This is a genomic window from [Flexibacter] sp. ATCC 35208 (genome assembly GCF_001975825.1).
Classification (GTDB): domain Bacteria; phylum Bacteroidota; class Bacteroidia; order Chitinophagales; family Chitinophagaceae; genus Chitinophaga.
In genome coordinates, this window is the sequence record NZ_MTKN01000053.1 from 1 (window position 1) to 56,291 (window position 56,291).

The window sequence follows — 56,291 nt, forward strand, 5'->3', positions numbered from 1 at the left end:
GTGGTCGGACTATTGACACTCGCAATGGTTGCGGTAGATCCGGCTGGTTTAGACCATGTACCGGAAGCTGTAGATACAGATGGTGCATTGGCCGTCATGGTGAAGGTCGCTGTGTTACACTGGTGCTGGTCAGGACCGGCATCAGCATCAGCTGGTTTCACATAGTTGACCAGTTTCACGCTATCTATAGTAGAACATGTACCATTTACAACTGTCCAGTAAGCCATTACACTATCTCCCACAGGAACTGTGATCGTAGTGGTCGGGCTGTTTGGACTGGTAATCGTAGCTGTCGCTTTGGATACTGTCCACGTGCCAACACCTACGCTGGCCGCAGTGGCTGACATGGTGAAGGTATCGTTCGCACACTGCCTGATGGAATCAGGGCCTGCCTGCGCTGTAGCAGGCGCCTGGTAGTTCTTCAGGAAAACATAATCGGTGCTGGCACATACGCCATTGGTGACTGTCCATATCAAGGTAGCTGTATCGCCTGCGGCTAAGGTCACCGTAGCTGCAGGATTGTTGAACATACCTGTAGTGATAGTGGCCGTGCTGCCTGTAAATGTTGACCATGTGCCTACTGCTGTAGCCGGAGCTACGGCTGTAGCCTGCATGGTGAAGGAAGCATTATTACACTGTACGATGGAATCCGGACCCGCATCGGCAGTAGTGGGCATAGCGTAATTCACTAATACAATACTGTCTTTAGAAAAACAGGTACCATTCGTCACGGTCCAGTACAGGGTGGCTGTAGAGCCAGTCGCTACTGTGATCACAGCATTTACATTGCTGCTATCAGCAGTACCGATCGTTGCAGTACCACTCTTTATAGACCACTTACCAGTACCGATCGTTGGCGTAGTCGCCGCCATGGTAAAGGAAGGGGTCGCACACTGTTTCACACTATCAGGACCTGCATCGGCGGTTGATGGTGTGGCGTAGTTAATCAGTTTTACGTAATCGATAGAAGAACAAAGACCGTTGGTCACTGTCCATATCAGTGTTGCAGTATCACCAGCTGCCAGGGTCACCGTAGCTGCAGGATCGTTGAACATACCCGTAGTAATAGTGGCAGTGCTGCCTGTGAAGGTAGACCAGGTACCGGTACCGATGGCAGGTGTTGTCGCCTGCATGGTGAAGGTGCTGTTCGCACACTGCATAATAGAATCCGGACCAGCATTCGCTGTTACCGGTTGCATATAATTGATCAGTGTTACTGAAGCAGAATCAGCGCAGACACCGTTGGTTATGACCCAACTTAATAAGGCTGTCTGACCAGCAGGAACTATAACAGTTGAAGTAGCACTGGTCGGTGTGGTCACCGTTGCTGTTCCACTGCGTACATACCAGTAACCGGTTGCGCCGGTCATTGGTGTAGAACTAGCAAGCGTAAACAGACTGTCAGAACAATGAGACTGGGCAGAACCTGCTGACGTAGCGGTTGGCTGTTCGTAATTGATCAGCACAATGTTGTCTGAAGTGGTACAACCCAGGTTGGTGATGGTCCAGCTCAGTACCACTGTAGAACCCGCAGTTACCGTGAAGGTAGTGTTCGGATCATTCAGCTGTGCAGCTGAGATAGTATAAGAAGCAGGAGATACAACACTCCAGTAACCGGTTGCTCCAGCTACGGAAGGCGTATTCGCTGTCATGGTAAAGGCATCGTAGTTACAATGTTTGAGGGTGTCTACACCCGCATCTGCATTAGCAGGAGGATTATTGTTTACAATCCATACCGTGTCCACATCCGCACATACACCGTTTGTAATCGTCCAGTACAACATGCTGCTGTCACCAACAGGAATGGTCACAGTCGTGGTCGGACTATTGACACTTGCAATGGTTGCGGTAGATCCGGCTGGCTTAGACCATGTACCGGAAGCTGTAGATACAGATGGTGCATTGGCCGCCATGGTGAAGGTCGCTGTGTTACACTGGTGCTGGTCAGGACCTGCTTCAACATCAGTTGGTTTCACATAGTTCACCAGTTTTATGCTATCCCTGGTAGAACATGTACCATTCACGATTGTCCAGTAAGCCATTACGCTGTCGCCTACAGGAACTGTGATCGTAGTGGTCGTGCTGTTTGGACTGGTGATCGTAGCAGTCGCTTTGGATACAGTCCAGGTGCCTACACCTACACTAGTCGCAGTGGCTGACATGATGAAGGTTGTGTTCGCACACTGCTTGATAGAATCAAGACCTGCCTGCGCTGTTGAAGGCGCCTGGTAGTTCTTCAGGAAAACATAATCAGTGCTGGAACAAACACCATTTGTTACAGTCCATATCAAGGTAGCTGTATCGCCTGCTGCTAAGGTCACCGTAGCTGCAGCATTGTTGAACATGCCTGTAGTGATAGTGGCCTTGCTGCCTGTAAATGTAGACCATGTACCTACTGCTGTAGCCGGAGCTGCGGCTGTAGCCTGCATGGTGAAGGAAGCATTATTACACTGTACGATGGAATCCGGACCTGCATTGGCAGTAGTTGGCATAGCGTAGTTCACTAATACAACACTGTCTTTAGAAGAACAGGTACCATTCGTCACGGTCCAGTACAGGGTGGCAGTAGAGCCAGTCGCTACTGTGATCACAGCATTTACTTTGCTGCTATCAGCAGTACCGATCGTTGCAGTACCACTCTTTACAGACCACTTACCGGTACCGATAGTTGGCGTAGTTGCCGCCATGGTAAAGGAAGGGGTCGCACACTGTTTCACACTATCAGGACCCGCATTAGCAGTAGATGGTGTAGCGTAATTAATCAGTTTTACGTAGTCGGTAGAAGAACAAAGACCGTTAGTCACTGTCCATATCAGTGTAGCTGTATCACCAGCTGCCAGGGTCACCGTAGCTGCAGGATTGTTGAACATACCTGTAGTGATGGTGGCTTTGCTGCCTGTGAAGGTGGACCAGGTACCGGTACCGATGGCAGGTGTTGTCGCCTGCATCGTGAATGTGCTGTTCGCACACTGCATAATAGAATCCGGACCAGCATTCGCTGCTACCGGTTGCTTATAGTTTGTAATTGTTACTGAAGCAGAGTCAGCGCAGACACCGTTGGTGATTACCCAACGTAATAAGGCTGTCTGACCAGCAGGTACAATCACAGTTGAAGTAGCGCTGGTTGGTGTAGTCACCGTTGCTGTACCACTGCGTACGTACCAGTAACCGGTTGCACCGGTCATTGGTGTAGAACCAGCAAGCGTAAACAGGCTGTCAGAACAATGTTGCTGTGCAGTACCTGCTGACGTAGCGGTTGGCTGTACATAATTGATCAGCACAATATTGTCTGAAGAAGTACAACCGATATTAGTAATAGTCCATTTCAGTACTACAGTCTGACCGGCAGTTACGCTGAAGGTAGCAGTCGGGTTGTTCAGCTGTGCAGCAGAAATAGTATAAGTAGATGGAGAAACAACAGTCCAGGTACCCCATGCACCAGATACTGAAGGTGAGTTCGCGGACATTGTAAAAGTAGCGTTGTTACACTGCTTGATCGTGTCCGGACCTGCATTCGCTGCGGTTGGTGACAGGTTATTGACGATCCATACTGAGTCCGTAGTGGTACATGCACCATTCGTGATAGTCCAGTACAACTTGGTGCTATCCCCTGTTGGAAGGGTTACAGTAGTGGTTGGACTTGTTGGATTTGCGATCGTTGCTGTAGAACCGGTTGGTTTGGTCCACATACCTGAAGCCGTAGATACAGATGGTGCATTACCCGCCATGGTGAAGGTAGTGGTCGCACACTGGTGCTGATCAGGACCTGCTTCTGCATCAGTTGGTTTCACATAGTTCACCAGTTTTATGCTATCCCTGGTAGAACATGTACCATTCACGATTGTCCAGTAAGCCATAACGCTGTCGCCTACAGGAACGGTGATCGTAGTAGTCGTGCTGTTTGGACTGGTGATCGTAGCAGTCGCTTTGGATACAGTCCAGGTGCCAACACCTACGCTAGCCGCAGTGGCTGACATGGTGAAGGTAGTGTTCGCACACTGCTTGATAGAATCAAGACCTGCCTGCGCTGTTGAAGGCGCCTGGTAGTTCTTCAGGTAAACATAATCAGTGCTGGAACAAACACCATTTGTTACAGTCCATATCAAGGTAGCTGTATCGCCTGCTGCCAGGGTCACCGTAGCTGCAGCATTGTTGAACATCCCTGTAGTGATGGTGGCCTTGCTGCCTGTAAATGTAGACCATGTACCTACTGCTGTAGCCGGGGCTGCTGCTGTAGCCTGCATGGTGAACGAAGCGTTATTACACTGTACGATGGAATCCGGACCTGCATTGGCAGTAGTTGGCATAGCGTAGTTCACTAATACAACACTGTCTTTAGAAGAACAGGTACCATTCGTCACGGTCCAGTACAGGGTGGCAGTAGAGCCAGTCGCTACTGTGATCACAGCATTTACTTTGCTGCTATCGGCAGTACCGATCGTTGCAGTACCACTCTTTACAGACCACTTACCGGTACCGATCGTTGGCGTAGTCGCCGCCATGGTAAAGGAAGGGGTCGCACACTGTTTCACACTATCAGGACCTGCATTGGCAGTAGTCGGTGTAGCGTAGTTAATCAGTTTTACATAATCAGTAGAAGAACAGGTACCGTTGGTCACTGTCCATATCAGTGTAGCTGTATCACCAGCTGCCAGGGTCACCGTAGCTGCAGGATTGTTGAACATACCTGTAGTGATGGTGGCTTTGCTGCCTGTGAAGGTGGACCAGGTACCGGTACCGATGGCAGGTGTTGTCGCCTGCATCGTGAATGTGCTGTTCGCACACTGCATAAGTGAATCAGGACCGGCGTTCGCTGCTACCGGTTGCTTATAGTTTGTAATTGTTACTGATGCAGAGTCAGCGCAGACACCGTTGGTGATTACCCAACGTAATAAGGCTGTCTGACCAGCAGGTACAATAACAGTTGAAGTAGCACTGGTTGGTGTAGTCACCGTTGCTGTACCACTGCGTACGTACCAGTAACCGGTTGCTCCAGTCATTGGTGTAGAACCAGCAAGCGTAAACAGACTGTCAGAACAATGAGTCTGTGCAGTACCTGCTGACGTAGCGGTTGGCTGTACATAATTGATCAGCACAATATTGTCTGAAGAAGTACAACCAATATTAGTAATAGTCCATTTCAGTACTACAGTCTGACCGGCAGTTACGCTGAAGGTAGCAGTCGGATTGTTCAGCTGTGCAGCAGAAATAGTATAAGTAGATGGAGAAACAACAGTCCAGGTACCCCATGCACCAGATACAGAAGGTGTGTTCGCGGACATTGTAAAAGTAGCGTTGTTACACTGCTTGATCGTGTCCGGACCTGCATTCGCTGCGGTTGGTGACAGGTTATTGACGATCCATACTGAGTCCGTAGTGGTACATGCACCATTCGTGATGGTCCAGTACAACTTGGTGCTATCTCCTGTTGGCAGGGTTACAGTAGTGGTTGGACTTGTTGGATTTGCAATCGTTGCTGTAGAACCGGTTGGTTTGGTCCACATACCTGAAGCGGTAGACACAGATGGTGCATTGCCCGCCATGGTGAAGGTAGTAGTCGCACACTGGTGTTGATCAGGACCTGCTTCTGCATCAGTTGGTTTCACATAGTTCACCAGTTTTATGCTATCCCTGGTAGAACATGTACCATTCACGATTGTCCAGTAAGCCATAACGCTATCGCCCACAGGAACTGTGATTGTAGTAGTCGTGCTGTTTGGACTGGTGATCGTAGCAGTCGCTTTGGATACAGTCCAGGTGCCAACACCTACGCTAGCCGCAGTGGCTGACATGGTGAAGGTAGTGTTCGCACACTGCTTGATAGAATCAAGACCTGCCTGCGCTGTAGATGGCGCCTGGTAGTTCTTCAGTAAAACATAATCAGTGCTGGAACAAACACCATTTGTTACAGTCCATATCAAGGTAGCTGTATCGCCTGCTGCCAGGGTCACCGTAGCTGCAGCATTGTTGAACATGCCTGTAGTGATGGTAGCCTTGCTGCCGGTAAATGTAGACCATGTACCTACTGCTGTAGCCGGAGCAGCAGCTGTAGCCAGCATGGTGAACGAAGCGTTATTACATTGTACAATTGAATCCGGACCTGCATTGGCAGTAGTTGGCATAGCGTAGTTCACTAATACAATACTGTCTTTAGAAGAACAGGTACCATTCGTCACTGTCCAGTACAGGGTGGCAGTAGAGCCAGTCGCTACTGTGATCACAGCATTTACTTTGCTGCTATCAGCAGTACCGATAGTAGCAGTACCACTCTTTATAGACCACTTACCGGTACCGATAGTTGGCGTAGTTGCCGCCATGGTAAAGGAAGGGGTCGCACATTGTTTCACACTATCCGGACCTGCATTCGCAGTAGATGGTGTAGCGTAGTTAATCAGTTTTACGTAGTCGGTAGAGGAACAGGTACCGTTGGTCACTGTCCATTTTAAAGTAGCAGTATCACCAGCTGCCAGGGTCACCGTAGCTGCAGGATTGTTGAACATACCTGTAGTGATGGTGGCTTTGCTACCTGTGAAGGTGGACCAGGTACCGGTTGCGGTAGATGGAGAAGCAGCAGTTGCCTGCATGGTGAATGTGCTGTTCGCACACTGCATAATAGAATCCGGACCAGCATTCGCTGTTACCGGTTGCATATAGTTAGTCAGTAATACAGTAGAAGAAGTCGTACAAGCGCCGTTGGTAATTGTCCAGGTCAGGGTTGCAGTCTTACCTGCAGGTACGAATACTGTAGTAGTAGGACTGGAAGTATTTGTGATAGTTGCTGTACCAGTGTAAGTCCATGCACCTGCACCTACCGAAGCGGAGTTAGCCGCCATGGTGAACAGGGAGTCATTACAATGTGTCTGTGCAGGACCTGCATTGGAAGTAGTCGGTGCTGTATAAACAGTGACAGTACCGCTTGCACAGGCAGTAGTACCACACTTACCGTTGCTTTCTACCCTTACATAATATGTAGTCGTTGCAGAAACGCTCACAGTGATAGAAGAACCAGTACCGATTGAAGTACCGGAACCACAACCACCTGCATACCACACATATTGGCCTGCGGTAGTACCATTGGCGTTAGTACCCAGGGTTCCACCTACAACTGTCAGGGTAGCAGAACCACTTGTACAGATAGAAGGTGCACTTACTGTTACGCTGGTTGGAGCAGTTGGCGGCGTTTCAACATTTACTTTGATAGTAGTTGAATTGGTACAACCACCATTATTACTTCTGAAGTTAACTGTAAATGTATATACACCTGCAGCAACACCAGTAGGAATAGGTACAGTGATCGGCCATGAAGTTATTTGAGTTTCAGGCACTGCAGAGAAGCCGGACATAGTACCAGTTACACTGTAGTAAGTTGGCGTACCGCTGGTAGCTGTGGTATCCATCGTGAAATAACCCTGCGTGTTACAAACGGTATCAGGCTTCAGGGTCATGGTTGGCAGCGCAGTATAGTGCAGCACTACCTGATCTGAGTTGGTACCACAACCACTTGCATTGTTGATGGTCCATGCCAGCGTTACATCCTGATAGCTACCGTTGGTAATTCTCACAGTAGTATTATAGGCGTGTATATCATCGATGGTTACACCAGTAGAGGATCCTACTATTGACCATGTACCGGTTTCTGCGAAGTCACCTGTCAAGGTGAGATCCGGTTCGTTCGCCTGCATGGTAAATACATTATTAGTACCACACAACGTTGTATCCGGACCTGCATAAGCAGTGGTAGCGCCAGTGATCAGTGTCAGGGTATCATAAGCATAGCCCACACAATCAGAGTTGCCGGTTGCTGTCACAGTCCACTGCAGGTAAACGGTAATACCCGGATTATTCAGGGTAACTGTAGCAGCAGGGTTGTTCTTATTTAAAGTAACGTAGTCGGAGAAGTTGATGGTAGAGCTGGTGTCACCAGAAATACCAGGACCAGAGATACCAGTGATCGTCCACACGCCTTTGGTACCAGTAATGGTACTACGGGTCATAGTGAAGGTACCTGAGGCATTGCTTCCATCTTCCACACACTTGGTCACATGTGTACCAGCAGGTGGTGAAGGCACAGCCGTAAGGTGAATGATAAATGGCGCCGACGTGACGGTACAGGTTCCATTCGTGACAACGACTATAAAGGAGCTGTCGGCAAGGGTCTCTGTATTATATATCATACCCGTCTGATCATTATAATCAGAGAGCAATGTACCTGTAGCCACGCTTGAGCCTTTGTACCAACGGATGCTCTTGGTAGCATCACCATTTGGTGCCAGAGCATCAGCAATACTCAGGGTAACCCTGCTACCCACACACAATGAAGTATCAGAAGCGGCCACCTCCACGATAGGTTTGTCATCCTTCTTAATAGTAGCACTATTTGAGTCAATACAGGTCTTACCACCATCTACACCATAAGTTATATAACCATATACGGTAATAGTAGTATCACTTACAACTGTGATCTGTCGGTCTGGACCAACGTAACTGGTATCATTCCATTTAAAGTAATCATAACCACCGGAGGCTTGTAGGTCAACCGTGCCTCCCTCACAGACCTGCGTTTTGGTCAGGTATAGTATTGGCATCGGTAGTATCGTGATCTTGACCGATGATGACGGGGCCGCACAGGTTTGTGAGGAGCTTCCGCTTTCATATATCCTGACACGGAACAGGTAATCGGCAGCTACGTCTTTCGTACCTTTCAGTTCTCCTTCCGTGATTACCAGGGTGTCATTGTTAGCAGTACCAAAAGGAACATCGAACCAGGTCACACCACCATCATCAGACATTTCCCATTGGTACTCTGCATTTGTAAAGTAATTGGTTGGCGTATAAGAAGAAACGAGCGTAGTAGCAACGCCCTCACACAATACCTCTTTCAGGCTGCTGGCAGCGCCAAGGATAGAAGCGGTGATAATCGGACTACAATAAGAGAATTGAATATCATCCAACGCAATATCGTTACCACAACCACCGGGGAAGTTGTTGATAATTCGTACAATTACGTTCGTAACGCCGGTAGGTACGGTGAAAGATCCACCGAACCGTTGCCATGTAGCTTTTGAGAAGTTGGGCGAAACCGCGTACGTTCGGAAGCTCGCCAATATCTGACTGGTATTGGCCGCATTCACAATCTGGAAAGTCACCCCTGCATAAATAAAACCAGACGAACAGGTGTTCGTCATCACATAGGAGCTATCCGCATTTATAAACCAGGCACTAAAGTTATATACCGAACCACGACACAGACCATCTACTTCTTTTTGGAAAAATACCGTTGGCGTAGTACTGGAGTTCGCAACCAGCATACCACCACGGGTAGAACCTGTATGATCACTGGTAGTAATCCAGTCACCTTTCAGGTGCGTTGTATTTGAGATCGCATAATAATTATCAGCCGGATCACCAGAAGCCGAGTAAGTATACCCTACCGCAGAAGCCGGGGAATATGCTTTACGGGTCGCGGTGGTGGGCAAGGTGCCAAAGTCTTCAGTGAAACCTGGCATCTCCGCATCCCCCCCGCTACAAGTGGTAATCGTACAGTCTACCACGACAATACTCTTAGTAGTGGTAACTGTCTTGGTGGTACTACCAGACTTATAACTCGTTGACAGCGTAAAAGTATATTTACCTGTAGCCAAAAATTGCAACGTCAGCAAATTCGTAAGAGTTAGCTGAGTTGCTTTGACAGAGGAAGCATTCTCTGAATACAGGATATTATAATCAGCCGCAGAATTATTGGGCGTGGTAATGGTCCAGGTTACCTTTGTTTGTTGGCCACTCGCCAGCTGGGCGTTCATACTGGTAAACTTGATCTGGTCCGCAGTACTACTATTCGTAGACATACAGACCGTATCCGGCATGTTAACATACCAGGTTTGAGACCGCGCTATACCAGTAAAAAGCAACAAACAGCCGCATAATAGGATTAGAATCTTTTTCATCTTCGTACTTTTTGAAAAAAAACTATCAGATAACTTCAGTTTCAGGCTGTTGTAACCCAATGAGCGTTTTCATAATTTTGAGGGCGAAAGTCCATCCTATTAGTTCTGCAGATGGCAAGCCGGTGTTTGTAAATGTGTTTCATAGGCCAAAATGATAATTATATACGAACGAGCAAATATAAAATAAGTTTGATATATTTTACTATTTTATAATTGATAAACTATACTAAAAGCTGACAATCAGTCAGATACAAGTTTTTAACAAATTGATAACAAAAAATAGGATAAACACAAAAAGCCTTACAAGTCAATGACTTATAAGGCTTTTTTAGTATGTAATAATTTTTATAATATAACTTTCAGGAGGTAAGCGAAGTGTTATTTTAGTATTTAAAATGGGTTTATTGTGGTAGTATATTATCTATTTTTATCAGTATAGGCAATCGTGATATGGGATCTTCCAGTGGTGGGTTTCAATCCATTCAATTCCAGATTGCGTTAGCACCACTGTTCCCTGCTCTGTTGATTGAGCTGGGAACAATATTGTGCAGGAATCTTGTTCCACTGCACATCAGATGCATTGGAACAATAAAGGCCGGCATCTGCTTTTACAATTTCAGGTACACTGGCTGACCGGTTGGAATCTGCATTGATAGTTAGGATAACGAACTTATCGTCAGCTATATATGCAAAGCTAGGAAAGGTGCCTTTTATTGCTATCATTGAATCTGAATTCTTTTCTTTTGTCGCTGAATGACAGGCAGTTGAATATATGCTGATTAACAGGGACAAGGAAACAATTATCGAATGCTTCATAGGTTTATGGAATAAATTGCGGCGCTAAATTAGTTTATTTATTAATACGTTGCAAGGTGATGGCTATCAAGCCGACCACCACATCGTTGGAAAGGGTCTCTAAGGTGAGGGTTTTCAATTCCTTATGTGCGTCCAATAAAATATCCAGGAGCATACCGGCTCCTCCTTCGATTTCCCGGCCATAAACACCTTTGATTTGGAGATAGCTGCCAAGGTCCTGAGATACATATCCTGTTTTAAAATGCAGGCGCCAGGGTTTGGGTTGATGCATTTTAAAGGCAAGGGTATCAGTGAAATAATCCTGTTCTATAGGGCACCAGGTTTCGGGGTTAATCAGGTCCTGTATCTGTTTTGTGCCATCTGTGTAAGTAATGGTTACCCGGCCATTTGCAATACGGCTTTGCATTGAATTTGTGCTACCGGCAAGTAACAGGTAAGCACGTTCTGCATGGCCATTCAATATTATCTGAATGCTGTCAGGGTAATTGTCCCATAAAGAGGTAAATGCGATGTCTTTGGGGGATTCGTTACCCGATACTTTTGCAGTATCGTTTCCAGATTCGTTACCTGATGCTTTTTGGGATGCTTTGCCTGATGTGCGGAAAGGCACACCAATATTGGTATTTAATACCGTGTCTTTTCTTAATACGGCATCGTCAATATTAGCTGTGATCTTAGGATGCGTCCACTCTCCTATTCCATGCAGGGGAATTTCAAGTGTGGTAAAAGGAGAGCGTGGTGAACGATATTCATTTTTGAAGATGTCAGTAACGGAGGCATTCCATTGTGTATCTATGTTGAGTGGCTCGCACAATTCAGGGATGACGTGAGAGAATGCAGTATAAGTTTCATGCATTGCTGGTGCGGGTTGTACAGATTGTACAAGTTCTACTGGTTGTACCGGTACTGCTGCCAGCCACGTCATATCTCCCTGTGTGACGGTTTTGAAAGTCGTCTGTTCGCCGGTTATCGACGGTATGACTATATCACTACCCTCCCATTCAATAACGATATCGGCACTGTAGGCTTGCGTAGTAACAGCTATCAGCGGATAACCGGCTACAGCCTGAGATAGCCGCCATTTGGCCGGTCTGCCATTTACCAGTATGCTTTTTATACGATCCTTTTTTGCGGGTACCTGCAATTCAAGTATTGGAAAATGCGTATCAATATGATAAGTATCATAAGTTCCCTCCTGCTTGTACTGAAAGGTTACATCCGGTGTTTTTAAGGAAGCAAATGGCCATGCTTCAGGAAATCCCGGCCTGATGATAACACGGTTATTCAACGCATCCGGCCGAATGCCAAATACCCCCTGTATCAGCAAGCGGGAGGCGATCCCAATAGCATCTCCGAAATCCCGGTAACATTCGCCCCTGGCAGCATCGTAAAATGAAATCTGGCCAAAGTTACCCGGACTATCCCCCAAATACATTCCATCCAATACGGAGCTTTTAAATAGCCTGAAACCTTCTACATTTCTACCGGCGAGGAAGTATGCCAATGCGGTATGCATCACTTCTGCAAAGGCCACATTATTGGTACTCCATGTATAAGGCATCCAGTTGCTCGTAGAGATAGTAGCATATCCTTCATCTTTTAACCCTTTAGCTTTTACAGGGATATGCGGAATTTCTGTATCAATATATCGGGTGGCCTGAAAGGCTTGTATGGCATCAGGTACATCGCTGTCAATAGTGTGGTAAATAGTGTATACACCTGCACTTTCATGCAGGCGTTTTAGCCCCATAAAATCCTGGTATTCCGCCCAATGACCTTTATCTTTTAGCCACAAACGAGTATTGATTGCTGTAAGTATTTTACCTGCTTCAGTACGATAAGGTTGCGGGTCCTCTCCTATCTTTTCGGCGATGGCGGCTGCCAGTGTATTGGCGCGGTAATTATAAGCCGATGAATAAGTAACGGCACCTGAATTATAATACAGACCATCACTGGCCCATATGCAGGCATAGGCATCATATAAACCATCATTGTCAGGATCAAAGTTGCGTTTTTCCCAGGCCAGATGTCTGGTAATCACAGGCCAGATCTTTTTTGCATAAGCCAGATCTCCCGTCCATTGCAGGTGCCAGAGCAATTCGTCGATGTATACCAGGTTCATATCATAATGATGCATCTGATCCGGACGATTTGGATTACGGGCTATATAGCCATTGCTATACATAGGCGTTCCCCATTGTTTGACGGCACGTGCCAGATCCAGAGCGGTATCCTGCGCAGGGTGTGGAATGGTATTAGGTACAGTGGTGACCTGACTGGCAGCATAGCCATCAAAATGGATCCGGGCACGATCGTGCCAGCCTAAAAAATCACCCGCATAGGCTGCACGCCAACCGGTAAGTGGCATACGCCAACCAATAGCCCCGTGTAACCAGCTTTTGCCATCCCATATGCCATCAGCAGCCATGACCAATGCACCACCAATAGGATTGATATATGGATCCGGGGTTTCGATCTGAATACGTTCCGCCAGTTGTAGTCTATCTTTTTCAGTCGCTTCGTAAATAGCAGTGACATTGGTAGCTGATAATTGCAGGCCATTCAAAAGGATATAACCACTGGTTTTCAACTGACAGGTACTGGTATATACCGGGTTGTCAGCAGGTTCAAATACACCGGGAGGATCTGCCCCCATATCACCGGAACGGGACAACTTTTGTGCGCGTATTTTCGTGATGCCTGCCGAAATCTCACTCCCTGCAGGCATATTATTGTAATCAATTTTCCAGATAGCACCTTCTTTATCATACAAAGCTAATACTGAGATACGCAGTTCCCCTTTCCCCCATGATTTATCTTTCAGGAAGTAAGTTCTTTTGCCGGCATTGTAACGGGCTTCGCAAAAAGAAGTGGAATCGAGCCATTTGGAGGGCTTGCCGGGTATATCTATCCAAAAACCGATATGCTGGCTGTTCTTTTCAATATATGCTGCAAATACGGGGCGATCACTGGTTTCCAGTCTGAAGGCCGTCGGACCTCCGTACAAAGCCCGGGTATACCTGTTTTTCCCGTTCATACAGACAAAATCGTGGCCTTCCGGATGGTATTGCAGGGTCCTGGGGGTGCCTCTTTTATCCTCGTTATAGGAAGTCTGTTCAATAAAATCACCTGATTTCTGGGCCACTCCTGTATACATATGGAATAACAGGAGCAAACAAATGGTGTAATTCTTCATAACAATACAATATAAAATAAATATTTTTATCATCCATAAATCACTATGATGAAAAGATATTTATTGATTGCCATGTTAGCAGTACTGGCCTGTAATCAAACCACACAGCAGGCTGCCACCGGCACAGATTCTATTCCAGCACCACCTATTGCCGCTGATTCGACGAATGTTGATGAAGCAGAAGATTATCCGCATGAAACCACTACAGATAGTTCTAAGATTTCAGGTGACTTTAATGGTGATGGAAAAACAGAAGACGTCTGGGCTATCATAACAAAGGCCGGTCATGGTAATCCGGTGGAGAATGGGGTTGCTGATGAATTAGGGTTACAATTTTCCGATCCTGCATTGCCTCCTGTCAAAATCGGTTGTTGCGAAGTAAGACTGTTCAACGAGGGCGACCTGGATCATGACGGGGCTGAGGAACTCACGGTATATCAGGCACCGGAGAATGGAAATGTGTACCAGATGTATACCTATACTTTTAAAAACAATGCCTGGGTCTTGCTTTATGATCCATTTTTGATTCCTACGGGAGGTGATTATTTATCAGATAAGGAATTGCAGGACAGGGTGGTCATGGAGAATGATACCATTTTCTATTATGATGTGGATCTCAACTCTGAAAAACAGGAACTGGTGAAAAAACAGGTGATGTTGAATAATTAGTGAGAATTCTCCACCTATTCCTCTATAGCACATCCATAGCGCATTCAGGGAGGTAACCCGCCTATAAGCCGCCTATATCCCGCCTATAAGCCGTAGATAACCCGTATCTATATAGATGCGGGTTATCTACGGGATACCTACGGGTTATAGTCGGAGTACCTTTATGCTTAAAATGGGAATATATCATTGTTTGTGGTTGGAATATCCCAATGATTGAACCCAGGAATATATCTATGGTTTATGGCCGAAATCGCCCTATGATCTAATTGGGAATCTGCTATCTGTGTAGCCGAAATCCTCCTATCATCCAACTGAAAATCCACTATTAGTTACCACTGAAATCCCTCAATGATCCAACTGGGCATTCAGACCGTTTATCGCTCATGATAAAAATCCTAAATATCAAAACGCTTTGCTCATTTTTAGCAGGGAGGATGATTGTGGGTTGGACAGTCCCAGAGTGAGATGTTTTATAAAACGCTGAAAGTATTAGGAAGACCGATGGAGTATGTACAGCAACCGGGCGCGAGTCATAAGTTGGTAAGGAATAGTGATGGACGACAGCGGATAGATCAGTTGTTAAGGACGTATTAATTTTTTGAAAGGTATTTGAGCACACCATTGTAGGTGTGCTTTTTTTGTTATTTTAGGTGATATGAAGAATTCTATTTCGGCTGTTATTGAACGAATGATAAAAGATTGCTCCATTAAACTGGTACCTGCCAAAATGGGTGAAGTAGCGCAATTTGAGTTTATAACAGGGTTTCAGTTGCCTGATGAGATGAGAACGTTTTATAGTTTGTATAGTGAGATGGAAGAGGAAAATGAAATGTTCAGGATATTGCCATTAAAAGAGATCATTGAGAATGGACAGCTAAAAAGCGACTATATTGAATTTGCAGAATACATGATTTATTCAGACACATGGGCGGTTACGATCAATGGAGAAGATCGGAACGATTATTTTATTGAAGGTTATAAATGGCGGGAGAATTCATTTGCGGATTTTTTAGTTCGATACCTGAACGGCGGTGTTGATAAAGGATTGTATAATTTGTATTAAAATAATCACAATTCCTCATCCTCCAAAGAAATATAACTCCACTCAATATCCAACTGGTCAAGCATTTTATCAAACCGCCCCCCATCATTTGTACCAATAAACGCACCCGTACAATTTCCCTCCTTATTAAAAGACAAACTCACCATTTCTTCATAATCAAGTGTAAACACTCTTTGTGTCGAATGAGAGATCTCCTTTAATTCTACATAAGTATTTTGTACATAAGCAACCGTTTCCGGCGGCACCATTTCAAATGAATTTGCATTGAATTCCAGCCCTCCTAATACGCCATTATACACTGCCATCAATAATAAAAACCCATCTGTAGTAGCACATTCCTGGTGCCAGTCAGGATTCATTTCATCACCAGAATAATTCCCATATACAGGAGGATTGGGCAATGCGAGGTCTGATTGTTTTATTCCCCAAAATACCACCCCCTGATTCTCTTCATAAAAGATCAGGTACTCATCCTGCGAAAACCCTATCTGATCAGGCTTCAATAATCTATTATGAGAATAGTTGACAGCGTCATGCTTCCCTAATGTGAGATAATACTCTTTTAATACCAATGGCAATGGCTGCTCTATTTCAGTGGCATCAAAACCAAATCGCTCCTGCTTTTCAATACCATATAAATGCCTGATTTGCTCGAAATATGTCATAGCCGATCTTTGCTTTAATGTTGCTAATATCCTAATTTTATAACTTATGAACCTGACAATTTCCGGATATTCGACTGCATTATTTTCTACCTGGTATTTCATAGAAGAATTAGGGCTGCTCTTTGATTGTGGGGATGGGTTAATGTCTACTCTCTTACAAAAGAGCAGGAAGATTGAAAACGTGTTTATCTCACACCCCGACAGAGATCACCTCACAGGTTTGCTACAGCTCAATCAGCTCAATGCCAGAGATGGCTTTCCCATTATACATTACCCAAAGGATAGTAGTTCTTTCCCCGCACTACGTGATTTCTCCATGAAATTCGACCCCCATGTAAAGGGCACAGTATGGCACCCTATTGTGGACAGGGACCGGGTTTGGATTAAAAAAGACATCTATGTGGAAGCATTGAGAAATAACCACGTACCCGCAGCAGAAAATGTATTCAAAAGCTTTGGCTTCAAAGTCGTACAGGTAAAATACAAATTGAAGCAGGAATATATGTCGCTTCCTCCTCTTGACATCAAAAAGGCAATTGACACCTTAGGTAAAGAAGCGACACACAATATCGTAGAAACCATCCTGCTAGCTTACAGCGGAGATACCCCGGCTGAAAACTTTAGCTATTGGAACAATGCGAAAATACTGATCCACGAAGCTACTTTTTTAGGGGATGAGGTCGAAATTCAATCTCATCGCAATAAACATAGTAAACTGGAAGATGTACTCAGCAATGTCGCAGAGATTCAGATTGAAGCCCTGATTCTGGGGCATTTTTCATCACGATATTCGAATGAACAGATTGATGAAAGTATACGGGAATTATGTAAAAAGTTTAACATCCAGATACCTGTTTATAGGGTACTACCGGGTCAGACGATGTTCGATATTTTATCCATGCCTTCATTACTCGTTTAACAATCATCTTATTCATGCTTTCATTACTCGCCTGACTTAAGTATACCAGAAAAGTTAAGAAAATCCATAAAGCGGGATATCATTATCTTTGTTCTATGCTGGAAATAAAATCATTATCACTAACTATATCTGCGGCGCCCGGAGCCGTTTCTGCTATCTGCACCCTGCCGGAAAAGCCTATATGTATCCTGACACTCGCACATGGCGCAGGTGCAGACATGCACCATTCTTTTATGGAAGCACTGGCCACTTCACTGGCAGATGCGGGCATTGCCACCCTCCGATTCAATTTCCCTTTTACAGAACAAAAAAAGAAACGCCCTGACTCCCCTGCCGTCGCTCAGCAAGCGATAACCGCCGCTATCGATAAAGCGAAAGAATTGTACCCTGCCCTCCCTCTATTTGTAGCAGGCAAATCATTTGGCGGCCGTATGTCATCCCAATATCTTTCTGTGAACCACAGAAAGGATGTAACCGGCCTGATCTTCTACGGGTTCCCCCTGCATGCCGCAGGCAAACCATCTATAGACAGGGCGGAACATTTAAAAGAAGTAAAAGTACCGATGCTGTTCCTGCAGGGCACAAAAGATACCCTGGCTACCTGGGATCTGATTGAAACAGTATGCAAGTCTTTAAAGAAAGCTATCCTTGTAAAACTGGAAGGCGCGGATCATTCTTTTAAAGCCGGTAAGGGTAAGGATATGATACCCTTGCTCACGACTGCTACAAAAGATTGGGTGAAAAAGAAAATATAATGGTCCCTCCTCTCTTCAAAATAAAGATCTCCCGGGCATTTTTGTCCTGAACCATCAACCGCTACCCTGCGTTAAAGCATTTTATATTCTGCTCAGCCAAACTTTCCGCAAATGACAAGAAATATGTATTTGTTCTAAGCATTTTCTTTAGTTGGGACAAATGTCCCGGTTTTGCACAAAATAGATAATAGTTTTGCCATCCGATTATAATTAAAGAAATTATGCATAACAATATTAAAGTCATCGCATTTGATGCAGACGACACTTTGTGGGTAAATGAAACCTACTTCCGGGAAGCGGAAGATCAGTTTACCATTATGCTGGAAGACTTCCTGCCAAGGCATGTAAGCATTAAAGAGCTTTTTAAGACCGAAATGGACAATATGTCCCTTTATGGATATGGAGTAAAGGCTTTTGTCCTTTCGATGCTGGAAACGGTCCTAAGGATCACAGAAAACAATATTCCCGCTGCCTACCTTGGTAAGGTCATTCAGATAGGCCGGGATATGCTCAGTAAGCCGGTGATTATGCTGGAAGGAGTTGAAACGGTATTGCAGGCCCTACAGCCACATTACCGGCTGGTAGTAGCCACCAAAGGGGATCTGCTGGACCAGGAGCGGAAACTGCGCCTCTCCGGTATCGAACATTACTTTCATCATATTGAAATTATGAGTGATAAACAGGAGAATGATTATGCAAAGCTCATCAAACGACTGGATATACAGCCAGCGGAATTTATGATGCTGGGCAATTCCCTGAAGTCAGACGTACTGCCGGTACTTGCACTGGGTGGTTTTGGCGGCCATATTCCTTTTCATACCACGTGGGAACATGAACGCATCGACTTTACAATTAATCATCCGAACTTCTATGAGTTCACCACCATCACTGATACACTCGCCAAACTACTGCCGGAACAAAATGCGGTTACTAAATAAAAACCTTGTCTTAGCAATTGCCTCTATGGGCATTTTTGTAGAAGCCCTCGACATTGCCATCGTAAATCTGGCATTGCCAAAAATTGAAGCTGACCTCGGATTAAGTAATGATTCCGGTTATAAAATACAAAGTATCTATATCCTGATCTATGGGAGCTTTTTAATCCTGGGTGGTAAATTATCTGACTACCTTGGTAGAAAGACCATCTTTATGGCGGGATGTGGTATCTTCATGATCACCTCATTGGGTGCTGGATTGTCACATTCGCTCAATACCCTGATCCTTTTCAGGGCATTGCAGGGATTGGGAGCTGCGTTATTAATGCCATCTGCATTTTCTATTGTCAATTACTATTTTAAAGAGCCGCATGAACGCGGGAAGGCAATGGGCATCTTTGGGTCTTTTGCGGCCACAGGGGCTGCGGGTGGTGTGTCTGTAGGTGGGATTATTGCCAATTACTTGGGATGGTCGTGGGTGTTTTTGATGAATGTGCCTATACTGTTGGTGATCCTTGTAATTGCGTATCTCTATCTGGAAAAGGATACAAAGAGTGATAGCAGGTTGCCGGATATTCCGGCTGCGATTGCGCTGGTGTTGGGCATGATTTGTTTGTCGAAAATTACTGAAGGTAGCTATTTGTTGATTTCTGTGATTGTTTTAATAGTAGCTGCTTATTATTTATATAGCAGGCTTAAAACCCAGCCAGCACCATTATTAGATCTGAAGGTGTTGATACTTTCTTCTTTACGGAAAGGTACTTTATTGTTTTTTTTACTAGGCGCGTTGTTTACAGGATATTTATTGCTGATGAGTTTTCTCTTGCAACAAAACTTTCATTTTACCCCTGCGGAGGCCGGTTTTCTCATGATGCCATTCAATATCATCTCAATATTGTTAGGAAGGTTTGGATTACCTGCTTTATCATTGAAATTTTCTCCTAAACAGATAGCCATGGGTGGTGCAGTGGCAATGCTGATGGGCGCTGTTTCGCTTGTCATTGCAGTACAGATCCATCTTTTAGTTTTCTTGCTGGCAGGTGGTGCCTTTATCGCGGGGATAGGCATGACGCTTTGTTATACCGGGTATACAGTGATAGCCATGGAGCATGTACCTACTGAACATTTAGGGATTGCCGCCAGCCTGATTAATACTGCCTATTTTGTGGGAGGTGGGGTTGGCTTACCGCTTATTTCCATCTTCATGCCGCATGATTCAGGGGAGTTGAATAGCCGTCCATTATGGTTGTTATGCATTGTCGCACTTTTATCAATAGCAAGGTTATTATACAGAAAAAAGAGCGTGTATCAAAAGTAAGATACACGCTCTTTTCATTCGGATACCTGATGGAGCCAGGTTTCCATTTATGCTGTTCTAAGGAGGTTCATTTATTTTTGATACATCCTGTTTTTATTAAAAGTTATAAAGTTACTCTAAACCCACCCATCAACCATCGTCCTGGCATCTGGGCACCTGTAAGGTCCGCATATGTTTTATTAAACACGTTGTCCGCTTCTACATTCAGGCTGAGTTTATTTTTGATCACGAATACATCTGCTTTAATACTCGCTACAAAGTATTCCTTTGTGACCATACCAGCTATACCACTTGCTGCCTGGGGATCTCTTACTTTGTACAAACCATTTACACTTATACCAAACAACTGGTTACGGTATGACAACATACCATTCAGCAGGAAGCGTGCGTGTGAAGAGATATAAAAAGACTGCTGACCTTCCTGGATATCAGAATACAACCAGGTAGCACCTGCTGTAGCACTTACGGTATGCTTTTCCTGATAGGTCCTGGTAAACTGGATATCAGTTTCCACCCCACTGGTCACCATCTTTGAAATATTGGTCGCCAGTGAATATACACCTGTAGGTGACAGGTTATGTTTGTAAGGCATATTATCGTAAGCAGTGGTGGTCCAGTCGATCAGGTCATTGTACCTACGCTGGAATAAGGTAGAAGATACACGGAAATATTTACCAAAATAATCCGCACCTGCTTCATAGCTGAAGGAGCTTTCTGCTTTCAGATCAGGGTTACCGATCTTTCCACTTGTAACCAGTGCTTTGTTATTGTTGTTGTATCGTTCGGTGAAGTCAGCGTTACGGATAGTTTTACCTGCGCTACCACGAATCTGGAACTGACCTGTTCTATAGCTGGCATTCAGCTGAGGCACCAGCTCATAACCACTCCGCTCATCCCAGTCCAGGCGTAATGCAGGGCTCAGGGTGAGTACATCAAGTACTGTCGCTGTCATGGAAGCAAAACCTGCTGCCTGGTTCACGGTGTGATTCCCTCTGTCGTTGGAGACAATGCTCTTTTGCTGGAACTGACCACCTGCTACAAAACTGATATCGTCATTGAACTTATGCTCGTAAGTGGCGAGGGACTGCAATAACTTACTGCGGTTGTCATTGGCAATAGAAACAGAATTATATACGTAGTGATCGCTCATATTCTTATAGCCTGCCATCAGACTAAAAGAATTATTCTTCTTGCGGTAAGACAAGTTCAGTTGCTGCCACCAGGTAGAAAGTTTTTCGCTGGCGGTATCGGAAACGTAAGTAGTGTAGAAGTTCTGCGCGGCGAACTTTCTATCGTCATAACTCAGGCGGTAAGAGAGTTTCCAGTTATCGCTCAGTTTATAACTGGCGGATCCGGAAATAGTGTGCAGGTGAAAATATCCATCAATACCACGCTGCGGCTGACCATCTGCATTATTGGTTTGTCCACCGATATCAACGGCCAGTTTATCTGTACTATAGTAAGCATTTGCGTTTCCGTTAAACAGTCCGTATGCGCCACCTGTAGCACCTGCGGTGATCTTTCTGGAGGGTTTGCTGTTCTGATTGTGTGCAAAGGTTTTAGTGATAATGTGGATCACGCCACCTACAGCATCGGAACCATAGATCGCTGAGGAAGCGCCTTTCAGTACTTCGATATGATCGATTTCGGCAGGATTGACAGGAATGTAACTGCTGAAGTGTCCGGTATTCGGATCGTTCACACGAACACCATCGAGGATCACGAGTACCTGCTGGAAGGTACCGCCACGGATCACGATATCGCTGGCAGCGCCCATCGGACCTTTGGCCTGTACTTCTACACCTGGCAGGTAGCGGAGTACTTCATCTATTGAATGGACAGGCATTCTGGCGATGTCCTCTCCTTTTATTACGTATAAGTTACGACCTGTTTTAGAACTCACTACCGGATTCACTGTGGCGGTGACTGTAACCGCGTCTAATTCATTTATTTTGTCCTGCGCCGGCAGCGTCAAAGCATATAGCATGCTGGCGGCCATAGGTAATGCTAATTTTGGAAACATTAGGTATGGTTTACTGATTGGGCGGCAAAGGTACAGTAAAAATAATTAGTTCATCATTCGGTAGTCTATCATTTTGGATTTAGTCATGCCGGCCGCAGGCCCCTGCCGAATCTCCCGCGCAGTTGCCGTAGACAATTGCGCGGGAAATTCGGGTGTTTATTTTTAAGAAAATTGAAATTGAGTCATCATACACCACGTTAAATACCTACCTGACGGAATATTTGCTGTAGCATATCCAGTTTTTGATCATACATATCACCAAGAGACATTTTTTTCCAGTCGCTTAATGTAGTGTTTTTACATTCGATGCAAAGCGCTATAGATTATCACTAAGAAATGATCTTTTGTAATAAAACCAGGTTTAACCATTGGCCATTTTTGCGACCCACTTCTTTTATTTTTCCAATGTTTTCAAAACCCATTTTCTCATGGAAGATGATACTGCCTTCATTGGAAGAATCTATCACAGCAATAAACGTGTGAAAGCCCCGCTCCTTGCCGTCTGACAAGAGCCGTTCCAGCAATTGCCGGCCCATACCTTTCCCATGAAAATCTTTCTTAAAATAAAGACCATGCTCCGCAGAATGAGCATAAGCATTCCGCTCCCGAAACTGGCTATAAGTACCGTATCCTACTACCTGCCCATCTACTTCTACTACAAATATGGGCAATCCCAATTCCGCCTTTTTATGAAACCAGCTCTCCATAAACTCCATGTTTTTGGGCTCGAAGTCATAATTGTAAGTCCCCTGCTATCGGCAGTATGTTTGATCCTGCTTTTTTAATACAGACCTTTCAGGGAACAGATAGGGTTTGAACACTCCCTGTCATTTAGTAAGTTTTTTAAGTCCAGGACACAGCTGACACCTTTGCAGTTCAGGGAAGCATTTATCTAATTAAAGAGAGATTGAAGTTAAAGTTACATTTCATCTCAAAGCCATTTTGGGAGAAAGAAACATGGCTTTGAGATGAAATAACTTATTTTTTATGGTTGCAAAATAATACTACCTGTCGTTTTTCTGGATTCCAGATCTGCATGGGCTTTTGCCGCATCAGCTAAAGAATAAATAGTCGGATTTTCAATGCTCAACACTCCCTTTCGGATCAGGTCAAAGATCTCTTCCATCGCTTTCCCACTTTTATCCTGATAGGCAGGATAGTGATTCAGGACAGCCGTTACAAAATGGATATTTCTATCTTCCATCCATTGCGTATCTATATCTGGCATACCGGATGGCCAACCGTATAATACCGCAGTGCCACCGGGTTTTATCAACTCCAATGATTGCTGGAAAGTAGTTTTGCCAATACCATCATATACCACATCCACTACTTCTGTTAACTGCTCATTTTGCAAATTAATTACTTTTTGAAAGCCACGCTTCAAAGCAAGTTCTTTCTTTGCCGCATTTCCTACTGTACCAATTACAGTGGCACCTATTGACCGCGCCCATGCACTCAATAATGAGCCTACTCCTCCCATCATAGCATGTACCAATACAACCTCCCCGGCTTTTACTTCATGACTTGCTTTTAGCAACATATGTGCAGTCAATCCTTTCACCATTACGGAAGCAGCCTGTTCAAAAGTAATATCATCAGGCAGTTTATACAGCTCATTTTCATTTAGTACCTTGTGTTCCGCATAAGCACCAGCTGTGCCATAATAAGCCACCCGATCTCCGGGTGCGAATTGCTTCACGGCATCGCCAACCTGCTCAATAATACCGGCAGCTTCCAGTCCAATGGGCGCAGGAAAGGCATCGACAGGAAAGGTACCATTTCTGAAAAACACATCTACATAATTCACCCCGATGGCTTTTTGGCGGATCAATACTTCCTGTGGGCCGGGAGGCCTCAATTCAACAGTCTGATATTTTAATTTATCTGTTTCTTCAATCAATACAACATTTGTAATCATACATTCCTATTTGCCAACAAAGCTACCGGGCCTTGCGCCAAAAATAAAGTCACTTCCTGTAAGGGAAGTACTTCCCTTACAGGAAGTCAACTATATTTGCACTATGGGAAACACAGCAGCCAACGGCCACATATCAGACGAATGCAAACGGCATTTTAAAGCCATTCAGGATACACAGGATATTCTGAGCGGTAAATGGAAAATGCTGATCATGGGGATACTTGGATCAGGCAAACGCCGCTACCTGGAATTGCAACGCCTGGTAGATGGGATAGGCCCGAAAATGCTTTCCAAAGAATTGCAGGAACTGGAAATAAACGGGCTCGTCAGCCGTACGGAGATGGCGACAAAACCCCTTACTGTAGAATATGCACTGACCGAATATGGCAGATCTTTAAAACCCATATTGGATGATATGGCAGAATGGGGTAAAAATCACAGGGATAGGGTGATCAAGGACATAACTAGCCTAAAATAACCGGCAATTTTTCTACAGCATATTCCACAGCTTCCACAGGCGAAGTAAATCGTTTGGGAGCACCATCTTCTCCATTGAATATTTTACCTGGTTCATGCTCTTTTGTAGTATAAGAGACGATGAAGTACTCTGTAGGGATCACATTGAGATCCCCCTCCAGTGGTTCTATATCTAACCACACATCTTTCCCGTCAACTGTTATTTTCTCTACCATAATAATCGTTTAATATACCACCCGTATAATTGTGCCAGATAATTTTGTATACTTGAGGTATGATGAACCCGACCTCAACAGAAACATTCAGCGTTAGCTTACCTCCAACTTACGAGTACATACGCACAGCCTGGGAAAGTATTACTGCCGAACACAGAAAAGATGGCGACTATCTTTCCTTTATCACCCTTGGTTTATCCGAACTCAGTTTTTATAATAAATATAATGGAGACGACCACCTCTCCCGCTTCCGTGCCAGCTGTCTTGAACAACGCGGTGTCGTTGAAGTGATGACAGATAAAACCCTACCCGTAGCAGGACTGACAGCCAATATAAGAACTGCCCATGCTGAAGATGGGTATTTCTATTATTTTGGACTGGTACAGATCAATGATGTATATGGGTATACTATTATTGGCGATTGTGATACGGTTTCAAAAGACTTTTACGAACCACTCTTTGATGAAACATTCCAAAGTCTGCAATATTTTGGAAACCCTGTGGAAGCTATGGCAAAACAACAGGCAGGGATTGATGAAATGATGAATAAATATAAGCCAGCGGAACCTGAGGCTCCCGTGGTAAAGATATATGAACCATTCGTGGTGCCAGATCATGAATACTGGAAAATTGGCGAACATCAATTTTCATTAACCGGAGAAAGCCAGTGTTCTATTTCTGATGGCGACGGCGCCCTGTATATCAAAATCGAAGCACAGGCGCCTCAGCATATAGCAGGTCTTACCGATGACTATAGTAATGAAAAGGTTTACCTGCAATTCTATTTCAAAGGTATTTATAATGCAGGTGTACCTACCGGTAAGTTCCTTTTTGAAGAGGAAAGAGAAGCCTCCTACCTCGCATACCTCTGGAAAGGCGGTTTTGATTTTATACAGAAACTTTCGGGAGAAGTGACCTTACAGGATGGCTGGCTGGGTATCCAGGCGTATTTCAATGAACACCCCCTGAAACTGGCTGTAAAGATCACGCCTGATCTGAACTGGACAAACTACCGTTTTCTCAGTGCCCAGGAAGTGAGCACCGCCCCTCCGGAAATCGTTCATCAGCTTTGGCTGACCGACCCTTACACCAGTATCCTGCAGGAAACAATTTACCCATTAACACAGTTACAAAGCTTATCTATTGATTTCAGAAATAAGAACGACTTTAAAGAAATTCCAACAGCTGTAAAACGGCTGAAAGCATTGAAAAACCTTTCTCTGACAGGTGTTACAGCATTGGAATCCTTACCGCTATGGCTGGGAGATCTGAAAGCATTGGATACCATCCGTGTATCGAATAGCCAGATAGCAGGTATTCATCCTTACATATTCCAGCTGCCGGAGTTAACGAAATTGTATCTCAGTCATAACCAGCTAGAATCGATTCACCCTACCCTGCCAGAGAAACTGGAAACACTGGTGGTATCATATAACCAGCTGACATCTGTGCCAGCTTCAGTGACCAGGTTAACATACCTGAATATTGAACACAATCCTTTGGAGAAATTACCTGCCGGATTAGAAAATATTCCTACACTGAACCTTGAACTGGAAAAGAAAATAAAGCTGCTGGATTACACTTACAAAGGTGCAGGGCCATATGACGATAGCCGTTTCTTTGCAAAGAATGACCCGGCGTTGTTACAGCTATTAGAAACAAAAATCAACCTGACAGGATTAGACGAATTCAAAGAAGGATTGATTGGTCGTAGCCGTAAAGCAGTGGCACTCGATACTACTGAAGAAGACACCTACGATCAAAAAGGGAATCACCGTTTTGGTGGATTACCTGATCTACCTCCGGGTGTGGATCTGTTAGCAGCAGGCATGCAGTTCATCGCACAGATTAATTGCGCGGACATTGCAGCACTACAGGATTATTTGCCACGTACAGGGGTGCTTTTCTTTTTTATCAAAGATCAGGAGGAACTGGATCCGCAAGTGGTGTATTATGATGGAGATCTTGATGAATTGCAATCGGCAAAGGAGCTGGATATGGAATCTGAATTTACGCCTTTTCGCGCTATAGCCAGTAGTTATGCCAGCATTCCAAGCCTGTACAATGCCAGTACCCTCTATCCGGAGTTGGCAGAGTTGTCCGAAATGTACGACGAAACAGAGGAGCTGGAAGCGGCACTCAGGGAGAAGCCTGCGCATAGTATGAACTCCTATGTGTTCAAACAGCATGATACACCTGAAATGGAGGCCGTAGATGCCAAGAGAGGGAAACCGGAAGACTGGATGGTACTACTACGTGTCAGTTCAGACAGAAAGACAGGATTTTGCTTTGGGGATGCAGGGGAAATTTATTTTGTCATCCACAAAAGTGATTTGGAGAAGAAGGACTTTTCTAATGTATATTGTGGGTTAGAAAGTAGCTGATCTCCGCCCAAAGGATCAAAGCCATTTAAATACCTGCTTCCTGTATTCCTCAAAATCCTGTTGGTTAGAAATAGTCTGAAACTTTTCCTGCTGACCATTCCTGTTCTGTCTTACAAGGATCACATCCTGCCCACCGACAATGGTGCGCTTTGCCCGGTCAAAGATCAGCTCCAACTCCGTGATATCCTTTGTTAACTGCAGGTCTTCGATGCGGTTGACAATTATTACATAATCTTCCATATTGCAAATGTATAAATTTTATTGCCCGCTCCCGCACATCAGCTTTCCCTATCCGGACAGTTTTTTCGAAGTTCGGCATCCTTAATTTACTAGCTATCACCCATTTGCACTTTGGCATACGCATTGACGTACCCATACAATTCAAAACTACGTATGCTCAGGAACTATTTCAAAATCGCTATCCGCAATCTGGCGCATAATAAAATTTATTCGCTCATCAATATTGTGGGTTTAACCATTGGTCTCACCTGTGCCATGTTGATATTACTGTATGTAAAGGATGAAGTCAGCTTTGACCGCTTTCATCAGAACCGTTCGCACATCTACAGGCTTGTTTACAAGTTTAGCAGTAAGGGCGCAGAACAGCATAACAGTTTTACCAGCGTATTGCAAGGTCCAAAATTCGCTGAGCATATTCCCGGCATCAAATCGTTTACCCGCGTACAAGGTGGTGGTATGGACTTTAAGACCGCCACTTCGCTGGAAGGTAAGGTGGTACTTTTTGTGGATCCAAATTTCTTCTCCACCTTCACCTTTAAGGTGATAGACGGCGATGCCAGTACCTGTTTACTATCCCCACATTCCATCGTACTCACAAAGGATGAAGCAAAGAAACAATTTGGTACTACCGACGCTGTCGGCAAAGTTATGATGGTCAGTGAAAAAAATACCTTTGTACCTTACCAGGTGACTGCTGTCACCGAAAACTGCCCGCAGAACTCCTCCATCCAATACAAGATACTCGTCCCCACCAAAGATGACGCCGCCGCTGTAAAGGATAATGACAACTGGTTTTCCTACTACCTCAATACCTTTATCGTACTGGACGAACATGCGGATCCGCAGGCTGTTACCGCACAGATGAAGCGGTTCTATGAAAAAGATGCTGCTGCCAGCTTTGCGAATATGACCGCTAAATTTGGCGACTTCAGGGATGGTAATTTAGGTACGTACCTCCTGCAACCCATGCCCGACATTCACATGAGTAAGGATTTTGGCGCCAGCAATGGACTTGAGAATGCCAGCGATCCTATTTATGCCTATATACTTTCTGGTCTTGCCGGCTTCGTGCTGCTCATTGCCAGTATCAACTTCGTGAACCTTACAGTAGCACGCTCAGTAAGAAGGGCAAAAGAGATCGGGATCCGTAAAGCCATTGGTAGTGATCGTCGTCAACTCATCATACAGTTCCTCGGTGAATCATTTATTTTATGTGGCGTAGCCTTTTTACTTGCCATTGTCGTGGCACAATTGACCTTGCCTGTCTTCAATGAATTGTCTAATAAGAAGCTGGCCATGTCTTATCTGCTCGATGCACCCTTGATACTGGGGTACATTGGTTTATTTCTGCTTACGGGCTTGCTGGCTGGCTTTTACCCGGCACTGGTATTATCAGGATATAGTCCCATTGACACATTGTATAGCAGGTTTACCCTGAAGGGGAAAGGTTGGCTGCAAAAATCACTGGTGGTATTGCAGTTTACACTGGCATCCTTCCTGATCATCGCCACCTTTACCATGTATTCCCAGTTTAATTACCTCACAAAGGCGGACCTGGGTTATGACGACAATGATATTGTGTTGGTCAATAAACAAAACATGACGCACGAAGAAGCGGCTACATTCAAAATGGAGTTGCTGAAGTCACCGGATATTATATCCGTTGCTCCTAAGAACAGCGGTGCCTGGGGCACCAATGTAAAACTGGCGGATGAGTCTACAGTTAACTTTCAATGGGAGACGATAGACGAATCTTATCTTTCAACTTTAAAAATTCCATTGGTAATGGGTAGGAATTTTTCTACCCGCTTTCCGGGCGACTCCGCACATTCCGTTATCATCAATGAAACATTTGTAAAAAATGCGGGGTGGACAAATCCAATCGGCCAATCCGTTATTTTTACTTTCAAAGATAACAAGACCTACCAGGTGATTGGGGTAGTAAAAGATTATCACTATGGAGGGCTCACCAGTACGATCGGGGCACAGCTGTTCACTATGGACAATGCAAATCCATATGGTACATTCAATATAAAGATCAAGCCCAATACCAGAAAACGCAGTCTGGCATATATTGAACAAAAGTACAACGCCTTCTACCCTTTCAGTCCCTATAATTATTGGTTTATGAAGGACGCAAACCTACTCAGCTACGAGTATGAAGCAAGGTGGAAATCGATCATCCTGTTTGGTGCCATCCTTACCATCTTCGTTTCCTGTATCGGGTTGTTTGGCTTGTCTGTACTTGCAGCTGAAAAGCGGACCAAGGAAATCGGTATCCGGAAGGTACTGGGAGCTTCTGTACAAAGTATAGCCACGGTATTGTCAGTAGAATTTGTAAAACTGGTGATGATTGCATTGATCATTGCGATGCCCATTGCATGGATGGCGGTGAGCAAATGGTTGGAAAACTACCCATACCGGATTACGTTAGGGTGGAGTATTTTTGCAGGAGCTGGCGGACTCGTGTTGATGATAGCAGTATGTACAGTGAGTTTCCACGCTATAAAAGCGGCATTTGCAAATCCGGTGACAAGTTTGAGGAGGGAGTAGGATTTTTTTATTTGTCAGGACCTTTATCCCAATAGAAACCACCTGCTCCGCTTTCAGCAAACCATGTCCCAGGTAAAAATCGACCGCATTGCCATATTACAAGGAGTCATCGCTACAGCGTTATTTGGTTCCGATGCCAATTATGGCGAATAATCTGTATCGTCACCAATAAAAGATCAAAGCACCTCCTCAAAAAAATAAAACAGAGCCGGAGATAACATCCCCGGCTCAGTACTTAAATCTGTGCTGCTACCACCACTTCCCTATTCTGCAGCAATGGCACAATCTTTCCGATCACCAGTTCCTGAAAGTACACTGAATTCCGATGTACTTCTACCGCTGCTTCACTGATATATCCTTCATACAACAACAAGGTATTCGCATCCTGCTTACTTTGATGAAGGTTATAAAACAAATTTCCTTCTTCTTCCCTACTCTTCGCCGCCACTTCCTGTAATAATTCCAGCACTGCATCCAACTGTCCTTCCTTCACCTGCCATTTGGCAAACACATAAACTGATTCTGTATTCATCTTTTTCTCTTTTATTTTTCTAAAATAGCCACCATTTTCTCGCCTACTCCTTTTGCAGAAGCAGGGTTCTGACCTGTTACCAGTCTGCCATCGGCAATACTATTCGCAGACCATGGCGCAGCTGCATGAAATATCGCACCCTGACTGGTCAGTGCCGTTTGCAGGTCAAAAGGTACATCCTTCCTTGCATAATTGTCTTCCTCTTCTGTAGTGAAAGAAGTGATTTGTTTGCCATTCACAAGGTAAGACCCGTCACTCAACTTCACATTTAACAAAGATACAGGTCCATGACACACGGCACCTACCACAGCATTCCGTTCATAAGTTTCAGCGATTACTTTTTTCAGCAAGGGAGCTTCCGGCATATCGACCATTGGTGCGAGTCCACCAGGTACAAACACGGCATCATATGCGCTCACATCAACAGTGGAGAGTTCCTTTGCCTGCTGCATATCTGCCCAGCCCTTGCCGGTCAGGAATTTCAGATTATCAGGATCATTGGCCAGGTTCAGGGCATCTAAATAGGGGGTATCACCTGTTAAGCTGGCAAAATCTACCTCGAAACCTGCTTTATCAAATTCTGCATAAGGATGTGCTACTTCAGGCAGAAAGGTACCGGTTCTTCTATTATGAGAGCCAATTACATTGGCATTGGATACGATGATTAATACTTTTGTTTTCATGATGTAAGAGTTAAGTGTTTTTGATAACTCAAAATTACATCCATGAGGCAGGGTGAGAGAAGGAGTCTGGTCACTAAAAAAGTGTGATCCAGATCACACTTTGGTATATAGCGTATCAGGGCCATCCTTTGGTATATACCCGGCTAAGAATCACCCTTTGCCATACAACCGGCTCAGGGTTTCCCGGCTTACGCCCAGGTACTCTGCTATAAACTTCTTTGGTATTCTTTCTATCAGCTCAGGATACAACCTGGAAAACTCCTCATAGCGCTGTTGTGGCGTACTGGAAAGCAACAATTTGATCCGTTGTTGCAGGGCGACATAGCCGTTAGTGAGCTTGGCCCTGAAAAAGTGTTCCATTTTATGCAGGTCGGCAGAGAGCTTTTCTCTGGATGCCAGTGTGGAATAAAGCACTTCCCCCCCTTCCATACATTCTATAAACATAGACGCGTCCTTTTGTTTAAAGAAGGCATAATAGTCGGACATCCACCAGTTTCGTTGTGCAAACTGCATGATGTATTCCTTTCCAGCATTGTCCACAAAGAAGACCTTATAGATCCCTGACAGGACCAGGTATTCATATTTCGCGTCATCTCCTTCGTGAATAAGGAACTGGTTCTTCCGTACCTTTTTCAGCGTAAAATAACCTTTTACATACTCAAATTCGTCATCGGTTAATGGTGAAGTGGCTTCAATATGCTGTCTTAGTCTATCCATAGTTGACACTAAAGGTATAAAAAACAGGTTGTATCATAAAGTACGATCAACCTGTTTTACCCGGGTATCGGTTGGATATAGCTAATCGTTTACACGATTCTCAATTTGATGTTCCCTCCCGACTATTGTTCAGAGGTTTTCAGGTCAACCAGCGTCCAGTTCGACTTATCCGCCCAATCGCCACCATTGAATTTCAAAGTTGCTACGTAATGTGTTCTGAGCTTGGCCCCGAAACTATTCTGAGCGTCCACGTAGCTCTTGACCATGTAAGTATTTTCTCCCATGTAGTCAGATGTAAAATCCAGCGTTGGGAAATCAGCGCTACCAGGGGCCTTTAATGTTTCTCTTACAAAATTTTTGGAGATCGTAAATGCTTCGGAGTTCATTTTAGAAACATCTTTCTTTTCATCGTCCGATCCAAAGGCAAGGAATGTAAAAAAGCTACAGATAATGAGTGTCAACAGGTGATTCTTGAACATTTGTTTGAGGTTTGGTGATAATGATTATTGAAAGTAAAAATCCTGTGCAATAACACAGGAGATCATTGAAATCGTAAGTGCCGCGTACGACATAGAAGTATTGTCCTATTTCAGAGCCAGCCCCTAATATAAAAGGAATGAGCAGGTAGATGGTCAGTCTTCTTTTCCATGATAGGAGTACGGCGGAGGTAAAGGAATACATCCATAATGCATCGGGCAGGGAGTATAACATCCATGCAGGCATCCCGGATGTGATGGAATCTTTATATACCGTACGGAAATGATAGATATACGCTTCAAGGTGGAGGAGTTGAAACCATTGAAACATCTTCAAACTGTCGTGTCTTCCAAGCATATATATGAGTCCGCCGATAGATACAGGAATAATGCAATTAATCATTGCAGTTTTCATACAGGGTAATAATCGATTGATAGACATAAAGATACAAGGAAATATATTGCGAGAAGTACGGGATCGATTGCAAAAATAAATATATTTTGAAATTGCTTACCTTAGACATTATGAAATATTGTTTGTGGTTATTGCTGATGGGTTCATCAGTCTATGCCCAGCCTAAAAATATGAAAGAGGCAATGGTGTATTTAGACAGAGAATGCGCTGATAGTTTGAAGACGGTTATAAAGGAGGGTATACCTGTAGACCTCCGCGATATAAAGATTGCCGACTGGCTCGACAATCGTAAATCAAAGTTAAACCGATACCTGCTCCATAAAGGTATCCACACTGAGCAAAAGGTGATTATTATAACAGCCTACAAAGACCACCTGCTGGGGAAACCACTGGATGAAGATGTATTGTACACGCCCTGGCTTAAACTAGAAGAGAAACATCATAGAGATACGGCAGCATATTTGAAAGGCACATACATCCCCAAAGATCTGAATGACGCCATTGTACAAATTGACAAAATGTGGGACGACAAAACGAAGCAGCAAAACAAAAAAATAGCTGAGAATGAATTCACTGCCCGTATGCATCACGGGTTTGGGATGTGGATGAGAAACAACTGGGGATTATGGGGTGGTTCAAGACTTTCAATATATTTTAATAATATGGGAGTTTATCATCCTGATGATATTTCCGGGATAATACTTACAAGTTATTACAGGCATTTAAATAACTCGGATTATAAGCTGGATGAACAGATAAAATTTTATCAGGACTATTGGAAAAATGAAGAGGCAAAGGCGCGTGAAAGACAACAAAAGAAACCTGAATGATAGCCTATCTTTTTGATCCAAAAACATGAAAACGCATTAATTTATCCTTATATCAGATCATATGAACTTCTTCCAAATACTCGCCCGGAACATCATCCGCAAATCCTTTCACCTATCTGTCTGGACAATAGAACAATTCTACGACATCGCTGTCTTCGAAGAAAAAACCAGGGAACTAAATAACCTGCCAGAAGGTACCCTGGGTAAAGATATCGCTGCCTGCCTTATACGTCACAACCTGCGCCTTGTACCGGGTTACGAAAGCCATGATCTAAAGCATGTCTTACTCGGCTTCCAAATGACACCTGTACACGAAATCCGTCTGCAGGCATTTATGCTGGGAAACGGTAACCGTACCATCCCCAGCCTCCTGATCTTTCTATTCGGCGCCCTGCTCCTCCCCGATCTATGGCGTACCTTTTACCATGATTTTAAAAACGGAACACAGGCTAAACCGATCAGTACCTGGACGATAGAAGACTATGCCCACTGCCAGACCAGCACCCTGCGGGAAGCTGTGTTCAGCTATGCACCTAAAACCCATCCTATGCCCGTTACCTCATGGATCACAAAGTTCGGCGCCTATATGGCAATTTTCCTGGGTACAGCAGGCATGTTATTCTGCTTGCCGTTTCTATTTTCTTCTTCCATAGAAGATATTGTAGGTGCAGGGTTTCCATTTGTAGGCGGGACTATCATCGCCAGTGCGGGACTCATTGCACTTTCTAATATCAGTAAGCCTCAGCCTGCATTTACGCTATCCGGAAAATAGTTTACGCTATCCGGAAATTCTGGCGTATCTGCTATACGCGCGGTTGATTTTAATGTTTCTTTGCCAACATTCTAGTCAACCAACAATCATGAAATTACTACTACCTATCATCTCTTTACTGTTGCTGACATCAACTGTACATGCGCAACAACAACACGGCAGTCTGAACGGCGTAGTCACTACTAAAGACGGTAATCCTGTAGCTTATGTAACCGTAAGTCTCAAAGGTACCTCTTATGGTGCTGCTACGACCGACAAAGGCCACTTCCGTATTAACCGCGTGGCGCCAGGAACCTACACCATCACCGTAAGTGCGGTCAATATACAACCACAGGAAAAACAGGTGACTGTAGAAGCTGGTCAGAATGAAACCGTAAATTTTGAATTGAACATCAATAGAACACAGCTCAAAGAAGTGATGGTCAATGCACGTACCAATAGTGTGAAGATGGACAATCCATCGCAGTCCCTACGCCTGCAGGAACCATTGATAGAAGTGGCACAAAACATCCAGGTGGTTTCCAACCAGTCTATCAAAGAACAACAGATCATCAGCATGAGCGATGGCATCATCCGTAATGTGAGTGGTGCTGTAAGATTAGAACACTGGGGCGATCTGTATACCAATATCACTATGCGTGGCTCCCAGGTAAAGGCATTCCGCAATGGGTTTAACGTAGTCAGCTCCTATTGGGGACCACTCACGGAAGATATGAGTTTTGTAGACCATATCGAATTCGTAAAAGGCCCGGCAGGGTTCATGATCAGCAGTGGCGACCCCAGTGGTTTATATAATGTGGTGACGAAGAAACCAACTGGTCAGCACAAAAATGAATTCAGTTATACCATGGGCAGTTATAACCTGAACCGTGCTTCGCTGGACCTGGATGGAAAGTTAAGCAAAGATGGGAAGATCCTCTACCGCCTGAACCTTTCAGGTCAAAACAAAAACTCTTTCAGAACAAATGAGTTCAATGATCGGTATGCTTTTGCTCCAGTCGTTTCTTTCCAGGTAGATGATAATACCAAGATAACTGCTGAGTACACCTACCAGCGTGCACATATGTCTGACGTAGGATCTTATTATGTATTCAGTCCATTTGGTTATGCCACTTATGACCGTACTTTAAGTGCCCTGCCAGCTGGCCTGAAACCTACCATCATCAACGATCACAGCTTCACCGTTAATGTGCAGCACCAGATCGATGAGAACTGGAAACTGACTGCACAAGCTGCTTATTATCTTTATAATCAGGATGGTTCATCTATGTGGGCAGATTCTGTAGAAGCGGATGGTAAATATTACAGGAACACAGGCATTTGGGAAGCAAAAAGCACCATGTCTTTAGGTCAGGTTGTCCTGAATGGTAAGGTTACTACAGGTCCTGTGGTACACAAGATCTTAACCGGTATTGACATGGGCAATAAAAAGTACGTGGCGGATTATGCGCAAACACATTCGCTGGATACCGGCGCTGCGCCTTTCGATCCTTTTGCACCAGGCCTGACCCTCGATAATCCATCCAACGGTTACCCTGTGTTTGACCACACCTTGAGCCTGGAAGCAAGGGCTGCTAATGGTTATGGCATTATCAACTCCCGGTATTCCAGCTTTTACCTGCAGGATGAATTAGGTTTCTTTAATAACAAAGTGAGATTGACATTAGCAGGTCGCTATACTTATATCAATCAGGCCGATTTCGGTACGGTAAGCGAAGCAAAACGCTTTACACCACGTATTGGATTGAGTGTATCTATTGACGACTATACTTCTATCTACGCATTATATGACCAGGCATTTACCCCACAGGCAGGTGCTGTGAGCGTAGGTAAATTAAAACCATTGACAGGTAATAATACAGAGGTTGGTATTAAGAGAGACTGGATGGAAGGGAAATGGAATACCACCGTATCTGTATACCGTATCTTAAAAGAAAATGAACTGACTGCAGATCCGAATGCCCCGGCAAATTCAGGACTGAGTATAGTATTTGGTCAAAGAAGAGCACAGGGTGTGGAGTTTGATCTTCGTGGTGAAATTCTGCCAGGTTTGGACTTGACTGCGAATTATGCCTTGACGGATTCTAAAGTGAGCAAGGTAAATCCGGGTGTTTCTGAAGCTACAGGTATTAAAGTGGGTGATGTGGTGCCTGGTTATTCAAAGCATGTGGCCAATGCATGGCTGACATATAAACTACGTACCGGCAAGCTGAGAGGCGCTGGTATTTCTGGTGGGTTTACGTATCTGGCGGGTCGTGAGACGGATACATGGAGTGTAGGGTTGCAGAGATTGCCGGATTATTTCAAACTGGATGGCGGATTATTCTGGGAAGGAAATAAATTACGCATCACGGTGAATGCTTTTAATATATTGGATAAGTACCTGTTCAGTGGTTCCTATTATTCTTATATAAATGCCTACTACTATCAGGCGGAAGCTCCGCGAAATTATCGGTTGTCAATTTCTTATAAGTTTTAAAAATGAATAAAAAGGGGATGTGACATAAGTAACAGGGATACGCTGGCGCTAAAATTTAAAGAGGACTATGTATTAGCAAAGCAAAAAATTTAAACAGGCAAACACACGCTGACGATTGATGTCTTTCCCTAAAAAGGCACCCTTTCTGTATGAATATTATGATTTTCTTAGCAATATTCACAAAAAGGATAGTTACCTTCATATAATGAAACGCGCCATCATTTTTATCGCGATTTTAATGTCTGCTATAGTGACAAAGGCTCAGTCCCCGCTTTATTCCGGGGCACCCGGCCGATTTTCTGATACTACCAGACAGCATAATAAATGGTTTGTGACTAAATATACCGGCATTTCCACCGGTTTTATGGCATTTAAAGGTGGTAGCAGTACGTTTTTGTCAGCGCCAATGGCATTACAGCTGAACCGTCAGCTGACTAATAACCTCTTTGCCTTTGGTAATATATCTGCCACGCCTACCCTGTTTCAATCCAATAATCTTTTTTACCAGCCCACTACCAGCAAAACCGGCTATGGCCCTATGCAGACCAGGAGCTTTGGCATTTACCCTGCTGCCCAGGTGGGTGTAATGTATATCAGTAATGATAAAACATTTTCCATTTCCGGTAGCGTAAGTGTAAGCAGAAGTAATTCTTACGGCTATTCCCCACTATACGGCGGCCCTGCAGGCGCATTTATGCAATAAAATCCCATCTGACATCGCATAATTAATCCGTACCTACAATCTCCAAAACAGTCCTTTTTTATTTAATATGATAAATAATCATACTTTCTTTGCCTGCATAATCCTCAAAAACATCTATGAGAAAATCAATTCTGACTGTAGGCAATACTTCTTGTAAGCAATAAGTTGTAGAAACAGGCTGTATCATAAAATGACGATACAGCCTGTTTTCTTTGAAAATAGTTTTCATTCCCCATTAGTGAATTCCAACCTGTTTTCCTCCCACGATAATAGTCACCTTAAATTCACATCGTTCCAGACTTTTTTGAGTCAGGCACCGCTTTACATTCTTTAAAAAACCATCTTATTGATCATTCCTGCGGCAAAGTATGTTTGCTGTGTTTTACTACGCGTCCCCCCTATAAGCTGGCCCTTAGCCTGGTCAATCCTAATCGCCTGTGAATGAGTTATTGAGGCAACAAATAAGAGGTATAGTAATCAAAAAAATCTCATATCTGCCCAATCAGGCACTTTGCACCCTCTCATTTCATATTGATAATCAGTATATTTCGAAATTAATAATACCTCGTATTGCATAGTACATCCTAATACCATATATTTGCACCGTGAAAAACGAATTCTTAAAAAATTGGGAGACCCAATTAAAAAAAGGGCTATTGCCATACTTCGTTCTAAAGGCGCTTGACACCAAAGAACGCTATGGCTACGAACTCATTCAGCATCTAAAAGAGGATTTCAATACCGAGGTGACTGAAAGCACCATGTACCCTCTGCTGACCCGACTTCAGAAAGAGGAGTTACTGATTTACAAATGGATAGAACAACCTACGGGCATTCCCCGCAAGTACTATTACATTTCAGACGATGGCAGGGCACACCTGGCAGCAATGAAGAAATCTATAGATGAAAATTTTATAAAATAAACCTGCATGAAAGCAATAGAATTTAAAAACCCAGCCAGCCAGCGAGTGTATAATAACTATATAAATCGTTGTAAAAGAGTCGCACAAATCCTATCTAAGGAAGACCAGGAAGAATGTCTGATGGAGGTGAACAGCTATATCTATGAGTATATCACAGATCACAGGGAGGACGAGATGACAGCATTACTCAATATCCTGGACAGACTAGGCGATCCGGAAATAACACTCAAAGAGGTGGTGGCCAGCAAAAAAATTGACCAGGCTATCAAGACCTTCAATGTCAGGTACCTATTACAGGCGCTGTTCCTGAACCTGAGAAACGGGATCGCTTATATCGTGCTTTCATTAATGACGATTATGCTGGTGACCTTTCCAATATTGATTGTCATGAAAATTATCAAACCGGAAATAACCGGTCTCTGGGTGGGTCCGCATACATTCTTTTTTGGAATCATCAGGAAACAGGAAGGTATCCGGGAAATTGCCGGCAATTACTTTATTCCTATTGCCATTGTTACCTGTATCCTGTTATACTTCATTATTATCTATATTCTTAAAGTAATTAGAAAGAAAAAACCATGAAAAAGATTACCATCACTTTTCTAACCCTGCTCATAGCTATTGCCGGGATTGCACAAGACATCTCTGGTAGCTGGAATGGCAAGCTCGGGCCACTTCGCGTGGTATTAAATATTCAAAAGTCGGATACCGGGTACAACGTTACATTAGATAGTCCGGACCAGGGAGCGAAAGGTATTCCTGTAAGTGAATTCACTTACAACAACCCTGACATGCATTTAAAGATCGATGCCATTCATGCCGCATACACTGGTGAATATAAAACCGATAGTTTAACAGGTACGTTTACCCAGGGAAGTAAAACATTGCCGCTTACATTTGTGAGAGGCACTGTGGAACCTGTCAAACATCCACAGGAACCGACTTTGCCACTTCCTTACTATTCTGAAGATGTCACCTTTGAAAACTCCCAGGCACATATTACGCTGGCTGGCACCCTGACCCTGCCAAAGAAAACCGGCTCCTACCCTGCTGTAATTCTTATCACTGGTAGCGGCCAACAAAACCGGGATGAGGAACTACTGGGACATAAACCATTTCTGATTATTTCAGACTACCTGACCCGTCAGGGAATTGCTGTGTTGAGATATGATGACCGGGGAGTAGCTAAGTCAACCGGTGATTTCAAATCAGCTAACTCATTGGATTTCGCTAACGATGTAGAAAGCGCCATTGCATACCTGAAGACACGCAAAGAAATAAAACAAATTGGATTGATGGGGCATAGCGAAGGCGGATTGATCGCGCCAATAGTCGCAGCAAGAAATAAAAATGTTGCTTTCATTGTGATGCTGGCCGGTACAGGTATCAGGGGTGATGAATTGCTCCTCAAACAAACAGCATTGATTTTACATGCACAAGGAACACCGGATAGTGCCATTACAAAAATTAATACGACGAATAAAGGAGCTTTTGACATCATCGTCAACAATGATGATGATAGTACGATCAAAAGGGACCTGACATCCTATTATAAGCAATTGGGAGAAGGGAATCCGGAAGAGGAGGTGAAAGAAATGATGCGTCCATGGCCATGGATCAAGTTCTTTATCAAATATGATCCAACTACTTCCCTCCGAAAAGTGCATTGTCCTGTGCTGGCAGTAAATGGTGAAAAGGACCTGCAGGTACCCCCAAAGGACAACCTGCCAAAGATAGCGGCAGCGTTGAAAGAAGCAGGGAATAAGGATGTAACGATCAAAGAGTATGAGGGTTTAAATCACCTGTTCCAGGAGTGTAAAACGGGTAGTCCTACAGAGTATGCGAGGATCGAACAGACCTTTTCGCCGTTAGTGTTAGAAGATATTACTAAATGGATTAAAATAAGGACGGTGCATTAGTGCTCCGTCCTTAATATCTTTTCCATCTTCTTCCCTTTGGCCAACTCATCCACCAGCTTATCTAAGTACCTTATCTGTTGGGTTAAGGGGTTGTCGATCTCCTCTACACGATAGCCACAGATCACACCGGTAATGAGGTGCGCATTGGGGTTTAAGGTTGCCTTTTGGAAGAAGATGTCAAAAGTTACTTTTTCTTTAATGAGTTCGGTTTGTTGATGGATATTGAAGCCGGTTAACCATTCGATCACCTGATCCAGTTCTTCTTTTGTCCGGCCTTTCTTTTCTACCTTTTGGAGGTACATGGGGTAGACACCGGCGAAGGTAAGTTTTGCGATGCGTTCATGATGGTCCATATTTAAAGATAGTTATTATTGGTTTATGGGTTCTCCCTTAAGCAATAAAAAGTGCGTGTAATATGAATTGTAAAATCGTTTCTTTAATGATCGTAAAGTTCTTTTACTTATTTTGGGGAAGAGAAAAATAATTATATGAACAGCATCCACGCTTTAATTACTTTTTGTTTGATTTCGACCCAGGTAACCGCCCAGATCAGTGTAGTCGCGCCTGGTGCTCAACTAATAAAACTCCCTGCAACATTTGCTTTTTCAGAAGGTCCGGCGGTGAATAAGAAAGGAGATATTTATTTCACTGACCAACCGAATGATAAAATATGGAAGTATGATACGAAAGGGAGACTCACTTTATTTATGGATAAGACCGGGCGTTCCAATGGTTTGTATTTTGATCAAAAAGGTAACCTGATTGCATGTGCAGATGAAAAGGATGAGCTTTGGTCTATTAGCCCTGATAAAAAAGTAACCGTGTTACTGAGTCAATTTGAAGGCAAGCGGTTAAATGGGCCGAATGATTTATGGATTGATCCCAAAGGTGGGATTTACTTTACTGATCCGTATTATCAAAGAGAATATTGGGATCGAAAACAGCCTGATATTGCCGGACAGAAGGTATATTATTTGCGTAAAGGAGAAAGTAAACCGATAATAGTGGAAGATGGTGTCGTAAAACCGAATGGGATAGTTGGCACCCCAGATGGAAAGTATTTGTATGTGGCGGATATAGCAGCGAATAAGACTTATAGATTTGAGATCAATGCGGATGGGAGTTTGGCAAATAAGCAGGAGTTTGTGCCGCAGGGTTCTGATGGGATGACGCTGGATAGTGAGGGAAATTTGTATATAACCGGAAATGGGGTGACGGTGTATGATAACACAGGTAAAAAACTGGGGAATATACCGGTTTCGAAGAGCTGGACGGGGAATGTGTGTTTTGGAGGGAAAGATAGGAAGCTATTGTTTATAACAGCGTCAGAGGGGGTGTATACGTTGAGGATGAAGGTGAGAGGGGTAGAATAAATAAAAGTTTCCAGGCTTTTACCCGGTTGGTCTTCTGTTGAATGGCCACCCTGATTCTTGCCCCCTCCTGCACTTCCGCTGGAATATAATGATTCATCTGATCATAGATGCAGGTTTACCTTTTTGCCCGTACGTGCTGCCTCATAAATAGCATCTATAATCTTCAGGTCTTTAACGGCTTCTTCGCCATTGACAGGCACGATGGGTTGTTTGTTATCAAAAATAATGGCGGCCATTTCATCCATTTGAACTGCCTGGTGAATGGTATGGGGTTTGGTTAATTCTCCTTTGTTAGTACGTCCTTTAATGGGTCCGTAGTTAGTAGAGGGCTGCATTTCAGCAAAGCCTTTATCTCCGTTCAGGAAGAACTTGTCCAGGTTGTTCATCGCATAAGTAGACAGACAGGAGGCGGTAGCGCCACTGGGAAAGCCGAATTGAAACTGGATCGTTTCGTCTACACCTTCTTTAAATTTTACATGGTCTGTTTTGGTTTCCTGTGCCGTTACCCACACAGGGTCCTCGCCTGTCATATATCTTGCGCCATTGATGGCATAGATGCCGATATCCATGATTGATCCTCCGCCGGCTAATTGTTTATTAAGGCGCCATTGGCTGGGATCCCCGATCTTAAATCCACAAAGGCCCTGAAAAAAGAGAATCTTGCCGAAATCGCCGTTATTTCGCATTCTGATGACTTCGAGCGTATTGGGTTCAAAGTGCATACGATAACCTACCAGGAGCTTTACATTGGCCTTTTTACAGGCATCTATCATTTCCTGCCCTTCTTTTGCATTAAGTGCCATTGGCTTTTCACAAATCGCATGTTTACCTGCTTTTGCAACGCGGATGACCTGGTCATGATGTAGGGCATTAGGTGTAATGACGTACACAGCGTCTATATCAGGGTTATTTTTGATCTCGTCAAAGTTCTCATAGTTATAGCAATTCTTCTCCGGAATATTGTATTTGGCCTGCCATGCTTTGATCTTTGAAGGCGTGCCACTGATGACCCCGACGAGTTTGACGCGCGAGCAGGATTGGATGGCTTCGGCAACGCGGGAGCCGTACCCTCCCAGCCCACAGATGGCGACACGAAGGGGTTTCTCTTCGTACAGCTTGAAATTGGTAAATGGAATGGCAATAGAAGCCATGGCAAGGTTTTGTAAAAAGACACGACGGGAATTCATAATTGTAAGGTTGATATGGGTTATTTACCTAAGATAGGGAATTATTTTCAAGGTTTGGCAACCATAACAGGAAAGCCGGAGACAGAATCTCCGGCTTTCCTGTTATGGTAGGTATCCCTATTACATTTTACACAAAAACGTCAATACCATTAGTACGAAGGATTCTGCTCATCTGCTAAATTGGAATTGGCTTTTATTTCAGTATAAGGGATAGGCGCAATTCTTCTAAAATCTGCATAAGCAACAGAAAGGTAACTACTGGTTACAGAAAGCCCTCCCTGGTTGATTCTTCGTACCACAGTTAATCCCAACCTGTTCAAATCAAAGATACGATCTCCTTCAAAAGCCAGTTCTTTACGCCTTTCATCGATGATTGTATCAATCAGTGGCTGGCCGCTTAAAGAATATGCAGTTAAACTTTGATCCCTGTTCCGGGCAAGTGTATTCAAATACTCCAAAGCAACGCTATTTTGTTCCAAACGGGCGGCTGATTCAGACGCAATCAAATAAACTTCTGCTAAACGGATGACTTTGATATTATCTCTGTCCGTATTTCCGCCATTGGGATATTTATTGACAACATAAGCGCTCTTCCCAACCTTTGTAGTTCCCTCCAGCAGCAGGGTACGCCTTTCATCTGTTTCAGAAAAAGAACGATAAAATGTTGAATCGCAATAAATATCGTTATATCCATTATTATATAGGCGTGCTAAATCGCTGGACCCATTATTATTTGTAGCGTCGGCATCTACTTCAAACAGTACCTCTACCTTGTCCGTTTTCGCTGCTGCATTTGCCCAGAAAGATGCATAGGCAGATGAAGAAGATGTCAGGGTAAAACCCGAATTATCGATTACGTCTTTAGCTGTAGTTAATGCTTTATCATATTGCCTGGAGTAAAAATAAGTTTTAGCTAACAATGCTTCAACTGCATATTTACTGATTGTAATTGAGCTGGTATAATCTCCGATGTTAGAGAGTGCTGCCTGTAAATCGCTTTCTATCTGATTATATACCTGCCCGATTGAACTTCTTTTTGGTTTATTTGCAGGATTGTCCTCCAACACAATCGGGACCCCTAAGCCGGAAGTATCTTCATAATTACGTGCATAAATATTGATCAGCTTAAAGTACACCAGGGCTCTGATAGCATAAGCCTGTGATTTAAGTTCGTCAATCGCTGCCTGATCTCCTGAGGGTGAAGCATTGATGATGTTGTTTGCACGTAGAATAGCTGTGTAAGCATTATTCCAGATGGTAGAATAATAACTATCATCACTAATAAATGTGTACTGATAAATGGTCAGGAACCTGCCTGTATTACCTGTTTGCACAAAGCTATTATCTGCCAGCAGATCTCCTATAATCGGCAAATCAGCCCCATAGAGGCCCAGGGCTCTCAGTTCTGCATAGGCGCCATTTAATGCGCTCTGCATGGAACTTTTGTCTGTGATGGCCTCTGAAGTTGAAACAGCATCTTCGGGAAGCCTTTCAATGAAATTTTTCGAACAGGATGCCATCAACGCAGAAACTGTTATTAGCTGAAGTACAAATCTTAAATATCTGGATTTAAATATTTTCATTATGATGGTGATTTGTCAATAATTAATAAAATTTGTTAGAAACCTATTTTCACTCCACCGACGATTGTTTTGACAGCTGGAGCATTCAGGTTGGCCACATTTTTAATGCCCTGTTCCGGATCAAACGGCAGGTACTTATCTGTTCCAAATGTCCAGAAATTGGTTGCATTTACATAGGCAGAAACATTAGCGACCCTTAAATGCTTTAATAAGGAGGCAGGAACTGAGTAAGTGAATTGCACGTTTCTTAACCGTATATAATTTCCTTTATACAAATATCTTGTAGAGGATGCATAGGAGGATGTAGAATTGGTTGTGGACAATTTTGGTACATTGGTGTTGGTATTTTCAGGAGTCCATGCCTGCAACTGCCGGTTCGATTGTCCTTCTGAACCATAATATGCCCCATCACTATTATAGTAAGTTGCATAAGTGTCAAACAAATAATTCCCGAAATTGTAGGAAAAGGTACCTGACAAAGAGAATTGCTTGTAAGTAAATGTATTCGTAAATCCGCCAAACCATTTAGGTGATGCTGATTTTCCGGTAAAGTCTTTACTAACTTTTGATATTGTACTGGTGGTGGCAGTATCCGCAGCATTTGTGTACCACATAGGATTACCATTCTCTTTGTCAACACCAGCCCAGTTTCTTAAATAATATTCCTGTACATCGTGTCCTTCTGCAATCATAAAACTGCCATTGGATATAGGATTTCCTCCATACAGTTTATTCACCCTGTTGCGGTTGTGAGCAATATTAAACGATACATCCCAGGTAAAATCTTTTGTCTTAACCGGTGTTCCTGTAATGGTAAATTCGATACCACGGTTTGTCATGGCGCCTACATTCATTAATTCGCCGCCACTATACCCGGTGGTGTAGGACAATGGAACTGTCACCAACAGGTTGCTGGTTTTTCGGTGGTAAAGATCAATTGTACCGGCTAACCTATTGCCAAAAAATGCCCAGTCAAGACCTATATCAGCATTCTTGTTTTTCTCCCAGGTCAGATCTTCATTTTTCACATTTGTGGGTGCACTTCCTACATCTCCTCCATAGTTATAGCCATAGCCATATGTGCCGATGGATTGATAGTTTCCGAAGCCTAAAGAGTTCCCGTTTTCACCATAGGAAATTCTTAGCTTCAGCAGGTTCAGCCAGTTAATATCTTTAAGAGCAGTTTCTTCACTCACATTCCAGGATGCGCCGACAGAGAAAAAGCTACCCCAGCGATGATTCTCACCAAAAACGGAAGATCCGTCTAACCGATAGCTGCCGGAAAGGATATATTTATCTCTGAAACTGAATATGGCATTAGATAAATAAGAATTTGTAGCGTTGTAACCTGTACCACTTGTAAAGGATAACGGATTGGCTGCGTTCACCGCATTGGTAAGTTTCAGATTTAAAGGCAAACCTGATGCACTTGAATTATCATAGCTTCTGTTGTACTTATAGGCTTCCTGACCTACCGTTACATCTATAGTAAAATCTTTATTGTAATTCAGGTTGGCATGATAGTTCAGCAGGTTATTAAATGTCCAGTCAAAAATGTTTGTATTATAGATCGTAACTCTTCCTGGATTTTCAGTCGCATAACCATCTCCGTAAAATGGGTTGTAATATTTATATTCATGAATATAGAAATATTCCCCGCTGAATCTCGAAGTGAATTTCAGGTTAGGCAGGATTTTATATTCACCCGAAACGGCTCCTCTGAAGTTTGCAGTCTTAGCAGAATTTTTATCCCATGCGGCTATGATAAGTGGATTATAATTGTCTCCTGCAATAAGTGGGAAATTCCCGTTTCCGCCACCATAATCGTTTGCTGATCCGTAGTTAAAAGACCCATCTGCATTCCGCGTAGAATACCACGGAAGGGCAAAATAAATGTTCCCTGCCGGATTCGAAAAATAGCCACTATTGGAAGGTGTTCTTTGTTCAGAGTAGGTACCATTGATGTTGGTACTAAAAGAAAGACGTTCATTTACCTTTGAATTTATTGATAAAGCGCCATTATACCTCTTGAAATGGGAAGCAATAGTTGCTCCCTCCTGGTTAAAATATCCGCTGGACGCGTAATATTGTGTTTTGTCGTTCCCGCCGGACAAACTCAGGTTATATTGGCTTTGCAGGCCTGTCTGGTAAACCACGTCACGCCAATTGGTATTCACTGTAGAATCTACCCCGTAATTATCGACCATGACTGATTTTGCTTCATCTGCATCGGATGCCTCTCCGCCATTGATAATTGCCTGGCTGAATGCCTTCATGTATTCCGACGTTGTCATAGGCCTGTTGTTATTATTCCAAAAGGCATTTGAATTAGCCCCCCATGTTCCACTAAAGTTAATCTGGCTTTTTCCTGCCTTCCCTTTTTTGGTGGTCACAATAATAACTCCATTTGCAGCCCTTGATCCATATAGTGTAGTAGCACTTGCATCTTTCAAAACGGTGATGGTTTCAATATCATCCGGGTTCAAACTACTTAACGCATTAGCTGTTGTAGTTTGAGAAGTAAGATCACCAGAAGTAGCGATGGCGCCATCAATTACCCATAATGGGCTGGAACTTGCATTAATAGAACCGATACCACGCAAACGAACATCTGTATTAGAGCCGGGTGCACCGGAGGAAGAAGTGATTTGCAGGCCCGCAACGGCACCCTGCAATGTCTTATCAGGAGAGGTAAAGGGTTTGTCGGCAAGTTCGTTTCCATTCACGGTAGCCAAAGCGCCTGTCACCAGCTTTTTGGTGGAGGTACCGTAAGCGACTACAATCACTTCGCCCAGTATTCCGGAAGTTGTTTTTAAACGAATTTGAACGTTGCCTTCAGTGTTAGTTATTTTTTGGGAATAGGTTTCAAAACCTAATGATTTAACTTCAATCTCGTCAGAAGTATTATTATTGGGTAATCCCAAATTGAACCTCCCATCCGCTCCGACAATCGCAAATACCTTTGTACCCTTCAATTTGACGCTTGCCCCAGGAATCGGTACGCCGTTATAATCTGTTACTATTCCAGTAATACTACTTCGTTGCTGTGCCCGAATAATATTTGGGGGAAATATACCCACTAACATTATGACAATGACAAGTAACCTGGCAAAATTCATTGTTTTGCTCATCATAAATCCTTTTAGATTTTAGTTGAAATAAAATGGTTATACGCCACATTGTTTTACACAATACGGCAATGCTGCTGTAGCTTATATAAAGAAATCGGTGGTGGTGGAGGCATTAATAATTCTAATCAGTATTGCATCGTTTTAGTGTGATAAAATGTAGTTGGCGCGCTTTTGGATTTTTATAAGCTGGGACAAATTGCTATGGGTGCGGTACTAACGCTTCATGGTTTGTCTGCTATAGTTGTATACAGTGGTTTAGATATCTGATAAATTAATTCAGGATTGCAGAAGTGTATTATTGGCGGTGGCTTGTCAATGGAAATAAAAAGCCCGACAGAGGGTGCCCCCTGTATCATTATTCGCACACTCCTTGTTGGTTTTCTTATGTTGACCTATCTGCTTCTTTATCTATTAGATTAAATTGGTTGAAAAGTGATTTGATTGATTTTAATTTTTCCGAAAGAATTTCATTGATTTTGATTTTTGCGCCATTATTGTGGCAGCATTTGCAGGTTGTAAGGTAATTGCTATCTTGTTCACGCCATTGCTCCTTCAGTACCTTCATTGGATACTAAATATGCCTTTACGGGCGCCTCTATAGTGCTTTAAAATGAAATGTACTCACCAGCATGCATGGAGTGTTAACCCTCCACGTCCCGCCCTCGACTATTGCAGGTATTTTTTGCCGGTTTGTTGTTGCTGCTTATTTTTCTTATTCACCTAAAGTTCAACTTGCTTATGAAACTATGGAAAGGTGAAGCCACCTGATATCCAAGGAACAAACTCTCTTGAAATATTTTCCATGTAATGGGCTAGTTTTCAACAGGATGGATTACCCTGTTTTACGGGTTCTCAGTGTGTCATCATCTATAAGAAAAGTAATAAGGTTTTTGCGAAGGTAATATATTTTTTTAGTCAACAAAGATTGCAGGACAATATTTTTTTTCAATTCTGTTAGTAATTTATTGGATGAAAGACCAGCCAGGTTAAAATGCTTTCATTAATGCCAAAGTTCTGCTCGCTGTTACTGGAATCACTATTTAACTATGACTAAATCTAATATTGGATTTATGATAAGAAGGTTATTTAAAAAAGAACAACGACTTCCTGATTTCTTTCTGATTTCGAAAAATTGCTATGTCAGTACTTGTACCAATCACCCTCATCAAGGCTTCCCTTAGATCCCCGACATTGTCAATTCTTTTCCCATTCAAATAGAGAATGACATCATTGGGCTGTAGTAATTTTGCTGCGGCAGTACCTGGCATAACCGATACGACCAACGCTCCCCTTGTTTCATCCATGCCCGTGGCAGACCGCTCCCCCAGCGTACGCAGGGTCTTTACCTTCGCGCCCATAAATTCAATGGCTTCATCCCCATCTGCATAATTTACTGCTACAATTGACGGCAGGGGAATCTTTTTTGCCAGTGCCTTCAGCTTAGGAGAAACAACGCCAAAACTATCCATTGGAAAGTTTTTAAAACCTATTTCAAAAGCTTTTGAACCATCCTTTAGCCTGAAATCGCCTTGTTCCGGATGCTGAAAATCAAGCGGAACGCATACAGAATGTCTATCTGTCCCCCTTTCCCAGGCCGCTTTCAGCGAAACTGAATCCGGAAAGACATTATAGTCGACCTCCTGCCCCCATACCTTAATGCCAATAGGCAGGTAACCGGTAGCAACAACATTATGTTTAGAAACATCGTTGCTGTTGTCAAACCACACATGCGGATGAAAGGTGTTATTAACCATAATATTATTTTCTACTACCCTGTTCACGCCTTCTCTAAGTTTTATGCCGCCGTTTAAACAAAGATTATCATAGATCCGGTAATTGCTGGAGCCATCGTCCAGATCGATATCCCAACCGTGATCGCAACGCATGCGGTTATGATGTAGCAAAATAGGGTCTACTACATCCAATAGTACAAGATCAAAGTTGGTAGCCACAATAGAGTCAAGTTTCTTCTTATCCGGGTGCCAGTACCGGTCCCGCCCCCAGGAATTAAAAGAGCCATGATCGCCGCTTTCTTTAACTGTATTGAATACATCATTATAGGCGATCTCATGCCCGCCCCAGGTTCCTTCACTAACATTTATACCGGCACGCGGAACGTCATAAATAGTATTATGGCTCGCAGTAATATGTCGGCACATTGACAGCTCAATGCCGGCTGATTGTTTTTCAACCATACCAAGGTTAAATAGCAGGTTATTGTATACACTGCATGATGCCGGATAATTATTGGTGCTGGGCCCGGGAGAGCGGTCCATCTCTTCCAATGGAACAAATTCGTTATACTCAAATCTGGGTGAACGTACCGCGGCAGGGTCGCCCACAAAACATACAGCACTGGCGCCAATGTCGGAAATCAAACAGCCTGAAACCTCGCAATACCGGTTATAATTGTTAAAGAAGATGGCATTGCCTCCTACATCCCTGATTACACAGTCAGCTATCCCGCAATGAATCGCTCCGGTAAAGAGAACGGCCCCTCCGCGGTAAATAGTCCAATCACTTCGCAACAATGGTTCTTTGTTCTCCATGAAAGTGCGCAGCGTATGCATGAGCGTAAGTCCACTAATTCGAATATTCTTCACGGGTGCAGCTTCGGTTCCTTTGAATTCAATGAGATGACGAATCCGGGGTGTTTCAAACGTTGCGGTCTTTATATCAAGCCCTTCTGGTGGATAATAATATAACAAACCGCTTTGCTTATCGTAGTACCATTCCCCGGGTGAATCCAGTTCCTCAAAAATGTTCTCTACAAAACGGTGGACGGGATGCATGCCCATACGCCTGTTATTCTGCCATCCGCCCTCAAGCATAAGTTCGCCCAGGCTATCCTTCCCTTTGATCAGATAATGAAAATCACCCCATTCCGAGCGGTGGAGCGCATGTACATAACCCCCACCAGGATTTTGCCAACGGGCAGTTCTTTCCTTGCTTAAAGCATCGGCTGCAGTCCCCCCCAGGAAGCGGGCCGACGAGTCATAATCAGGATAACGGGCCATATGTTGTAAGCGGCGATTAACGAATAGCTGGTCAAAAATATGGTCTGGCCCTACCCTGGTTTGCCAAACACCACCTTTATATTTTCTCCACCGAAGGTTTTGCAACCGTACTCCCCCGCTGATAGTGACCGTTTCATTTTCAACATTGGTTATAGTGAGGATTTCACCATCTCCCCTGGAATCTGCCGGCGTAAAAACAATAGGGCTTTCCAGGTAATAAGTACCCCCAAAAAGCCTGATGATCACTTGCCCCTGGGTTGTCCGGGCCGCCGCAAGGGCTTTCGTAATAGACAAAAATGGCTGCTGTGGGGTTCCTGTATTAGTATCGCTACCATTGGATGAAACATAATAAGTGGTTTGTGAAAGAGCACATACCGGCAATACAAAAATCATTACATAAAATGCAACCACTATTCTGTTTATTTTAATCATCCCTATGTCTCTTTAGCCGTTTTTAAAAGAAATTATATAACTATTGCACCTTTATAGTTACTGTCGATCCCGGGAGAGTTTCTGAAATAGCCTTTAAGCGTATTTCTCCTGCGGCTTTACCTGATTGCACCAATACCTGGCAATAGCCGTTGAATGCTCTTCGCTGATTTGTATTCTCCGGGTCGTGGCAGCTTGGATCGCCATTACCGGTTCCAATGATCTTGCCGGGTCCTTCAACAAAAAATTGAACATAATTATTAGCTGTAGGTACCACCCTTCCGATGCTATCTCTAATGGCTACATTTACAACCGCAACATCACAGCCATCAGCCTTTAAATAATCTACATCGCTTGCCAATGTCAATTTTTCGGGAGCTGTAGTTGTTTCTATCAGCTGACTGGCTACTTGCTGGCCGTTATTGTAGCCCCTTGCCTCAAGACTCCCGGGGTGATAAACTACTTCCCACTCAAAATATTCAAATGGTACGGCTTTCATCCTACCCACACTTTCCCCGTTAACAAATAGCGCTACTTCTTCACAATTGCTGTATCCCCTGATCTTTATTTTTTGTCCTACTTTTCCAGGCCAGTTCCAATGTGGGAAGACATGTACCAAAGGTGTGTCTGTCCAGGCAGCCTTGTAGGCATAATATCCGTCTTTCGGAAAACCGCATAAATCCATAATACCAAAATGGGAGCTAACACAGGGCCACCCATAAGGAGTGGGCTCTCCGCGGTAGTCAAATCCTGTCCATACAAAAGTGCCCCCTAAGAACGGGTACTGAACAATGTGTTTCCAATCCTGACCAGGTTGCAGCCCCCATCCTATCCCCAATCCAAAGTTGGAAACATAACCTAACCCTCCATTATCTTCATATTCGCCCCGGGTGGAAACATAGCTGGTAGACTCGGTAACAAACATTTTACGCCTGGGATATTGAAGATGGTCTTTCACGTACTGCATTCCCCTTTGACCATAGTTATAGCCTACTACATCCAGCACATCGCTATATCCGCCTTCATTCCAACCGTGGTTCATGGCTGCCGACACGGGTCGCGTATCATCTAACTCATGTGCTACTTCCACAAGTGATTCAAGTATTCTTCTCCCTGTTACATTACCTTCCAGGGACTCCTCATTTTCCAGGTTCCACATAAATACCGAAGGATGATTACGGTCGCGGCGGATCATAGTTGTTAAATCCTCTTTCCCTTGTGCACTTGATGACAATAACCGGTTTTCATCTAAAACCAACATGCCGATGCTATCACAGATATCGAGTAGCTCAGGTGTAGGCGGATGATGAGCGCAACGGTAGCCATTACTACCCATTTCTTTTAAAAGCTTCAGCTTATACGCGTTTAATTTATCAGGCAATGCCACACCCACACCAGCAAAATCCTGATGATTGGCAGTGCCTTTTATAGGATAAAGCTTTCCATTAAGGAAAAAGCCATTTGTGGTAATCTCCACTGTTCTTATGCCAAACGTGGTTTCATAATCATCAACGGCAATGCCATTTTCAACAATTTCAGTTTTCACTTTGTAAAGAGAGGGCGTTTCCGGTGACCAGAGCTGCGGTCTTACTACATTAGCCTGCTGCTTTATAGTTAGCTTACTGTGTTTGGGTATTGACAGGGAGTTGCTTTGAGTGTTCAGCACCGTCCCGTTTTTAGCTAAAATTTTTGAAACGAGTGTAAATTTCCTATCGACATTATCATCATTTTGCAACGTAGTGCCGATACTCACGGTTGCTTTCTGAGTGGTAACAATGGGCGTTGTAATATGAGTACCATACTGGTCAACATGCAGTTTCGCGGTTTTAGTCAGCCAAACATGCCTGTAAATACCACAGCCCTCATACCACCATCCTTCAAAATCTGTTGCATCCACCTTCACCAGTATTACATTCTTTCCTTCCGTCCCGTATCGCAGCACATCTGTAAGATCGTAAGTGGAAGGTAGGTAACCACTTTCATGATTGCCCATAAGATGACCGTTCACCCAAACCGTACTGTTACGGAAAATACCATCAAAATCAATTGAGATCATCTTTCCTTCATCTCCTTCCGGTATCTCAAACTCTTTCCTGTAAAAACCTATACCTGCTGGCCGGTAACCATTACCGGCAGGCTGACTGCCAATGTTATCATCGTGCACAAAGGGCTCCCCCACCAACCAGTCGTGTGGCAGGTTTACATTCATCCAGTCACCAGGCTTATAATCTGCCACCTTATTCTTATCGGTATAAGCAATAACGGCTTCCTCCACAGTCACTACTTTTACATTAGCGTCACTTAAGCCTCCCTGCTTTCCGGCTTTTACAGCACGCTTTATAGCAATGTCGCCTTTGTGAAACTGCCAGTCTTCATCAAAATTTATCCTCGCCCTTTTTACAGGAGTTCCCTCCGTTCGATGCTGTGCTGACAGGTAAAAATTACCTGTTAAGGTGAGTATAATTACCCCAATTGCTAAAACAAGAAATCTGTAAATCATAAATCTAATTCTAAAATTATTGTCCTCATAAACCCAGGTGCGGTTCTCCCCCACCCTGGCAAGCGGATAAGGCTTACCAGATTTATTTTGTGATCACGTCTACTTCCGCATATCCGGCATCATTATTACCATTCACCTCACGCACTGCGCGGAGTTTTATATAACGGGCATTTATCGGTGTAAAGCTTCTCGTTTGCCACAAAGGGTTGTTTTTTATATTTGGAAACTCTCCTTCATCTACCAGCTTCCACTCCGTATTATCGGGCGAAACAAAAAATTGATATTTTGCAATTGCACCCGTGGTATTTCCCTGGTCTGGCAGATATTTGAACCCACATAGCTTTTGCTCACCTCCCAAATCGAGAACCAGATCAATGGGCATTTTTTCATCCTTGCTTTGATGCCACGCAGTAGATGGATTTCCATCCAGGATCAGGTTTGCCTTTTCATCGGCTAGTCCGACAATTCTCCAGTTCTTCCGGGAAATATCAAATTTTTCCCGGGACACAGGACTACTTTTACCAGTAGCTGGTTCATAGGCAATAGCACTTATTTCCAACTTCCCCTCTGAAGGAAAGGGACCCGTGTATTTTTTTGATTTTGAAGTAGGCTGCCCGCTAGCCAACGTGTAGTAAATAACCGACTCCATATCCGCCGGAGTGATGGTTACTTCACCAGATTGATTTCTGGTAATAGAAGGAGCAGCAAGGATTTGCGGTGCATTGTAAATGCCGATATTGGAAATGACAGGGCAGCTTTTCGAACCAGTAATATTTAACCGAACCGCTGTTGCCTTTATCGCCGGAAAACGAAGGATACGCTTATACCCGATGGTCGTAGCTTTAGCCAGCTGCATCCAATGTCCATCAACAAGGGCCTCTACAGTGAAGGCTTTCACGCGTTGTCCTAACCGGATATATTCCTGTACCAGGAAACGGTTGAACGTGGTTGGTTTACCAAAATCTATCGTTAGCGACGCGTTAGTCACATCATCATCAGTGGCCCAATAAGTATCGTTGATATTATCAATAGACTTATCGGGGCCAAACTCATTGGCATTTCCGCGAACATTGGAGGCACTCGCCTTCTTATTTGCAGCCAGGTTCACAGCAAATGCTTCCTTTACAGCCCTGGCCAATCCGAGTGCTGCTTTTTCATCGTTTGGATGAATCAGCCCATTGGGCATAATCGGGAAATTAAGCAGTAATGTGCCATTGCGTCCGATGGAATTGTAGTACGTTTCCATTAATTGCGGCACCGTTTTTACCTGGCTATCTTCATGTGGATGATAGAACCATTCTGGTCTGATGGAAGTATTGACTTCGGCGGGCACCCAGGAATCCCCATTTTCCAGACCATGATGCAACATATTCCATTCCACCTCGCCTTTGGCATTTAGCAAACTCCAGTTCGTTTCGCCCACTAAGCCACCTTCAGTACCGACCCAGCGTAGATCGGCCCTGTCACCACCGTCATTCCATATTACGCAGTCAGGTTGTAGCCTGCGGATCAGCTTATAAGTATTCTGCCAGTCATAATAGGTAGTGCGGTCAATTGTGCGTGTTTCATTAGCGCCGCCATAGTATCCTGAACCACCATTGGCGCCGTCAAACCATACCTCGAAAATCGGTCCGTAGTTAGTGAGGAGTTCTGTCAGCTGATTCCGGAAGTAAGTGATATACTCCGGCTTTCCATAATCGGGGCTATTTCTATCCCAGGGTGATAGATAGATACCCAGTTTTAAGCCGTATTCTCTACAGGCATCTGCCAATTCCCGCACCACATCGCCATGGCCATTTTTCCATGGCGCATTTTTCACAGAATACTCCGTGTATTTAGATGGCCAGAGACAAAAACCGCAGTGATGCTTTACCGTAAGGATAATTCCTTTCATACCGGCATCCCTGCATATTCGGGCCCATTGGCGACAATCCAGTTTCAACGGATTAAATAACTTTACATCCTCATTGCCAAATCCCCATGATTGATCCGTATAAGTATTTAAGGAGAAATGGACAAAAGCATAGTATTTCATCTCCTGCCATCTCATTTGATTTTCTGTTGGCACCGGGCCATATGGATCCGGTGCCTTTTTCTGGGCATAGTTATTACTAATTGAACACAGGAAGAAAGCGACTCCACAAAGCCAATATTTCATCATACGAATAATCATATCAATATTATTTTGAACTAATTTATCTTAACAACCTTGAATGTTTTTACCCATTTTGCGGCTTCTACCCGAATTATATAAGTACCGGTTTTCAAGGAAGCGCCCATTGACATCAGGCTTGAAACCGAAGTACGTTTAACCGTTTCAAGCTGCCTGCCTGCAAGGTCGAATATAATAATACGTTTTACTTCCTCAGTTTTATCAATCGCTATATTAAAAGTTGACGTGAAAGGATTTGGGTATAATGAAACATGATGGTTGGTCTGCTGCAATAATAAAGAATCCGTAACCGTTGATTTCCGGGCCTGAGCAACAGTCCCTATTGTCCATAACTGATTATGAAGTTGTTTATACTT

General features: G+C 43.8%; 38 protein-coding genes and 1 pseudogene. 17 read left to right on the forward strand and 22 right to left on the reverse strand.

Translation table 11 applies throughout. From position 1 onward, the window contains the following. The 3 genes from BW716_RS26285 to BW716_RS26295 all read right to left on the reverse strand — a co-directional run. A partial coding sequence (locus tag BW716_RS26285; protein WP_143709045.1) for an S-layer family protein occupies positions 1-9,944 on the reverse strand: 9,944 nt, incomplete at its 3' end. A gap of 498 nt (positions 9,945-10,442) precedes the next feature. Next, positions 10,443-10,667, reverse strand: a complete 225-nt coding sequence (locus BW716_RS26290) for a hypothetical protein (RefSeq protein ID WP_143709046.1) — start codon at positions 10,665-10,667, stop codon at positions 10,443-10,445. Between the two features lie 127 nt (positions 10,668-10,794). Next, positions 10,795-13,956, reverse strand: a complete 3,162-nt coding sequence (locus BW716_RS26295) for a DUF4450 domain-containing protein (RefSeq protein WP_083727717.1) — start codon at positions 13,954-13,956, stop codon at positions 10,795-10,797. 45 nt (positions 13,957-14,001) lie between these two features. On the opposite strand from BW716_RS26295, the gene BW716_RS26300 reads away from it, so the two are divergent. After that, a complete protein-coding gene (locus BW716_RS26300) occupies positions 14,002-14,625 on the forward strand; it encodes a hypothetical protein (protein WP_083727719.1) in 624 nt (207 codons plus the stop codon). Between the two features lie 655 nt (positions 14,626-15,280). Continuing rightward, positions 15,281-15,688, forward strand: coding sequence for an SMI1/KNR4 family protein (locus tag BW716_RS26305; RefSeq protein WP_083727721.1), 408 nt, complete (start codon positions 15,281-15,283; stop codon positions 15,686-15,688). 5 nt (positions 15,689-15,693) lie between these two features. On the opposite strand, the gene BW716_RS26310 is transcribed toward BW716_RS26305, so the two are convergent. After that, positions 15,694-16,353, reverse strand: coding sequence for a hypothetical protein (locus BW716_RS26310; protein ID WP_083727723.1), 660 nt, complete (start codon positions 16,351-16,353; stop codon positions 15,694-15,696). Positions 16,354-16,399: 46 nt separating this feature from the next. Here BW716_RS26310 and BW716_RS26315 point away from each other — a divergent pair, with 46 nt between their 5' ends. The 4 genes from BW716_RS26315 to BW716_RS26330 all read left to right on the forward strand — a co-directional run bounded on the left by BW716_RS26315 (position 16,400) and on the right by BW716_RS26330 (position 20,280). Then, positions 16,400-17,272, forward strand: a complete 873-nt coding sequence (locus BW716_RS26315; RefSeq protein ID WP_083727725.1) for an MBL fold metallo-hydrolase — start codon at positions 16,400-16,402, stop codon at positions 17,270-17,272. Positions 17,273-17,367: 95 nt separating this feature from the next. Further along, on the forward strand, positions 17,368-18,027 hold the full coding sequence (locus BW716_RS26320) for an alpha/beta family hydrolase (protein ID WP_083727727.1): 660 nt from the start codon (positions 17,368-17,370) through the stop codon (positions 18,025-18,027). 221 nt (positions 18,028-18,248) lie between these two features. Continuing rightward, a complete protein-coding gene (locus BW716_RS26325) occupies positions 18,249-18,965 on the forward strand; it encodes an HAD family hydrolase (RefSeq protein WP_083727729.1) in 717 nt (238 codons plus the stop codon). Beyond that, positions 18,949-20,280, forward strand: a complete 1,332-nt coding sequence (locus tag BW716_RS26330; protein ID WP_179091277.1) for an MFS transporter — start codon at positions 18,949-18,951, stop codon at positions 20,278-20,280. The genes BW716_RS26325 and BW716_RS26330 overlap by 17 nt, the downstream gene beginning before the upstream one ends. Positions 20,281-20,383: 103 nt before the next feature. On the opposite strand, the gene BW716_RS26335 is transcribed toward BW716_RS26330, so the two are convergent. The 3 genes and pseudogenes from BW716_RS26335 to BW716_RS26345 form a co-directional block, all read right to left on the reverse strand. After that, positions 20,384-22,303, reverse strand: a complete 1,920-nt coding sequence (locus tag BW716_RS26335) for a TonB-dependent siderophore receptor (RefSeq protein ID WP_083727733.1) — start codon at positions 22,301-22,303, stop codon at positions 20,384-20,386. Positions 22,304-22,632: 329 nt separating this feature from the next. Further along, a pseudogene (locus tag BW716_RS26340) lies at positions 22,633-23,028 on the reverse strand (N-acetyltransferase family protein); the annotation flags it as partial. 260 nt (positions 23,029-23,288) lie between these two features. Next, complete coding sequence (locus BW716_RS26345) at positions 23,289-24,224, reverse strand: quinone oxidoreductase (RefSeq protein ID WP_083727737.1); 936 nt, start codon at positions 24,222-24,224, stop codon at positions 23,289-23,291. Between the two features lie 103 nt (positions 24,225-24,327). Here BW716_RS26345 and BW716_RS26350 point away from each other — a divergent pair, with 103 nt between their 5' ends. After that, the gene (locus BW716_RS26350) at positions 24,328-24,702 is read left to right on the forward strand and encodes a helix-turn-helix domain-containing protein (protein ID WP_083727739.1); all 375 of its coding nucleotides are present in this window, start codon (positions 24,328-24,330) and stop codon (positions 24,700-24,702) included. Here the strand turns inward: BW716_RS26350 and BW716_RS26355 are convergent. Beyond that, positions 24,689-24,916, reverse strand: coding sequence for a hypothetical protein (locus BW716_RS26355; protein WP_083727741.1), 228 nt, complete (start codon positions 24,914-24,916; stop codon positions 24,689-24,691). The two genes, BW716_RS26350 and BW716_RS26355, sit on opposite strands and share 14 nt — an antisense overlap. Positions 24,917-24,975: 59 nt before the next feature. On the opposite strand from BW716_RS26355, the gene BW716_RS26360 reads away from it, so the two are divergent. Next, positions 24,976-27,300 carry a DUF1963 domain-containing protein gene (locus BW716_RS26360; RefSeq protein ID WP_235643952.1) on the forward strand — a complete coding sequence of 775 codons (2,325 nt, stop codon included), beginning with the start codon at positions 24,976-24,978 and terminating at the stop codon, positions 27,298-27,300. Positions 27,301-27,315: 15 nt separating this feature from the next. On the opposite strand, the gene BW716_RS26365 is transcribed toward BW716_RS26360, so the two are convergent. Further along, positions 27,316-27,540, reverse strand: coding sequence for a hypothetical protein (locus BW716_RS26365; protein ID WP_083727745.1), 225 nt, complete (start codon positions 27,538-27,540; stop codon positions 27,316-27,318). Positions 27,541-27,693: 153 nt separating this feature from the next. Between BW716_RS26365 and BW716_RS26370 the strand changes: the two genes are divergently transcribed. Continuing rightward, positions 27,694-30,093, forward strand: a complete 2,400-nt coding sequence (locus BW716_RS26370) for an ABC transporter permease (RefSeq protein ID WP_083727747.1) — start codon at positions 27,694-27,696, stop codon at positions 30,091-30,093. Positions 30,094-30,328: 235 nt separating this feature from the next. Here the strand turns inward: BW716_RS26370 and BW716_RS26375 are convergent, their stop codons facing one another. From BW716_RS26375 to BW716_RS26395, 5 genes are all read right to left on the reverse strand, one after another. Then, the gene (locus tag BW716_RS26375) at positions 30,329-30,625 is read right to left on the reverse strand and encodes a putative quinol monooxygenase (protein ID WP_083727749.1); all 297 of its coding nucleotides are present in this window, start codon (positions 30,623-30,625) and stop codon (positions 30,329-30,331) included. Between the two features lie 11 nt (positions 30,626-30,636). Next, on the reverse strand, positions 30,637-31,308 hold the full coding sequence (locus BW716_RS26380; RefSeq protein WP_083727751.1) for a type 1 glutamine amidotransferase domain-containing protein: 672 nt from the start codon (positions 31,306-31,308) through the stop codon (positions 30,637-30,639). A 150-nt stretch (positions 31,309-31,458) separates the two neighbouring features. Then, positions 31,459-32,025, reverse strand: a complete 567-nt coding sequence (locus BW716_RS26385; RefSeq protein ID WP_083727753.1) for a Crp/Fnr family transcriptional regulator — start codon at positions 32,023-32,025, stop codon at positions 31,459-31,461. A 122-nt stretch (positions 32,026-32,147) separates the two neighbouring features. Then, a complete protein-coding gene (locus tag BW716_RS26390) occupies positions 32,148-32,504 on the reverse strand; it encodes a hypothetical protein (protein WP_083727755.1) in 357 nt (118 codons plus the stop codon). After that, positions 32,467-32,916: a hypothetical protein gene (locus BW716_RS26395; protein WP_083727757.1), complete on the reverse strand. Its 450-nt coding sequence runs from the start codon at positions 32,914-32,916 to the stop codon at positions 32,467-32,469. The genes BW716_RS26390 and BW716_RS26395 overlap by 38 nt, the downstream gene beginning before the upstream one ends. 110 nt (positions 32,917-33,026) lie before the next feature. Between BW716_RS26395 and BW716_RS26400 the strand changes: the two genes are divergently transcribed. The 7 genes from BW716_RS26400 (at position 33,027) to BW716_RS26430 (ending at position 40,542) form a co-directional block, all read left to right on the forward strand. Beyond that, positions 33,027-33,746: a DUF6794 domain-containing protein gene (locus tag BW716_RS26400; RefSeq protein WP_083727759.1), complete on the forward strand. Its 720-nt coding sequence runs from the start codon at positions 33,027-33,029 to the stop codon at positions 33,744-33,746. A gap of 61 nt (positions 33,747-33,807) precedes the next feature. Next, on the forward strand, positions 33,808-34,518 hold the full coding sequence (locus BW716_RS26405; RefSeq protein ID WP_083727761.1) for a hypothetical protein: 711 nt from the start codon (positions 33,808-33,810) through the stop codon (positions 34,516-34,518). Positions 34,519-34,606: 88 nt separating this feature from the next. Beyond that, on the forward strand, positions 34,607-36,997 hold the full coding sequence (locus tag BW716_RS26410; protein WP_083727763.1) for a TonB-dependent receptor: 2,391 nt from the start codon (positions 34,607-34,609) through the stop codon (positions 36,995-36,997). A gap of 205 nt (positions 36,998-37,202) precedes the next feature. Further along, entirely contained in the window at positions 37,203-37,700 is a 498-nt protein-coding gene (locus BW716_RS26415) for a hypothetical protein (RefSeq protein WP_143709048.1), read from the forward strand. A 656-nt stretch (positions 37,701-38,356) separates the two neighbouring features. Continuing rightward, the gene (locus BW716_RS26420) at positions 38,357-38,623 is read left to right on the forward strand and encodes a PadR family transcriptional regulator (protein ID WP_220388834.1); all 267 of its coding nucleotides are present in this window, start codon (positions 38,357-38,359) and stop codon (positions 38,621-38,623) included. A 6-nt stretch (positions 38,624-38,629) separates the two neighbouring features. Next, entirely contained in the window at positions 38,630-39,205 is a 576-nt protein-coding gene (locus tag BW716_RS26425; protein WP_083727768.1) for a hypothetical protein, read from the forward strand. Continuing rightward, positions 39,202-40,542, forward strand: coding sequence for a S9 family peptidase (locus BW716_RS26430; protein WP_083727770.1), 1,341 nt, complete (start codon positions 39,202-39,204; stop codon positions 40,540-40,542). Before BW716_RS26425 ends, BW716_RS26430 begins: the two co-directional genes overlap by 4 nt. On the opposite strand, the gene BW716_RS26435 is transcribed toward BW716_RS26430, so the two are convergent. Beyond that, positions 40,539-40,895 carry a DUF2200 domain-containing protein gene (locus tag BW716_RS26435; RefSeq protein WP_083727772.1) on the reverse strand — a complete coding sequence of 119 codons (357 nt, stop codon included), beginning with the start codon at positions 40,893-40,895 and terminating at the stop codon, positions 40,539-40,541. The two genes, BW716_RS26430 and BW716_RS26435, sit on opposite strands and share 4 nt — an antisense overlap. Positions 40,896-41,030: 135 nt before the next feature. Here BW716_RS26435 and BW716_RS26440 point away from each other — a divergent pair, with 135 nt between their 5' ends. After that, on the forward strand, positions 41,031-41,915 hold the full coding sequence (locus tag BW716_RS26440; protein ID WP_083727774.1) for an SMP-30/gluconolactonase/LRE family protein: 885 nt from the start codon (positions 41,031-41,033) through the stop codon (positions 41,913-41,915). Between the two features lie 101 nt (positions 41,916-42,016). Here the strand turns inward: BW716_RS26440 and BW716_RS26445 are convergent, their stop codons facing one another. The 7 genes from BW716_RS26445 to BW716_RS26475 form a co-directional block, all read right to left on the reverse strand. Then, positions 42,017-43,102 carry a Gfo/Idh/MocA family protein gene (locus BW716_RS26445; RefSeq protein WP_083727776.1) on the reverse strand — a complete coding sequence of 362 codons (1,086 nt, stop codon included), beginning with the start codon at positions 43,100-43,102 and terminating at the stop codon, positions 42,017-42,019. Between the two features lie 149 nt (positions 43,103-43,251). Beyond that, positions 43,252-44,685 carry a RagB/SusD family nutrient uptake outer membrane protein gene (locus BW716_RS26450; RefSeq protein ID WP_083727777.1) on the reverse strand — a complete coding sequence of 478 codons (1,434 nt, stop codon included), beginning with the start codon at positions 44,683-44,685 and terminating at the stop codon, positions 43,252-43,254. A 35-nt stretch (positions 44,686-44,720) separates the two neighbouring features. After that, positions 44,721-47,819, reverse strand: coding sequence for a SusC/RagA family TonB-linked outer membrane protein (locus BW716_RS26455; RefSeq protein WP_083727779.1), 3,099 nt, complete (start codon positions 47,817-47,819; stop codon positions 44,721-44,723). 1,079 nt (positions 47,820-48,898) lie between these two features. Continuing rightward, the gene (locus BW716_RS26460) at positions 48,899-51,265 is read right to left on the reverse strand and encodes a right-handed parallel beta-helix repeat-containing protein (protein WP_083727781.1); all 2,367 of its coding nucleotides are present in this window, start codon (positions 51,263-51,265) and stop codon (positions 48,899-48,901) included. 40 nt (positions 51,266-51,305) lie between these two features. Further along, positions 51,306-53,762, reverse strand: a complete 2,457-nt coding sequence (galA, locus tag BW716_RS26465) for a beta-galactosidase GalA (protein ID WP_083727783.1) — start codon at positions 53,760-53,762, stop codon at positions 51,306-51,308. 82 nt (positions 53,763-53,844) lie between these two features. Continuing rightward, on the reverse strand, positions 53,845-55,935 hold the full coding sequence (locus tag BW716_RS26470) for an alpha-L-fucosidase (protein ID WP_235643953.1): 2,091 nt from the start codon (positions 55,933-55,935) through the stop codon (positions 53,845-53,847). 17 nt (positions 55,936-55,952) lie between these two features. Beyond that, positions 55,953-56,291 (reverse strand): T9SS type A sorting domain-containing protein (locus BW716_RS26475; RefSeq protein WP_083727787.1); only part of this gene is annotated, 339 nt, incomplete at its 5' end.

What these genes read in the sequence shown, in the direction of transcription:
- BW716_RS26290 (WP_143709046.1), bottom strand. Translation starts at nt 10,667, where the DNA reads ATGATAGCAATAAAAGGCACCTTTCCTAGCTTTGCATATATAGCTGAC.
- BW716_RS26295 (WP_083727717.1), bottom strand. Translation starts at nt 13,956, where the DNA reads ATGAAGAATTACACCATTTGTTTGCTCCTGTTATTCCATATGTATACA.
- BW716_RS26300 (WP_083727719.1), top strand. Translation starts at nt 14,002, where the DNA reads ATGATGAAAAGATATTTATTGATTGCCATGTTAGCAGTACTGGCCTGT.
- BW716_RS26305 (WP_083727721.1), top strand. Translation starts at nt 15,281, where the DNA reads ATGAAGAATTCTATTTCGGCTGTTATTGAACGAATGATAAAAGATTGC.
- BW716_RS26310 (WP_083727723.1), bottom strand. Translation starts at nt 16,353, where the DNA reads ATGACATATTTCGAGCAAATCAGGCATTTATATGGTATTGAAAAGCAG.
- BW716_RS26315 (WP_083727725.1), top strand. Translation starts at nt 16,400, where the DNA reads ATGAACCTGACAATTTCCGGATATTCGACTGCATTATTTTCTACCTGG.
- BW716_RS26320 (WP_083727727.1), top strand. Translation starts at nt 17,368, where the DNA reads ATGCTGGAAATAAAATCATTATCACTAACTATATCTGCGGCGCCCGGA.
- BW716_RS26325 (WP_083727729.1), top strand. Translation starts at nt 18,249, where the DNA reads ATGCATAACAATATTAAAGTCATCGCATTTGATGCAGACGACACTTTG.
- BW716_RS26330 (WP_179091277.1), top strand. Translation starts at nt 18,949, where the DNA reads ATGCGGTTACTAAATAAAAACCTTGTCTTAGCAATTGCCTCTATGGGC.
- BW716_RS26335 (WP_083727733.1), bottom strand. Translation starts at nt 22,303, where the DNA reads ATGTTTCCAAAATTAGCATTACCTATGGCCGCCAGCATGCTATATGCT.
- BW716_RS26345 (WP_083727737.1), bottom strand. Translation starts at nt 24,224, where the DNA reads ATGATTACAAATGTTGTATTGATTGAAGAAACAGATAAATTAAAATAT.
- BW716_RS26350 (WP_083727739.1), top strand. Translation starts at nt 24,328, where the DNA reads ATGGGAAACACAGCAGCCAACGGCCACATATCAGACGAATGCAAACGG.
- BW716_RS26355 (WP_083727741.1), bottom strand. Translation starts at nt 24,916, where the DNA reads ATGGTAGAGAAAATAACAGTTGACGGGAAAGATGTGTGGTTAGATATA.
- BW716_RS26360 (WP_235643952.1), top strand. Translation starts at nt 24,976, where the DNA reads ATGATGAACCCGACCTCAACAGAAACATTCAGCGTTAGCTTACCTCCA.
- BW716_RS26365 (WP_083727745.1), bottom strand. Translation starts at nt 27,540, where the DNA reads ATGGAAGATTATGTAATAATTGTCAACCGCATCGAAGACCTGCAGTTA.
- BW716_RS26370 (WP_083727747.1), top strand. Translation starts at nt 27,694, where the DNA reads ATGCTCAGGAACTATTTCAAAATCGCTATCCGCAATCTGGCGCATAAT.
- BW716_RS26375 (WP_083727749.1), bottom strand. Translation starts at nt 30,625, where the DNA reads ATGAATACAGAATCAGTTTATGTGTTTGCCAAATGGCAGGTGAAGGAA.
- BW716_RS26380 (WP_083727751.1), bottom strand. Translation starts at nt 31,308, where the DNA reads ATGAAAACAAAAGTATTAATCATCGTATCCAATGCCAATGTAATTGGC.
- BW716_RS26385 (WP_083727753.1), bottom strand. Translation starts at nt 32,025, where the DNA reads ATGGATAGACTAAGACAGCATATTGAAGCCACTTCACCATTAACCGAT.
- BW716_RS26390 (WP_083727755.1), bottom strand. Translation starts at nt 32,504, where the DNA reads ATGTTCAAGAATCACCTGTTGACACTCATTATCTGTAGCTTTTTTACA.
- BW716_RS26395 (WP_083727757.1), bottom strand. Translation starts at nt 32,916, where the DNA reads ATGAAAACTGCAATGATTAATTGCATTATTCCTGTATCTATCGGCGGA.
- BW716_RS26400 (WP_083727759.1), top strand. Translation starts at nt 33,027, where the DNA reads ATGAAATATTGTTTGTGGTTATTGCTGATGGGTTCATCAGTCTATGCC.
- BW716_RS26405 (WP_083727761.1), top strand. Translation starts at nt 33,808, where the DNA reads ATGAACTTCTTCCAAATACTCGCCCGGAACATCATCCGCAAATCCTTT.
- BW716_RS26410 (WP_083727763.1), top strand. Translation starts at nt 34,607, where the DNA reads ATGAAATTACTACTACCTATCATCTCTTTACTGTTGCTGACATCAACT.
- BW716_RS26415 (WP_143709048.1), top strand. Translation starts at nt 37,203, where the DNA reads ATGAAACGCGCCATCATTTTTATCGCGATTTTAATGTCTGCTATAGTG.
- BW716_RS26425 (WP_083727768.1), top strand. Translation starts at nt 38,630, where the DNA reads ATGAAAGCAATAGAATTTAAAAACCCAGCCAGCCAGCGAGTGTATAAT.
- BW716_RS26430 (WP_083727770.1), top strand. Translation starts at nt 39,202, where the DNA reads ATGAAAAAGATTACCATCACTTTTCTAACCCTGCTCATAGCTATTGCC.
- BW716_RS26435 (WP_083727772.1), bottom strand. Translation starts at nt 40,895, where the DNA reads ATGGACCATCATGAACGCATCGCAAAACTTACCTTCGCCGGTGTCTAC.
- BW716_RS26440 (WP_083727774.1), top strand. Translation starts at nt 41,031, where the DNA reads ATGAACAGCATCCACGCTTTAATTACTTTTTGTTTGATTTCGACCCAG.
- BW716_RS26445 (WP_083727776.1), bottom strand. Translation starts at nt 43,102, where the DNA reads ATGAATTCCCGTCGTGTCTTTTTACAAAACCTTGCCATGGCTTCTATT.
- BW716_RS26450 (WP_083727777.1), bottom strand. Translation starts at nt 44,685, where the DNA reads ATGAAAATATTTAAATCCAGATATTTAAGATTTGTACTTCAGCTAATA.
- BW716_RS26455 (WP_083727779.1), bottom strand. Translation starts at nt 47,819, where the DNA reads ATGATGAGCAAAACAATGAATTTTGCCAGGTTACTTGTCATTGTCATA.
- BW716_RS26460 (WP_083727781.1), bottom strand. Translation starts at nt 51,265, where the DNA reads ATGATTAAAATAAACAGAATAGTGGTTGCATTTTATGTAATGATTTTT.
- galA (WP_083727783.1), bottom strand. Translation starts at nt 53,762, where the DNA reads ATGATTTACAGATTTCTTGTTTTAGCAATTGGGGTAATTATACTCACC.
- BW716_RS26470 (WP_235643953.1), bottom strand. Translation starts at nt 55,935, where the DNA reads ATGATTATTCGTATGATGAAATATTGGCTTTGTGGAGTCGCTTTCTTC.